Annotated in this window: 52 protein-coding genes (1 of these 52 only partly in view); 25 read left to right on the forward strand and 27 right to left on the reverse strand. The window is 67.6% G+C overall.

Annotated elements, in window-relative coordinates; genetic code table 11:
* Positions 1–270: 270 nt before the first annotated feature.
* Together ACFWF1_RS36585 and ACFWF1_RS36590 are read left to right on the forward strand one after the other, a co-directional pair.
* Positions 271–972 (forward strand): DUF899 domain-containing protein, encoded by a 702-nt coding sequence (locus ACFWF1_RS36585; RefSeq protein ID WP_379292093.1) that lies wholly within the window; start codon positions 271–273, stop codon positions 970–972.
* A 12-nt stretch (positions 973–984) separates the two neighbouring features.
* Positions 985–1824 (forward strand): alpha/beta fold hydrolase, encoded by an 840-nt coding sequence (locus tag ACFWF1_RS36590; protein WP_379292092.1) that lies wholly within the window; start codon positions 985–987, stop codon positions 1822–1824.
* A 16-nt stretch (positions 1825–1840) separates the two neighbouring features.
* Here the strand turns inward: ACFWF1_RS36590 and ACFWF1_RS36595 are convergent, their stop codons facing one another.
* Both ACFWF1_RS36595 and ACFWF1_RS36600 read right to left on the reverse strand, forming a co-directional pair.
* The gene (locus tag ACFWF1_RS36595) at positions 1841–3139 is read right to left on the reverse strand and encodes a DUF2786 domain-containing protein (protein ID WP_379292091.1); all 1299 of its coding nucleotides are present in this window, start codon (positions 3137–3139) and stop codon (positions 1841–1843) included.
* Between the two features lie 263 nt (positions 3140–3402).
* Positions 3403–4281, reverse strand: coding sequence for a helix-turn-helix domain-containing protein (locus ACFWF1_RS36600; RefSeq protein WP_379292090.1), 879 nt, complete (start codon positions 4279–4281; stop codon positions 3403–3405).
* A 124-nt stretch (positions 4282–4405) separates the two neighbouring features.
* On the opposite strand from ACFWF1_RS36600, the gene ACFWF1_RS36605 reads away from it, so the two are divergent.
* Positions 4406–5197 (forward strand): SDR family oxidoreductase, encoded by a 792-nt coding sequence (locus ACFWF1_RS36605; protein ID WP_379292089.1) that lies wholly within the window; start codon positions 4406–4408, stop codon positions 5195–5197.
* 1 nt (position 5198) lies between these two features.
* Positions 5199–6266, forward strand: coding sequence for a diacylglycerol kinase (locus ACFWF1_RS36610; RefSeq protein WP_379292088.1), 1068 nt, complete (start codon positions 5199–5201; stop codon positions 6264–6266).
* A 2-nt stretch (positions 6267–6268) separates the two neighbouring features.
* On the opposite strand, the gene ACFWF1_RS36615 is transcribed toward ACFWF1_RS36610, so the two are convergent.
* Positions 6269–7501 carry an alpha-hydroxy-acid oxidizing protein gene (locus ACFWF1_RS36615; RefSeq protein ID WP_379292087.1) on the reverse strand — a complete coding sequence of 411 codons (1233 nt, stop codon included), beginning with the start codon at positions 7499–7501 and terminating at the stop codon, positions 6269–6271.
* On the reverse strand, positions 7498–8274 hold the full coding sequence (locus tag ACFWF1_RS36620) for an SDR family NAD(P)-dependent oxidoreductase (RefSeq protein ID WP_379292086.1): 777 nt from the start codon (positions 8272–8274) through the stop codon (positions 7498–7500). Before ACFWF1_RS36620 ends, ACFWF1_RS36615 begins: the two co-directional genes overlap by 4 nt.
* Positions 8275–8487: 213 nt before the next feature.
* On the opposite strand from ACFWF1_RS36620, the gene ACFWF1_RS36625 reads away from it, so the two are divergent.
* From ACFWF1_RS36625 to ACFWF1_RS36650, 6 genes are read left to right on the forward strand one after another with little or no spacing between them, the layout of a single operon-like run.
* Positions 8488–9825 carry an L-fuconate dehydratase gene (locus ACFWF1_RS36625; protein WP_379292085.1) on the forward strand — a complete coding sequence of 446 codons (1338 nt, stop codon included), beginning with the start codon at positions 8488–8490 and terminating at the stop codon, positions 9823–9825.
* Positions 9822–10919 carry a sugar ABC transporter substrate-binding protein gene (locus tag ACFWF1_RS36630; protein ID WP_379292084.1) on the forward strand — a complete coding sequence of 366 codons (1098 nt, stop codon included), beginning with the start codon at positions 9822–9824 and terminating at the stop codon, positions 10917–10919. Before ACFWF1_RS36625 ends, ACFWF1_RS36630 begins: the two co-directional genes overlap by 4 nt.
* Complete coding sequence (locus ACFWF1_RS36635) at positions 10916–12412, forward strand: sugar ABC transporter ATP-binding protein (RefSeq protein WP_379292083.1); 1497 nt, start codon at positions 10916–10918, stop codon at positions 12410–12412. Before ACFWF1_RS36630 ends, ACFWF1_RS36635 begins: the two co-directional genes overlap by 4 nt.
* Complete coding sequence (locus ACFWF1_RS36640) at positions 12409–13434, forward strand: ABC transporter permease (RefSeq protein ID WP_379292082.1); 1026 nt, start codon at positions 12409–12411, stop codon at positions 13432–13434. Before ACFWF1_RS36635 ends, ACFWF1_RS36640 begins: the two co-directional genes overlap by 4 nt.
* A gap of 2 nt (positions 13435–13436) precedes the next feature.
* Positions 13437–13757, forward strand: a complete 321-nt coding sequence (locus tag ACFWF1_RS36645) for an L-rhamnose mutarotase (RefSeq protein ID WP_379292081.1) — start codon at positions 13437–13439, stop codon at positions 13755–13757.
* Positions 13750–14664 (forward strand): aldo/keto reductase, encoded by a 915-nt coding sequence (locus tag ACFWF1_RS36650; RefSeq protein WP_379292080.1) that lies wholly within the window; start codon positions 13750–13752, stop codon positions 14662–14664. The genes ACFWF1_RS36645 and ACFWF1_RS36650 overlap by 8 nt, the downstream gene beginning before the upstream one ends.
* A gap of 11 nt (positions 14665–14675) precedes the next feature.
* Here ACFWF1_RS36650 and ACFWF1_RS36655 read toward each other — a convergent pair whose 3' ends face one another.
* Entirely contained in the window at positions 14676–15344 is a 669-nt protein-coding gene (locus ACFWF1_RS36655; protein WP_379292079.1) for a FadR/GntR family transcriptional regulator, read from the reverse strand.
* 40 nt (positions 15345–15384) lie between these two features.
* Here ACFWF1_RS36655 and ACFWF1_RS36660 point away from each other — a divergent pair, with 40 nt between their 5' ends.
* Complete coding sequence (locus ACFWF1_RS36660) at positions 15385–16266, forward strand: amidohydrolase family protein (RefSeq protein WP_379322261.1); 882 nt, start codon at positions 15385–15387, stop codon at positions 16264–16266.
* Positions 16263–17150, forward strand: a complete 888-nt coding sequence (locus ACFWF1_RS36665; protein ID WP_379292077.1) for a fumarylacetoacetate hydrolase family protein — start codon at positions 16263–16265, stop codon at positions 17148–17150. The genes ACFWF1_RS36660 and ACFWF1_RS36665 overlap by 4 nt, the downstream gene beginning before the upstream one ends.
* Before the next feature lies 1 nt (position 17151).
* Here ACFWF1_RS36665 and ACFWF1_RS36670 read toward each other — a convergent pair whose 3' ends face one another.
* From ACFWF1_RS36670 to ACFWF1_RS36680, 3 genes are all read right to left on the reverse strand, one after another.
* The gene (locus ACFWF1_RS36670) at positions 17152–18201 is read right to left on the reverse strand and encodes an aminotransferase class V-fold PLP-dependent enzyme (RefSeq protein WP_379292076.1); all 1050 of its coding nucleotides are present in this window, start codon (positions 18199–18201) and stop codon (positions 17152–17154) included.
* A 60-nt stretch (positions 18202–18261) separates the two neighbouring features.
* Positions 18262–18879: a hypothetical protein gene (locus tag ACFWF1_RS36675; RefSeq protein WP_379292075.1), complete on the reverse strand. Its 618-nt coding sequence runs from the start codon at positions 18877–18879 to the stop codon at positions 18262–18264.
* Positions 18880–18954: 75 nt separating this feature from the next.
* Entirely contained in the window at positions 18955–19437 is a 483-nt protein-coding gene (locus tag ACFWF1_RS36680; RefSeq protein WP_379292074.1) for a nuclear transport factor 2 family protein, read from the reverse strand.
* 164 nt (positions 19438–19601) lie between these two features.
* Between ACFWF1_RS36680 and ACFWF1_RS36685 the strand changes: the two genes are divergently transcribed.
* Together ACFWF1_RS36685 and ACFWF1_RS36690 are read left to right on the forward strand one after the other, a co-directional pair.
* Entirely contained in the window at positions 19602–19859 is a 258-nt protein-coding gene (locus tag ACFWF1_RS36685; RefSeq protein ID WP_379292073.1) for a three-helix bundle dimerization domain-containing protein, read from the forward strand.
* Positions 19860–20004: 145 nt separating this feature from the next.
* Entirely contained in the window at positions 20005–20838 is an 834-nt protein-coding gene (locus ACFWF1_RS36690) for an IclR family transcriptional regulator (RefSeq protein ID WP_379292072.1), read from the forward strand.
* Between the two features lie 12 nt (positions 20839–20850).
* Here ACFWF1_RS36690 and hemC read toward each other — a convergent pair whose 3' ends face one another.
* Positions 20851–21780 carry a hydroxymethylbilane synthase gene (gene hemC, locus ACFWF1_RS36695; protein ID WP_379292071.1) on the reverse strand — a complete coding sequence of 310 codons (930 nt, stop codon included), beginning with the start codon at positions 21778–21780 and terminating at the stop codon, positions 20851–20853.
* A 162-nt stretch (positions 21781–21942) separates the two neighbouring features.
* On the opposite strand from hemC, the gene ACFWF1_RS36700 reads away from it, so the two are divergent.
* Positions 21943–23085 (forward strand): acyl-CoA dehydrogenase family protein, encoded by a 1143-nt coding sequence (locus ACFWF1_RS36700; RefSeq protein ID WP_379292070.1) that lies wholly within the window; start codon positions 21943–21945, stop codon positions 23083–23085.
* 240 nt (positions 23086–23325) lie between these two features.
* Complete coding sequence (locus tag ACFWF1_RS36705) at positions 23326–24264, forward strand: expansin EXLX1 family cellulose-binding protein (protein WP_379292069.1); 939 nt, start codon at positions 23326–23328, stop codon at positions 24262–24264.
* Here the strand turns inward: ACFWF1_RS36705 and ACFWF1_RS36710 are convergent.
* Positions 24261–25946, reverse strand: a complete 1686-nt coding sequence (locus ACFWF1_RS36710; protein ID WP_379292068.1) for an FAD-binding dehydrogenase — start codon at positions 25944–25946, stop codon at positions 24261–24263. The genes ACFWF1_RS36705 and ACFWF1_RS36710 overlap by 4 nt on opposite strands.
* An 89-nt stretch (positions 25947–26035) precedes the next feature.
* Here ACFWF1_RS36710 and ACFWF1_RS36715 point away from each other — a divergent pair, with 89 nt between their 5' ends.
* Entirely contained in the window at positions 26036–26998 is a 963-nt protein-coding gene (locus ACFWF1_RS36715) for an RNA-guided endonuclease InsQ/TnpB family protein (protein WP_379292067.1), read from the forward strand.
* Positions 26999–27025: 27 nt separating this feature from the next.
* Here ACFWF1_RS36715 and ACFWF1_RS36720 read toward each other — a convergent pair whose 3' ends face one another.
* Entirely contained in the window at positions 27026–27664 is a 639-nt protein-coding gene (locus tag ACFWF1_RS36720; protein WP_379292066.1) for a TetR/AcrR family transcriptional regulator, read from the reverse strand.
* A 165-nt stretch (positions 27665–27829) separates the two neighbouring features.
* Here ACFWF1_RS36720 and ACFWF1_RS36725 point away from each other — a divergent pair, with 165 nt between their 5' ends.
* The 3 genes from ACFWF1_RS36725 (at position 27830) to ACFWF1_RS36735 (ending at position 30116) form a co-directional block, all read left to right on the forward strand.
* Positions 27830–28885: a zinc-binding alcohol dehydrogenase family protein gene (locus ACFWF1_RS36725; protein ID WP_379292065.1), complete on the forward strand. Its 1056-nt coding sequence runs from the start codon at positions 27830–27832 to the stop codon at positions 28883–28885.
* 163 nt (positions 28886–29048) lie between these two features.
* The gene (locus ACFWF1_RS36730; RefSeq protein WP_379292064.1) at positions 29049–29705 is read left to right on the forward strand and encodes a cutinase family protein; all 657 of its coding nucleotides are present in this window, start codon (positions 29049–29051) and stop codon (positions 29703–29705) included.
* 192 nt (positions 29706–29897) lie between these two features.
* Entirely contained in the window at positions 29898–30116 is a 219-nt protein-coding gene (locus ACFWF1_RS36735; RefSeq protein ID WP_379292063.1) for a hypothetical protein, read from the forward strand.
* A 1790-nt stretch (positions 30117–31906) separates the two neighbouring features.
* On the opposite strand, the gene ACFWF1_RS36740 is transcribed toward ACFWF1_RS36735, so the two are convergent.
* Positions 31907–33919, reverse strand: coding sequence for an SDR family oxidoreductase (locus ACFWF1_RS36740; protein ID WP_379291490.1), 2013 nt, complete (start codon positions 33917–33919; stop codon positions 31907–31909).
* Positions 33920–34222: 303 nt separating this feature from the next.
* Positions 34223–35926, reverse strand: coding sequence for a bifunctional metallophosphatase/5'-nucleotidase (locus tag ACFWF1_RS36745; protein WP_379291488.1), 1704 nt, complete (start codon positions 35924–35926; stop codon positions 34223–34225).
* A gap of 199 nt (positions 35927–36125) precedes the next feature.
* On the opposite strand from ACFWF1_RS36745, the gene ACFWF1_RS36750 reads away from it, so the two are divergent.
* A complete protein-coding gene (locus ACFWF1_RS36750) occupies positions 36126–36635 on the forward strand; it encodes a hypothetical protein (protein ID WP_379291487.1) in 510 nt (169 codons plus the stop codon).
* Between the two features lie 13 nt (positions 36636–36648).
* Here ACFWF1_RS36750 and ACFWF1_RS36755 read toward each other — a convergent pair whose 3' ends face one another.
* The 11 genes from ACFWF1_RS36755 to ACFWF1_RS36805 form a co-directional block, all read right to left on the reverse strand.
* On the reverse strand, positions 36649–37758 hold the full coding sequence (locus tag ACFWF1_RS36755; protein ID WP_379291485.1) for a glycosyltransferase: 1110 nt from the start codon (positions 37756–37758) through the stop codon (positions 36649–36651).
* Positions 37755–39122, reverse strand: a complete 1368-nt coding sequence (locus tag ACFWF1_RS36760; protein ID WP_379291483.1) for a glutamate-1-semialdehyde 2,1-aminomutase — start codon at positions 39120–39122, stop codon at positions 37755–37757. The genes ACFWF1_RS36755 and ACFWF1_RS36760 overlap by 4 nt, the downstream gene beginning before the upstream one ends.
* Positions 39123–39345: 223 nt before the next feature.
* Positions 39346–40719 (reverse strand): GNAT family N-acetyltransferase, encoded by a 1374-nt coding sequence (locus ACFWF1_RS36765; RefSeq protein ID WP_379291481.1) that lies wholly within the window; start codon positions 40717–40719, stop codon positions 39346–39348.
* A gap of 5 nt (positions 40720–40724) precedes the next feature.
* Positions 40725–42092 carry a glycosyl hydrolase family 28-related protein gene (locus ACFWF1_RS36770; RefSeq protein ID WP_379291479.1) on the reverse strand — a complete coding sequence of 456 codons (1368 nt, stop codon included), beginning with the start codon at positions 42090–42092 and terminating at the stop codon, positions 40725–40727.
* Positions 42089–43369 carry a GNVR domain-containing protein gene (locus ACFWF1_RS36775; RefSeq protein ID WP_379291477.1) on the reverse strand — a complete coding sequence of 427 codons (1281 nt, stop codon included), beginning with the start codon at positions 43367–43369 and terminating at the stop codon, positions 42089–42091. Before ACFWF1_RS36775 ends, ACFWF1_RS36770 begins: the two co-directional genes overlap by 4 nt.
* A complete protein-coding gene (locus tag ACFWF1_RS36780; protein ID WP_379291475.1) occupies positions 43360–44760 on the reverse strand; it encodes a hypothetical protein in 1401 nt (466 codons plus the stop codon). Before ACFWF1_RS36780 ends, ACFWF1_RS36775 begins: the two co-directional genes overlap by 10 nt.
* A 9-nt stretch (positions 44761–44769) precedes the next feature.
* Positions 44770–45774 (reverse strand): glycosyltransferase, encoded by a 1005-nt coding sequence (locus ACFWF1_RS36785; RefSeq protein WP_379291473.1) that lies wholly within the window; start codon positions 45772–45774, stop codon positions 44770–44772.
* On the reverse strand, positions 45771–47135 hold the full coding sequence (locus tag ACFWF1_RS36790; protein WP_379291471.1) for a lipopolysaccharide biosynthesis protein: 1365 nt from the start codon (positions 47133–47135) through the stop codon (positions 45771–45773). The genes ACFWF1_RS36785 and ACFWF1_RS36790 overlap by 4 nt, the downstream gene beginning before the upstream one ends.
* Positions 47128–48309, reverse strand: coding sequence for a glycosyltransferase family 4 protein (locus ACFWF1_RS36795; RefSeq protein ID WP_379291469.1), 1182 nt, complete (start codon positions 48307–48309; stop codon positions 47128–47130). The genes ACFWF1_RS36790 and ACFWF1_RS36795 overlap by 8 nt, the downstream gene beginning before the upstream one ends.
* Complete coding sequence (locus tag ACFWF1_RS36800; RefSeq protein WP_379291467.1) at positions 48306–49376, reverse strand: glycosyltransferase family 4 protein; 1071 nt, start codon at positions 49374–49376, stop codon at positions 48306–48308. Before ACFWF1_RS36800 ends, ACFWF1_RS36795 begins: the two co-directional genes overlap by 4 nt.
* 150 nt (positions 49377–49526) lie before the next feature.
* On the reverse strand, positions 49527–51332 hold the full coding sequence (locus ACFWF1_RS36805) for an FAD-dependent oxidoreductase (protein WP_379291465.1): 1806 nt from the start codon (positions 51330–51332) through the stop codon (positions 49527–49529).
* A gap of 101 nt (positions 51333–51433) precedes the next feature.
* Here ACFWF1_RS36805 and ACFWF1_RS36810 point away from each other — a divergent pair, with 101 nt between their 5' ends.
* From ACFWF1_RS36810 to ACFWF1_RS36820, 3 genes are all read left to right on the forward strand, one after another.
* Positions 51434–52126, forward strand: a complete 693-nt coding sequence (locus ACFWF1_RS36810) for a TetR/AcrR family transcriptional regulator (RefSeq protein WP_379291463.1) — start codon at positions 51434–51436, stop codon at positions 52124–52126.
* A 126-nt stretch (positions 52127–52252) separates the two neighbouring features.
* Entirely contained in the window at positions 52253–53638 is a 1386-nt protein-coding gene (locus ACFWF1_RS36815; protein WP_379291461.1) for a polysaccharide pyruvyl transferase family protein, read from the forward strand.
* Positions 53635–54474 carry a glycosyltransferase family 2 protein gene (locus ACFWF1_RS36820; RefSeq protein WP_379291459.1) on the forward strand — a complete coding sequence of 280 codons (840 nt, stop codon included), beginning with the start codon at positions 53635–53637 and terminating at the stop codon, positions 54472–54474. The genes ACFWF1_RS36815 and ACFWF1_RS36820 overlap by 4 nt, the downstream gene beginning before the upstream one ends.
* A gap of 56 nt (positions 54475–54530) precedes the next feature.
* Here ACFWF1_RS36820 and ACFWF1_RS36825 read toward each other — a convergent pair whose 3' ends face one another.
* Together ACFWF1_RS36825 and ACFWF1_RS36830 are read right to left on the reverse strand one after the other, a co-directional pair.
* Positions 54531–55130, reverse strand: coding sequence for an MspA family porin (locus ACFWF1_RS36825; RefSeq protein ID WP_379291457.1), 600 nt, complete (start codon positions 55128–55130; stop codon positions 54531–54533).
* 234 nt (positions 55131–55364) lie between these two features.
* The gene (locus ACFWF1_RS36830) at positions 55365–56402 is read right to left on the reverse strand and encodes a transferase (protein WP_379291499.1); all 1038 of its coding nucleotides are present in this window, start codon (positions 56400–56402) and stop codon (positions 55365–55367) included.
* 130 nt (positions 56403–56532) lie between these two features.
* Here ACFWF1_RS36830 and rfbC point away from each other — a divergent pair, with 130 nt between their 5' ends.
* Positions 56533–57084: a dTDP-4-dehydrorhamnose 3,5-epimerase gene (rfbC, locus tag ACFWF1_RS36835; protein ID WP_379291455.1), complete on the forward strand. Its 552-nt coding sequence runs from the start codon at positions 56533–56535 to the stop codon at positions 57082–57084.
* Positions 57085–57097: 13 nt separating this feature from the next.
* Here the strand turns inward: rfbC and ACFWF1_RS36840 are convergent, their stop codons facing one another.
* Positions 57098–57102: the end of an NAD-dependent epimerase/dehydratase family protein gene (locus ACFWF1_RS36840; protein WP_379291453.1), read on the reverse strand. It continues 1042 nt past the right edge of the window; 5 of the gene's 1047 nt are visible here — the last part of the coding sequence; its start codon lies beyond the right edge, outside the window — the gene reads right to left on this strand; it ends in the stop codon at positions 57098–57100.

The raw sequence follows: 57102 nt of genomic DNA on the forward strand, positions 1-57102 counted from the left end.
ACCCGGAAGCTAAGCCTGCCAGCGCCGATGGTACTGCACTCGACAGGGTGTGGGAGAGTAGGACACCGCCGGAACATCATTCACGAAAGCCCCCCCAGCTCACGCTGGGGGGGCTTTCGTCGTTTCCGGGCCAATCCCGGTGTGCCGCAGCGGTCGTCAAGGCTGCTGGATGGGAAAGTTTCGACTGGATCGACCTGAAGGCGATGATTTCCGCCGCCCTGTCCCGTCAACACCTGCAGAGCGGATCCCATCCGAGCCTCTGGAGGAACCATGACCGAGCAGATCACCAGCGCTTTGCCCCCAGTCGTCGACCTGCCGACCTGGCAGGCCGCGCTCGACGAATTGCGTATCCGGGAGAAGGCCGCCACTCGTGAACTCGACGCGATCGCCGCGCAACGCCGCAGGTTGCCCATGGTCGAGCTCCCGGACTACACGTTGACGGGTCCGGACGGCCCCCTGCGCCTGGTCGACATATTCGACGGACACTCCCAACTCATCGTTTACCACCACATGTGGTCCGACGGCGCGGAGTGGCAGTGCGGCGGCTGCACCGGGTTCACCTCGCAGTACGTCCGGCTCGACTTCCTCGACAACTACGATGCCCGCTTCGTCATCGTGACGAACGGGCCCATCGGTGAAGCCCTGGCCTACAAGACCAAGGTCGGCAACAAAATGGACTGGTACTCGTCGTCGGAGAGCTCGTTCGGCGCGGACGTAGGCGCGGCGCCCGGTGCGGGCTTCGGCGTGAACGTCTTCCTCCGCGACGGCGACAAGGTCTATCGCACTTGGCATACCAACGGCCGTGGCACCGAACAACTGGGCTACACCTTTGCGTTGACCGATCTGCTGCCGTGGGGCCGCCAGGAGGAATGGCAGGATTCACCCGACGGCTGGCCGAAGTCGCCCACCTACTCCAACTGGCTCGACTCTCCCGATGTCGCCAGACTCTATGGCCCGAACGGGACGCCATAGCGAGGCCCGCGAATGGAAACCGAACCCACGCGCAGTGGTCATCTGCCGATCAACGGTCTGAGCCTTTATCACGAGGTGTATGGCGAGATCGGTAAGTCGACTCCGTTGCTGCTCATCCCCGGCGGGTTCATGGGCACCGACTCGATGCGGTCGTGGGTGTCCGCCTTCGCGAGCCGGCGCACCGTGATCGTCTTCGACCAGCAGGGACATGGCCGCACCCCGGACACTTCGCGCCCGATGTCGTACGAGCAGTTCGCCGACGACGCCGCGGCGTTGCTGCGCGCATTGCAGGTCGGGCGCGCGGATGTCATGGGCTACTCGCAGGGCGGCGGGGTCGCGCTCCAACTCGCGCTCCGTCATCCGGCGCTCGTCGAGAAGCTGGTCTCGTTGTCCGCCACCTATCGCAAAGACGGTTGGTACCCTTCGGTTTTCGAGGCCATCGCGGGCCTGAGCGCCACCGTGTTCGCCGGTACGGCCGTCGAGAAGGCGTTCAAGCAGCACACGCCGGACGATGCGGCGTTCGACGCCTATGTCGAGAAGATGAAGGCCTTGAACATCGCTGATCAGCACATCAGCGACGCGCAGCTGCGTTCGATGTCTGCGAAGACGATGGTCATCGTCGGTGATGCGGATGCGGTACGCCCCGAGCATGCGACGGCGATGTTCACGCTGCGCGGTGGCGGCGATGAGCAGGCGGCAGCGACGGGCGTGCTGGAGCGGGTTCCAGCCGTGCGCTTGGTGATGCTGCCCGCGATGTCGCATGTCGGCATCGCGGGAGAATCAGCGGTACTGGCACCGATGGTGACCGCGTTTCTCGATGATGTGCCGCCGGTGACGGTGGATCTCTTTTAGCGGCAGCCGGTTTCGGCTACTTGCGAATGGGGCGCCGCGCGCCGAGTTCAGCGTTGTCGGCGGCGGCGCGGCCGTCGTCCCAGCCGTTGGCGTTGGGGATGGAGACGCCGCGGTTGCGCACTGCCGGGAACAGGGTGTCGAAGGCTTTGTCCACCTTCAGCTGATGCGAGGCGAGGACCGGTAGAAGTCGTTGCGCGTCTGCGGATTTCGCGATGGTGGTTTCGTTCGCCGTCACCAACCGCTCACCGATGCGCGTCGCGTAGGCGATGAGGAACGACTTGCGGTAGGAGCGGCTTCGTGAGTCCGCGCTGCGCTCGGCCTGGTTGCCACTGGCGATCATCGCCCTGGTGGCCTGGACCAGCAGCGAGGTCGTCAACAGCTCGACGACCTCCAGGTCGCCGTCATCGCCGACGATGGTCATGAACCCCCACGCCGAGGAGAAGATGGCCCGGCAGCGGTTGGCCTTGGTCACCACATCGACGAGCAGCGCCTTGGCGTCGACATACGGTGTGTCCAGCCAAATCCTGGACGCGCCGGGCAGATCGGGCACTGAGGTGTCCGCGTCGACCAGCACGCGGTCCACCGCGTATTTGGTCATCAGTTCCTGGGCCTTGGCCGAAAGTGCCTCGGCCTCTTCGGGAAACGAGGTCGACTCGGCCTTGGCGAGCAGCCCCCGGACGCGGCTCAGAATCTTCTCGTCGACATGATGGTGCGCGGCGGTACTCGGCTGCGCGGTGCCGGGAAGCGGGCGAATGAGTTCCAGTCGCGGCAGCCGGATCAGCAGCGCCAGCGCCTGAACCACGGTGGTGAGCGCTTCGACCGGAGTCAGTAGTTGCTTCGCCGCCCACTGGCCGAGGTGTGGAGCCGAGGGTGACCACCAGGCGACGGCATCGAGGTCGTCGAGCTGTGCGCGCCAGGTCTCATCGACCGATGCGGCGGCGAAAGGCTGCATGTACACGGCGATCACGTCGGTCAGCAGCGCGATCGCGTACTCGTCGAGATTGCGCCGCGCGGCCTGGTGGATATCGTCGGGCAGCCAGCCGTTCTGAAAGACCCGGGTGATGATGTGCTGACCCGCGAGGTGCGCGCCGTGCTCCAGCTGCGGCGTCAGCGGATCGCGGCCGGCCAGTGCCGCCGCGCAACGTGCCGCGGCGGCCGAGGCGCCTTGCGCGGTCTCCATCGCGGCAGCCATCAACGCGTTCGCGATCTGTTCCGCGTCCGCGGGCGGCCGTTGCGCAGACCAGAAGCCGGAGCCGCCGGATGGACCGCTTTCCGGGCGGCGGCCGGTACGTCCCCGACGGTTCTGTTTGCTCATGCTCGCCACCTCCTGTTCGCGGTCCTGTCGTCACGCAACGATAGGCAACCCGACGACGATGACGTTGCGTGGGTAGGGGCAGTCGGATCTCGAGTCCGAGGCTCGCAGCGGAAAGCCCCCAAGCGCACGTTGGGGGCTTTCGTCGAACTCAGCCGTGGTCTGCGGGGTCTACGGGAGCTACGGGGTCGGTCATGGATCAAGCGTCCTCCCGCCGCGTGTCGATCCACATCACAGTCCCGTAGCGGTGCCGCGTGTTCGTCCGATCAGCGGTGTGTCGTGAGCGAAAGGGTCGCGGTCAGTTGACGGCCGGCGTCCAGCGTTGCCGAAATGTATTCCTCCCGTTCAGGTTTGGATGCTTCCGCGCGCAACGGCCCGAGCTGCACCTCGTACGCGGCGGTGCCCGTGGCATCGAAGACCGGGGCCGCGAGGTAGCTCAGCGGCAGTGCCTCATCGGAGTCCAATTCGCTTCTGCTGAAGGGGCGCGACGTGAGTGCGGCGAGCTGGCGAAGGGCACGGGTGCGCAAATGTGGTTGCAGCAGTTCGGATCCCACGGCTCCGAGCAGATCGGCCAGCAGGTCGACCATGCCCGCATCGTCGGCCCGCGGCCGGAACACGGCGACCCCGCGGTCGCGGACGAGGGCGAGCAACGAGCTCGCGGTGCGCCGGTCCGCTCCGGCGGCGGTCGCCGTCCATGCGTTCTGCTCGCTGGCCGAACGCCACGGCATCACGCTGGCGCCGGCCGGGAACTGGAGTGGAATGCGGTGTCCGACAGGGATTCCCGGAACAACGCGGTCGGTCCCGTGCCGGACGTCGAGAACGGTGAGGCGGTCCGGCTCGATGCGACTGAACGTCGCGCCGGATCCGGTCCGTGCGGCGAGCGTCGCGAGGATGGCGCCGACACCGTGGGGGAGTGCGGCTCCGTTCAGGCCGGCCAGTGCGGGGCCGATCACATATCCGCGCTGTGCGTCGCGGCCGACCCAACCCGCCGCGTCGAGCTCCGCCAGGATCGCGGTCGCGGTGGCGCGGGCGATATCGAGGCGTTCGGCGATTCCCGCGACACTTACCGGTTCGGTCGACGTCGCGAGCAGCGAAACGATGTCCACGACACGGCGCGTCGGCGGCGACGCTGATCGGTCCGGCATGGCGTAACCCCTTGTCTCCGCTCGGGCGAGCGACCTACTATGTGTCGAATATTAGTGCATTGACTGTCGAATATTCGACACCGCCGGTTGCGCGGGCCGCGCGGACGGCATGGATGGAGCGCGAATGATTCTGGATCGGTTCCGCATCGACGGACAGGTCGCCATCGTGACGGGCGCGGGCCGTGGCCTGGGTGCGGCGATCGCGGTGGCCTTCGCGGAGGCGGGCGCGGACGTCGTCATCGCGGCCCGCACCAAGAGCCAACTGGACGAGGTGGCCGAGCGGGTGACCGCGCTGGGACGCCAGGCTCACGTGGTACCTGCGGACCTGAGCGATATCGAGGCCACCGGGGCACTCGCCGAGGCGGCGGTGCAGCGCTTCGGCAGGCTGGACATCGTGGTCAACAATGTCGGCGGCGCCATGCCGTGCCCGCTGCTCGACACCACACCGCAGGCGCTGGTGGACGCGTTCAATTTCAACGTCACCAACGCGCATGCCCTCGTCCGCGCCGCGGTGCCCCGCATCCTCGAAACCGCCGGTGGCGGTTCCATTCTCAACATCACCTCGACCATGGGCCGGTTGCCCGGCCGCGCGTTCGCGGCCTACGGCACCGCCAAGGCGGCGCTGGCGCACTACACGAAACTGGCCGCGCTGGACCTGAACCCGCGCATCCGGGTGAATGCCATCGCCCCCGGCTCGATCCTGACCTCCGCTTTGGAGATCGTGGCGAGCAACGACGCGATGCGTACCCAATTGGAAACCAAGACACCGCTGCACCGCATCGGCGAACCCGAGGACATCGCCGCGGCCGCCCTCTACCTCGTTTCACCGGCGGGCAAGTACCTCACCGGCAAGGTCCTCGAACCCGACGGTGGCTTGATCACTCCCAACCTCGACATCCCGATCCAGGATCTGTGACATGACTTATCGCGTAGTGCAGTGGGGCACCGGCAATGTCGGCAGGCACGCCCTCGCCGGCGTCATCGCCAACCCCGATTTGGCACTGTCCGGCGTCTGGGTATCGGGCCCGAAGAAGGACGGGATGGACGCGGGAACCATTGCCGGACTGGATCATCCGGTCGGCATCGCCGCGACGACGGACACCGATGCGATCCTGGCCGCGAAGCCCGACTGCGTCGTCTACTGTTCGATGACCGACAACCGCCTGATGGATGCCATCGGCGATCTGCAGCGAATCCTCAGTGCCGGAATCAATGTCGTCGCCTGCGCCCCGGTGTTCTTCCAGTACCCGTATGGTGTCCTGCCCGACGAACTGCTGAAGCCGGTGCAAGAGGCTGCGGCGCAGGGCAATTCGTCGCTGTGGGTCAACGGCATCGACCCCGGTTTCGCCAATGACCTGCTCCCGCTGGCGCTGGCGGGCACCTGCCTGCGCATCGACGAGCTCCGCTGCATCGAGATCGTCGACTACGCCAGCTACGACAACCGCGAAGTCATGTTCGACATCATGGGATTCGGCAAACCCCTCGACGACATCCCGATGTTGCTGCAACCCGGCGTGCTGTCGCTCGCGTGGGGCGGCACCGTCCGCCAACTCGCCGCGGGCATCGGCGTCACGCTCGACGCGGTCACCGAGACCTACCAGCGCATCCCGGCCACCCACGCCTTCGACATCGCCACCGGCCACATCGCCGAGGGCACCGCCGCCGCACTGCGTTTCGAGGTCCGCGGCATGGTCGGCGATACCCCGGTGACTGTCCTGGAACACGTCACCCGCCTACACCCCGACCTGTGCCCCGACTGGCCCCAACCCGCCCACCATGAAGGCTCCTACCGCGTCGAGATCACCGGCGAACCGAGCTACGCCATGGACCTGGTGACCTCCAGCCGCAATGGCGACCACAACCACGCCACCCTGCTCGCCACCGCCATGCGCATCGTGAACGCTATCCCCGCGGTAGTCCAAGCGCCTCCGGGCATACTGACCGCCCTGGATTTGCCCCTGATCACCAATCCTGCCCAGCGGTAACCCTATTCGCGCGTTCGATACCGCTCGAGCAGACGGACGTGTGTCGGTTCGAGTTCGTCGATCGAGCTGACGCCGAGTAGCCGCATGGTGCGGATGATCTGGGTGCGGAGGATGTCGATCGCGCGGTCGACGCCAGCCTCACCGCCGGCCATCAGCCCGTACAGGTAGGCGCGGCCGACGAGGGTGAACCTAGCGCCGAGGGCGAGGGCGGCGACGATGTCGGCACCGTGCATGATGCCGGTGTCGAGGTGGATCTCCATGTCGTCGCCCACTTCGCGCACCACGGCGGGCAGCAGGTGCAGCGGGATGGGTGCGCGATCGAGTTGGCGCCCACCGTGATTCGAGAGGACGATGCCGTCGACGCCGAGTCCGGCCAGGCGCTTCGCGTCGTCGACGGTCTGCACGCCCTTGACCAAAACCTTTCCCGGCCAGTTCGCCCGGATCCAGGCGAGGTCGTCGAAGCCGACGGTCGGGTCGAACATGGCGTCGAGTAGTTCGGCCACCGTCCCCGCCCAGCGATCGAGCGACGCGAACGCCAGCGGCTCGGTCGTGAGAAAGTCCCACCACCACCAAGGCCTGCGTAAGGCGTCCAGCGCTCCGGCCACCGTGATCGACGGCGGCACGGTCATGCCGTTACGGACGTCGCGCAGTCGAGCCCCCGCCACCGGCACATCCACCGTGACGACAAGAGTGTCGAATCCCGCCTGCGCCGCCCGCTCGACCAGCCCCATCGAACGGTCACGGTCGGCCCACATGTAGAGCTGAAACCACTTGCGGGCGTTGGGCCCGGTGCCGGCCGCGACGTCCTCGATCGCCGTGGTTCCCATGGTGGACAACGTGAACGGAATCCCCGCGCGTTCGGCCGCCCGCGCACCCGCCAGCTCGCCCGCCGTATGCATCATTCTGGTGAACCCGGTCGGCGCGATACCGAACGGCAGCGCGGCCGTCTTGCCGAGCACCTGCACCGAGGTGTCGGTGGTGGCCACATCACGCAGGATCGCGGGCCGGAACTCGATGTCGGAGAACGCTTCCCGAGCCCGGTCGAGGCTGATCTCGGCGTCGGCGGCACCGTCGGTGTAGTCGAACGCGACCTTCGGCGTGCGCTTGCGGGCCAGCTCCCGCAGGTCCCAGATCGTCTGGGCGCGCGCGAGTTTGCGCTCCCGGCCACCGAACGGACGCTCGAATTTGATCAGCGGCGCGAGCTCTCGTGGCCGCGGCAACCTGCGCCCGGTCACCGGGCGGCCCCGGCCACCTGCGCGGCGGCACGCAGGCGCAACGAGTGCATCCCGCCGTCGACCTCCAGCATCGTCGCGGTGATGGACGCCGCCGCCGGACCGGCCAGATACGCGACCGCACTCGCGACTTCCGCGGGCGTCACCAGCCGCCCATGCGGCTGACGCGCCCGCAGCGCGGCCATTTCGGCGTCGGGATCCGCACTGGCGGCCAGCAGCCGCTGCACCCAGGGCGTGTCGACGGTGCCAGGATTCACGCAGTTCACCCGGATCCCCTCCGCGAGGTGGTCGGCGGCCATGGCGCGAGTGAGCGAGAGTATCGCGCCCTTACTGGCACTGTAGGCGGCGCGATCCGGCAGCCCGGTGGTGGCCGCGATCGAGCAGATGTTCACGATCGCGGCGGCGGGTGAGCGTCGGAGGTGGGGGAGCGCGGCTCGGGAAACCCGCACCGTGCCGAAGACGTTGACCTCGAACACCCGCCGCCATTCGTCGTCGGAGTTGTCCGCGATGGTCCCCTGCGCACCGATGCCCGCATTGTTGACGAGGACATCGATCCGCCCGAACGCGTCGACCACGCCCGCGATCGCGCGCCGGACCGATTCGTCATCGGCGACATCGCAGCGCAACGTAACCTCCGCCGTGTCACCAGGGTTCAGATCGAGCACCGCCACCCGCCCGCCCGCTGCGGCAAACGTCTCGGTAACGGCCTTCCCGATGCCGGACGCACCACCGGTGACCACTGCCACCAGTCCGTCGAACGTGCGCTGTGCCGTCATATCGACCACCTTCTCCCCTCGGGTTCCGGTGCACGAGTTCGTTTCCGGACAGGTCCGATGTTTGACTCTGGCGAACATAACACCGATCGGCGGCGCTCGCGCCAGATTGCCACTGCGCAACCAGGATTGACGGATTCCGAATCTCCCATTGCGCAGACAGACATCCGATGTATAGTCGTGACCCAGATCACTATCTGGAACGAGGATCACCCCATGGCGCACCTCACGGCGCTGGACACACTAGACGTCCGGTTCCCGACTTCGCGCGAGCTGGACGGCTCGGACGCGATGAACCCCGACCCCGACTATTCGGCGGCCTACGTGATCCTTCGGACCGATGACCCGGCCGGGCCGGAGGGCCACGGCTTCGCGTTCACCATCGGCCGCGGCAACGATGTGCAATGCGCCGCCATCCGGTCGCTCGCGCATCTGGTCGTCGGCCGCTCGGTGGCCGACATCGTCGGGAACCTCGGAGGATTCGCCCGCGACCTCGCCGCCGATTCTCAATTGCGTTGGCTCGGACCGGAGAAGGGCGTCATGCAGATGGCGGTGGGCGCGGTGCTCAATGCCGCCTGGGACCTCGCCGCGAAGCTCGCCGGAAAACCGGTGTGGCAGTTGGTTTCCGAGATGTCGCCGGAACAGATCGTCGACCTGATCGACTTCCGCTACCTCACCGACGCCATGACACCCGATGAGGCACTGGCGATCCTGCGCCGCGCCGAACCGGGCAGACGCGAACGCACGGCCCGCCTGCTCGACACCGGATACCCGGCGTACACGACGTCACCGGGCTGGCTCGGCTACTCGGACGACAAGCTGGCCCGGCTGGCCCGCGAGGCGGTGGCCGACGGATTCGGCACCATCAAGATCAAGGTCGGTCGCGATGTCGACGAGGACGTGCGCCGGGTGAAGGTCGCCAGGGAGGCGATCGGACCCGATATCGGGCTGGCCGTCGACGCGAACCAGCGCTGGGACGTCGACGCGGCCGTGGACTGGATTTCCCGGCTGGCACAGGCGAATCCGGCCTGGGTCGAGGAGCCGACCAGCCCGGACGACATCCTCGGCCACGCCGAGATCCGCCGCCGCGTCGCGCCGGTGCGCATCTCGACCGGCGAGCACGGCCAGAATCGGATCTTGTTCAAGCAGCTGCTGCAGGCCGGTTCGGTCGATCTCTTACAGATCGATGCGGCAAGAGTCGCCGGAGTCAACGAGAATCTGGCAATCCTGTTGCTGGCGGCCAAGTTCGGCGTCCCGGTGGTGCCGCACGCGGGCGGTGTCGGACTGTGTGAACTGGTCCAGCATCTGGCGATGATCGACTACATCGCGATCACCGGAACCACGCAGGACCGCGCGATCGAATTCGTCGACCATCTGCACGAGCATTTCCGGCATCCGGTGCGCGTGGTCCGCGGCCGCTACCTCGCCCCGCGCGAGCCCGGTTTCAGCGCCGAGATGTTGCCCGATTCGCTTCGCGACTACGCCTATCCGACCGGAGCCGCGTGGCGCGCGGATCCGCAGGCCCGCTCGACCCAACAGCAGGAGAACTCATGAAAACCGCCAGCCTCATCGGCGTAGCCCTCGGCGCCACACTGGTCATCGCCTCGGGCGCAGCCTGTTCCCGGGAGTCCACCGGCCCCGGCGGCAGCGCCCCGGCCGTCACCGTCGGCGTCGGCGCGGACAACGGCGTCCTCGTCGGCGCGGACCAGCCCCGCTCGGACTCCGACTTCTGGAGCGCCTACGCGGGCTATCTGGGCCCGAAAGCCGCTGCCGCGGGCGTGAAGCTGGAGAACACCTCCTCCGACAACGACGCCAACCGGCTCAAGTCGAACGTCGACACCCTGCTGTCCAAGAACGTCAAGGCGATCATCATGGCACCGCAGGACACTGCCGCGGTGAAGCCCGCCCTCACCGCGGCGGCCGCGAAGAACGTGCCGGTGGTCAGCGTCGACACCCGCCCCGACAGCGGCGGCGTGTACATGGTCGTGCGCGCGGACAACCGCGCCTACGGCACCAAGTCGTGCCTCTATCTCGGCGAAACCCTCAAGGGCGCAGGCAAAGTCGTGGAATTCCAGGGCGACCTGAGTTCGATCAACGGCCGCGATCGGTCGGAGGCGTTCGCGGACTGCATGAAAACGCGGTACCCCGGCATCAAGGTGATCGAGATCCCGACCGACTGGAAGGGTGATCGCGCAGTCTCCGGCCTCCAGGACAAACTGCTGACCGACCCCGACATCAACGGCATCTACATGCAGGCCGGTGGCGTGTTCCTGCAGTCGACGATGGCCCTGCTGCGGCGCAGCAACAAACTGGTGAAAGCCGGTGCGCCGGGCCACATCACGATCGTGTCGAACGACGGCATCAAGGCCGAACTGGACGCCATCGAAGCGGGCGAGATCGACGCGACCATCTCTCAGCCCGCCGATCTGTACGCGCAGTACGCGGCGTTCTATGCCAAGGCCGCCATCGATGGCCGCAAGTTCACCCCGGGAGCCACCGATCACGGGTCGACCATCATCGACACCGGCGTCGGCGGCACCCTCGAAGACCAGCTGCCCGCCCCGGTCGTCACCCGAACGGGCGGCAAGGTCGGCGAACTCGACACCCTGAACACCACCGCGCCCGGGCTGTGGGGTCACGGCGGATGACCGGCGAACCGATCGCCGAGGCGATCGACGTGTCGAAACGCTTCGGCCGCAACGTGATCGCGCTGGATCGGGTCGGACTGCGGGTGGACGTGGGGCGGACGCACGCGCTGGTCGGGCGCAACGGTGCCGGGAAGTCGACGCTGGTGTCGATCCTGACCGGACTCGCGACTCCCGATGCGGGGGAGGTGCGGTTCAACGGTCTTCCGGCGCCGTCGCCCGCCGACCGGGACGCGTGGCGATCTCGGGTGGCGTGCGTGTATCAGAAGTCGACGATCATTCCGGACCTGTCGGTGGCGGAGAACCTGTTCGTCAACAGTCAGGGCTTCGGCGGCCGAATCATCAACTGGCGCAAGGTGCGCGGGCGCGCCCGCGAATTGCTCGACACGTGGTCGGTGCCCGTCGGCGTCGACACCGTGGCCCGCGATCTGTCCGTGGAACATCGTCAGCTGGTCGAGATCGCCCGTTCGCTCTCGCACGGTGCGCGGTTCATCATCCTGGACGAGCCGACCGCGCAACTCGACGGACCCGCGATCAAGCGGCTGTTCAGCCGGATCCGGGACCTGCAGACGCAAGGCGTCACCTTCCTGTTCATCTCCCATCACCTCGACGAGACCTACGAAATCTGCCAGGACATCACCGTTTTCCGGGACGCGAGGCACGTGCTGACCGCGCCGGTCGCCGAGCTCGGCAAGAAGGAACTGATCGCCGCGATGACCGGCGATTCGGTCGAACTCGAGACGCCGGTCGCCCGGCGCGATCCCGATGACGCGGCGGCACCGACGCTGCGGGTCGAAGGGCTCTCGCGGGCCGACGAATTCGAGGAGGTCGGGTTCGAGGTGCGGCCGGGGGAGATCGTCGGTCTCGCGGGCGGTGGCAGCAGCGGCCGGATCGAGGTCGCCGAGACCATCGTCGGATTGCACAAGGCGGCAACGGGTTCCATCCTCGTATCCGGCAATCGGCTACGCCACGGCGGGGTCCGGGCCGCGCTCGACGCGGGTATCGGCTTCGTGCCGCGCGACCGGCACGAGGAGGGCCTGATTCCGGAGATGAGCGTCGCCGACAACGCCACCCTGACGGTGCCGCGCCGATTGGGGCGTTTCGGACTCCTGTCCCGCCGCACCCGGAACACGGTGGCGGGCAGGGCAATCGATGATCTCGGGATCAAGACCGAGGGCCCCGATCAGAGCGTCGCCGAACTGTCCGGCGGCAATCAGCAGAAGGTGGTGTTCGCCCGCGCGCTGGCCACCGAGCCCGCAGTGCTGGTGCTGATCACGCCGACGGCGGGCGTCGACGTCCGGTCGAAGGAGACGCTGCGCGGTGTCGTGCGCGACGCCGCGGACCGGGGCACCGCCGTGCTGGTGGTGTCGGACGAGCTCGACGATCTGCGCGACTGCGATCGCGTCCTGGTGATGGTGCAGGGGCGGATCGCCGCGGAATTCGAGCAGGGCTGGGGCGACAAGGAACTCGTCGCCGCGATGGAAGGATTGTCATGACCCCGATCGCCACCGGGCGCGAACCCGCCGCCCGCGCGTCCACCGGAACGCGGCGGCCCGCGCTGCGCTGGGGTGCGCTGCGCGACTTCCTGCTGGTGCCGCCGATCCTGCTGGTGCTGGTGGTCGGCTACTTCATCAACACCAACTTCGTCTCGTCCACCAACCTCACCAACGTGCTGACCTCGATGAGCGGCATCGCGCTCATCGTGCTGGCCGAGGTGCTGGTGCTGGTCGTCGGCCGGATGGACCTGTCGCTGGAGTCGACCTTCGGGCTCGCGCCCGGCGTCGCCATCTGGGCGACCATGGGCACCGCCAAGGTGGGCGCCTACACCTGGACCTCGCCGTGGATGGCCATCCCGATCGCGCTGCTCGTCGGGCTCGCCGTCGGCGCGCTGAACGGGGTGCTGATCGTGCGGTTCGGGTTGAACGGCTTCATCGTCACCCTGGCGATGCTCATCGCCCTGCGCGGGCTGCTCACCTTCCTGACCGAGGGCTTCACGCTCACCAAGATCCCGCCGTCGGTCGAATGGCTCGGCAACACCCGGATATTGGGTGTGCCGGTCGACGTGGCGGTCTGCTTGGCGTTGTTCCTCGTCGGCTATCTCGTGCTCACCTATACGACGGCCGGGCGCGCACTCTATGCCGTCGGCGGCAACGAGGCCGCCGCGCGGGCCGCGGGCATCCGCACCGACAACGTCGTCATCGCCGTCCTGGTCGTCGCGGGCGGGCTCGCCGCGATCGGCGGTCTCATCTACTCGGGGCAGTTCGCCAGCGTGCAGGTGAGCCAAGGCGATGGGATGATCTTCCAGGTGTTCGCCGCCTGTGTGATCGGCGGAGTCGCGCTCAACGGCGGGCGTGGCTCGGTACTCGGCGCGTTCTTCGGCGTGCTGATCCTCACGCTGATCCAGAAGTTGCTGTCCTACGGCGGGGTGAGCGCCGACTCGCTGAAGTTCATCAACGGCGCGCTGATCCTGGTCGCCCTGGTGATCACCCGCATCGCCAGCGGACGACGGCAGGAGTGAGCGTGCGAATCGCGTTGCACACCAAGCTGAAACCCGGTGCCGAGGCCGAGTACGAGGCGGCGCACCGCGCGGTGCCCGCCGAGCTCGTCGCCGCCATTCGGGATGCCGGAGCGACGTCCTGGACCATCTGGCGCAGCGGCACCGATCTGTTCCACGTGATCGACTGCGCCGCTTACGATCTGCTGCTGAGCCGGTTGGCGGAGCTACCCGTCAACATCGCGTGGCAGCTGCGGATCAACAAGTATCTCGAAGCGTCGCACGACTATTCGGCGGTCGGCACCGACGCGGCGCTGCCGGTCGTATGGGAGCTGGACGGTGAATGACGTAGCCGACATCGTGCTCGGCGGCGCGGGTTACGCGGGCCTGTTTCGCGCGGTCGACGAGGCGGCCGCCCAGGCAGGCCTCGCGGCGGCCTGGGACGCGGGCATTCGCGCCTTCGACACCGCGCCGCACTACGGTGCGGGCAGCAGCGAGGAACGTCTCGGCCGGTTCCTGCGGTCACGGTCGGAGTACACGATATCGACGAAGGTGGGACGGTTGCTCTATGCCGATCCGATGGCCCCGGACGGTGTCGACGACTTCTATGGAGCACCGAAACGTTCACGGCGGCGGGACTATTCGGCGGCAGGCGTGCGGCGATCACTGGAGGACTCACTAGAACGACTCGGGCTGGACCGGGTCGACCAGCTACTGATTCACGACCCGGACAACCATCAGGATCAAACACTGGCCGAGGCGATGCCCGAACTGGTCCGGATGCGCGCCGCCGGCGTGGTTTCCGGCATCGGAGTCGGCGTCAACGACGTGGACGTGGCACTGCGCTTCGTGCGTGAAACGACCATCGACTACGTAATGATCGCCGGCAGATATACCTTGCTCGACCGGCGCGCGGAAGCCGAGCTACTCCCCGAATGCGCGCACCGAGGCATTCGAGTACTCGTCGCCGGTGTCCTGAACAGTGGCATCTTGGCCGACCCGCTGCACAGAGCCACCTTCGACTATCGGCCCGCGCAACGCGACATCATCGAACGCGCTCAGACGATGGAGCGGCTGTGCGCGAAATATGACGTCCCGCTGCGTGCCGCCGCGCTGCAATTCCCACGCCGGAACCCGGCGGTCGCCGCCACCGTCATCGGTGCGGGCATCAAGACCGAAGTCGAGGACACCGTCGCGATGCTGAACATCGCTGTCCCGGAAGACCTCTGGCACGAACTGGACCGATGCGCATGACCCGCCCCGAGTCAGCCTTCGGCGCGGCGCAACCACTCCATGACGCCCGCCACGTGGGCGAGGGCACGGGCCTGTGCCAATTCCGGATCGCGGGCGGCGATCGCATCGCAGATGCCGCGATGTTCGGCGACCGTGCGCTCGAACGCCCGCTCCTCGGTCATGCCGCGCCAGATCCGGGCCCGCGTCGTCGGCAGCGACAGCGAATCCAGCAGGGAGGCAAGCACTTTGTTGCCGGACGCGGCGGCGATGGCGGCGTGGAACTCGAGATCCAGCGCGACCAGCTCGGTCACCGAGGTGGTCGCCGGCACGACGAGGGTGCGCAGGTGCGCGATCCCCTCCTCGGTCATCGACTGCGCGGCCAGGGCGGTGGCGGCGGGCTCGAGGATGCGCCGGATGCCGAGCACGTCCAATACCGAGTTGTCCTGGTGGAATTCGAGCAGAAAGCTCATCGCGTCGAGCAGCGACTTCGGCTCCAGGCTCGCCACATAGGTGCCGTCGCCCTGCCGCACGTCCAGAATCCGGACCAGCGACAGCGCCCGGACCGCCTCGCGCAGCGAGTTGCGCGAGACGCCGAGCTCGGCGGCGAGGTCCGCTTCGCGGGGCAGCCGGGCGCCGGGCTCCAGATCGCCCGAGATGATCATCGACTTGATCTTCGCAATCGCGTCGTCGGTAACCGACACCTGTTTCCTTCGCCCTCGAGGATGTGAAGCTATGCCTCCGATGACTGTAGACTCTCATGTCCATATTTGGCGGGTGGACGGCGGAACATTCGGCGTCGAGTACGACTGGCTCACCGAAACATCGGATGTTTTATACCGAAATTACGCCCTGGCGGATGTGCAGCCCGAGTTGACCGAGCACGGTGTCGGCGCGATCGTCTTGGTCCAAGCCGCCGATTCGGTCGCCGAAAACCGCGCGTTGCTGGCCGCCGCGACGGCCTCGCCGCACCCGACCGCCGTGGTCGGCTGGCTGCCGCTGCATCGGCCCGAGCTCGTGGCCGCCGAACTGCCCGGGCTGCGTGCGCATCCCGAGTTCGTCGGCGTCCGGCACATGATCCACCGCGATCCGGACCCGAAATGGCTACTGCGCCCCGAGGTTTCGGACGGTCTCGCGCTGCTGGCCGACGCGGGCCTGGTCTTCGACGCAGTGGCCGAGCGGCCGGATCTACTGGCACAGGTCCCGCTGATCGCCCGCGATCACCCCGACCTGACCATCGTCCTGGACCACCTGGGCAAGCCGCCGATCGCCACCGGCGACTGGCAACCGTGGGCCGGCCTGCTCGCCGAGGCCGCCTCGCAGCCCAACGTGGTCGCCAAAATCTCCGGCCTGGCCACGGTATCCGGCACCGAGATCACCGCTGAGCGCTGGCAGCCCTACGTCGACCACGCGGTGGCCTGCTTCGGGCCGGAGCGCCTGATGGTCGGCGGCGACTGGCCTTTCACGCTCACCGCCGCGTCGTATCGGACCGTCTGGCAGACCACCCTGGCCACGCTGGCCCACCTGACGCCCGCCGACCGCGTGCAGATACTGACCGAAGTCGCCTGGCGCACTTACCAACTGCCGCTCGCCCCGACCTGGATGATCGAAGGAGAACCCGAATGAAGTTGCAGCGCATCGGCGAAACAGGTGCCGAGCGACCGATCGTTGTCGACGGCGAGTACGCCTATGATCTGAGCTCGCTCACTACGGACATCGACGGCGGCTTCCTCGCCGCGGACGGCATCGAAGCCGTCGCCGCAGCGCTGGCGGCGGATCGACTGCCCCGCGTCGATATCGCGGGCGAACGCGTCGGCGCCCCGATCGCCCGCCCGCAAGCGGTGTGGTGCGTCGGCATGAATTACGCCGCGCACGCCGCGGAATCGGGTTCAGTACCGCCGCAGACTCCGGTGGTCTTCTTCAAGACCCCGAACACCGTGGTCGGTCCCTACGACGACGTGCTGATCCCGCGCGGCTCCGAGAAGACCGACTGGGAAGTAGAACTCGCGGTGGTGATCGGCCGCCGCGCACGCTACCTGGACTCGGTGGAGGAGGCGATGAATCACATTGCCGGATACACCATCTCGAACGACGTCTCCGAACGTGCCTTCCAGCTCGAACAATCGGGCGGCCAGTGGTCGAAAGGCAAATGCTGCGAGACCTTCAACCCGCTCGGCCCGGCCCTCGTCCCGCGCGACCGGCTCGACCCGGGCAACCTGCGGTTGCGTTCGTTCGTGAACGGCGAAGCCCGCCAGGACTCCAGCACCGCCGACCTCATCTTCGACGTCGGCTACCTCGTCTGGCACCTGTCCCAGTACGCGGTCCTCGAACCGGGCGACCTCATCAACACCGGAACCCCGGCGGGCGTAGCGCTTTCCGGTCGCTTCCCGTACCTGCGCGATGGTGACGTGGTGGAGGTCGAGATCGAGGGGATCGGCCGGGCCAGGCAGCGGTGCCGCGCTGCCACCGGGGCGCGCGAATCATCGCCGCAGGCCGCGGTCGAGGCGTGAGTTATTCGGCGGCAAGCACTTCCAGCGCCCGGTCGACGTCTTCGGCAGTGTTGTACAGGTGGAAGGAGAAGCGCAGCCCACCGTTTCGCGCCGAGGTGATGACATCGGCCTGCTCCAGGCGGGGCGCAGCATCACCCGCGCCGGGGACCGTAACGATAGGCGAGCGGCTCGGCACCCAGGTGCGGCCGAGCTCGGTCAGTCCGGCGCGGAACCGGTCGGCCAGCCCGAGGTTGTGCGCGCTGATCTTCTCCACCGTCAACTCTTCGATCAGCGAGATCCCCGCGTCCGCCGCGACCACGCCGTACCAGTCGGGGGTGGAATCGAAGCGACGGGCGGTGCTCGGCAGCTTGACCGGGCTGTACATCTCGGCCCACGGATCCGCCGCCGCGTACCAACCGGGCGCGACCGGCCGTATCGTCTCGATCGCCTCGGGTCCCGCGGCGAAGAAGGCGATGCTGCGCGCGCCGATCAACCACTTGAACGTCGCACACACCCAGTAGTCCGCGTCGGCCAGGCTCAGCGGCAGCCAGCTCGCCGCCTGGGTGGCGTCCACCAGCAGCCGGGCACCGTGCGATCGAGTGGCCGCGCGCAGCGCCGGCAGATCCGTCATCCGCCCGTCCGCCGACTGCACCACGCTCACCGCGACCAGCGCGGTCTCCGGCCGCACCTCCTCGGCCAGCCGCTCCAACGGCACCACGCGCACCACCAGGTCGCCGCGGTGTAGGAAAGGCATGCTGACCGAGGCGAATTCACCCTCGGCGACCAGCACCTCGGCGCCCGGCGGCAGCGCGACGGCGACCGGGCCGATCAGCTGGGCGACAGTGCTGCCGAACGCGATGTCGTCCGCGGTGGCGCCCGCCAGCAGCCGCGCGTACGACTCCCGCAGGCGGGGCACCAGATGATCGTTCGTCGACGGACCGCCGCGGCCCGCCGCCCATCGCGCGTTCATGTCACGGATCGCGGTCAGTGAGCGCGTGGACGGCAGCGCGTACGAGGCGGTGTTGAGGTAGCTGACTTCGGACGAGAACTCGTTGGGCGCAAGGGAGGACATAGTAGGAGCATCCGCCGCCGCCCCGAACCAGTACAGCGCCAGCACCTCGAAAGTGGACCGTTATGTCGAGATCAGCGTCCGGATCTGGTCGCGCAGCGTCGCCGCGGTCGCGGCGAGCCGCTCGTTCTCCAGCGCGTCGGCGTCCGGGGGGACGGGCGCTCCGAAGGTCAGCAGGACGAGGAGCCGGTCGAATACCGAGGCGATGCGTGCCAAGTCGTCGTTGGTGAATAAGGGGTCGGGCAGATGCTGTGCCATCAAGATGAGGATGGATGCCGATGCGGCCGCTGCCGCGCGTTGGCGGCGTCGTTCGCCGTCGACGTCCGGACAGCCTGCGACGAACGAGGTTTCGTGGTGCCGCAGGGCAAGGGCATACCAGATCTCGGCGATATCAATGCGGTGGTCGTGGTCGTGCAGGTTGGCGTAGACGGTGCGCGCCAGGGCGCCGGCGCGATCGGCGGCACTGACTTCGGTTGCGCCCCAAGTGAGTCCGATGAGCCGGGCCAGTGTGGTCGCCATGCGTTCGAGGTCGGCATCGGTGAATGCGGGATCGGGTAGCGCCTCGGCCATGGGCGCCAGGATCGCGAGTGCCTGTGCGGCGGCGTCGCGTTGGCTGCGTTGTTCGGCGGCGGTTTCGCGCCAGTACTCTTCGATCAAGCCGTCGAATTCGCTGCCTGACATAGCCGGTCCTCCTGCTGAGGCGATGGCCGTCGTCGACCCGCCACGAACCCGAACTAGTCAGTATGCGCGGATGCCCTATTTCGGTGTCGGTGTTGCCCACATATTCGATAGCAATTGATGGCTGGGCGTGTCGGCGAGCGACTGCATCGATTCGTAGATCCGTTGATAAGTGGTCGAGGTGATGCGCCAGCTGCCGTCGGCGTCGAGGCGGTAGGTGTCGGAGTAATATCCGGCGCCGCGGATGAGCACGCCGTATTCGGTGGCGATCACGGTGTCCTCGAAACCCCATGAGCCAGTGGCGGTCTCGCCGTCGACGGCGATCTCGGGATGGCTCGCGATATGCACCGTGACCACCGTCGGGCCGAGGTTCTCGCGCATGAACGCGGTGATGGCCGCGCGGCCGTCCAGGGTGAGCGGTTCGCCCAGCGCGTGAGTGCCGTAGCGGCCCGCGGCGTCCACGGCGAGGGTGTCGGCGAAGTCGTCCCACCGTTTGAGATCCAGGGTCCGAAAGTATCGGTACTTGAGCTGACGGACGGCTTCGATGGCGGCGAGATCCATCTGTTCAGCCTGGCACGCCACCGCGCGCCAGACAATAACCTGTTCTACTTTCGGGGCCTGGATGTGTCCCGCGCCGACCGATGGGTACTCGACTCGATGAGGCATGCCGAAGCCAGCGCATGCGCTCACCGCACCGAAAGTCTCGTCACGATCGGGAGTTTGCCTTGAAGAGTCCTGTTACCTCGCCCAACCCGCACGATCCGTCGCTCGATCAAGCGGTCGCGCTGCACGCCGCGGCGACCCGGCTGGAGGAAGAGTTCGACGGCCTCATCGACGACGCCGCCATCGAACAGTTCCTTCGCTCGGCCTACGACCACGTCGCCGACCACGCGACCATCGACACCTTCCTCCCGCTGCTCGCCGAGCGCTACACGCGAGAGTGGTTGTACGCCTTGGTCGGCCAGCACGACAGCACGGCCTAGCTGTCAAGCTTCGCTCCCGGCTACCGAGAAGATCCGTAGTGGTCTCCGTAGTTTCCGGGATTCCACTTCGGGCTCGCCGAGGCACTGTGATGGGTGACACAAACGTGATCTAAGCTCTAGGCGAGCACCACAGTGGAGGTGAGCTATGACGGTCGAGGCGGTAACCTCTCCCGAATCCGGCGAGTTATCGGGACCGGTGTCCACTCGGCCGCCGCAGCCACCGGTGTCCATGATCGAACGAATGACGTTGATACTGGACGCTTTCGACGGCGCGACACCGACGCTCACCTTACTCGGATTGTCCGAGCGCACCGGCCTGCCGCGCTCCACGGTGCATCGCATCCTCGACCAGATGATCCGACTACGCTGGCTCGCGCACGCACCGGGCGGCTATCGACTGGGCATGCGCACCCTAGAGCTAGGCGGACTTGCCGCCGACCACAACGAGATTCGCGATGTGGTCAGCCCGCTGCTGCACGATCTCTGTCAACGCACCGGCATGGTCGGACATCTCGGCGTGCTGGACGGCCGCGAGGTGCTCTATCTCGACAAGGCGGGCGGCCGATTCGCCGCCACGGTGCCGACCCGGCTCGGTGGCCGAATGCCCGCGCACAGTACGGCGCTCGGCAAGGCGCTGCTCGCGTCGCTCGAGCCGAGCATCGTCGAAACATCGTTTCGTGATCACCTGCCGCAGCTGACCGCCCGAACGATTTGCGACAGAGCCGAATTACACCGCGAGCTCGCCAGGATCCGGCAGCGGCAGGGCGTCGCGGTGGACAACGAGGAGTCGGTGGCAGGTATCGCCTGCGTCGCCGTGCCTATTCGCGGTCGCGGCGCCGCGGTGGCTGCCCTGTCGTTGTCCGGCCAAATCGGCAGCGAGCGAGCGGCTTTGGACACCGCGCGGCTGGCCCGCGTGCTGGTCGAGGTCGCGCACGAGGCTGGTCGATCCCTCTTCCCGCGGCACGCCCGCTGGCGCTGAGCCGTTATCCGGTCAGTGCGGGATCGCGTCGATGATGGCTCGCGCGCCCTGCCGGAGCAGATCCGCGCCGACGAAGAAACCGAGCGCCTGCGGGTCTTCCGGCACACCCCAATGATGGGAGTCCAGCCACTGGGCGCCGTCCAGGCTGAACACCTTGCCGTGCAAGGTGAGTCGGCCGGTGCGGTCGGTGGTCGCGTAACCCGCGATGGGGGAGTTGCAGTGCCCTTGCAGTGCGTGCAGCATTGCGCGCTCGGCATCCGCCTGACGGTGCGTGTCCGGGTTGTCGAGACGCGCGGACAACTCCAGCAGCTCGGTGTCGCCGGCCCGGCACGCCAGCGTGATGATGCCCGCGCCGATGGGCGGGCACATGGTGTCCAGGTCGAGGGTTTCGGTGATGCGATGAGCCTGGTCGACGCGGTGCAGGCCGGAGACGGCCGCGATCAGCACGTCGATGTGGCCCTCTTCGAGCCGCGCCAGCCGGGTATTGACGTTGCCGCGCAACGGCTTGACCGTCAGGTGCGGGTAGTGCAGGCGCAGCTGCGCGGCCCGGCGCACCGAGCTGGTGCCGACCACGGTGCCCGCGGGTTGGTCGGCCAGCGGGGCGCCGTTACCGGTGATGATCGCGTCGTGCACATCGTCGCGCGGCAGGTATCCGGCGAACGCCAAACCCTCCGGCACCGGGATATCGCCGGGGATGTCCTTGAGGCAGTGCACCGCGAGGTCGGCCTCGTCCACCAGCAGCGCGTGGTCGATCTCCTTGACGAAGGCGCCCTTGCCGCCGAGCTTGGCCAGGTCACCCATCCAGCGATCACCCGCGGTGGTGACCTTGACCAGCTCACTGTCCATCCCCTGCGCGCCGAGCAGCGCGGCGACCTGCTCCGCCTGGGCCAACGCCATGGGGCTGGATCGAGTGGCGATCCGAATAATGCGCGAACGCGACATGCCTCGCACGTTACTCCAGCCCGACCCGGCGAGCCGCACCACCTCTGATTTGCGGCCCCGAGAATCGCCGCCGATTTCCGGTGCGAGAAATCGGAAATGGTGCGGTGGTGCGGTACTGGCGCGGTGACAATAGGGCGTGGGTACACGGAGTAGGAGCAGCGCGTGATGTACAGCGACGAACATCAGGAGTTCCGGGCGATGGTCCGGCGGTACATCGAGCAGAAGATCAATCCGCACGTGGACGAGTGGGAGCGGGCCGAAATGATGCCGCTGCACGAGATCTTCGCGGACATGGCCAAGCTCGGCATCCTCGGGCTGGAGTACGACCCGGCCTATTCGGGGCAGGGCGCCGACCATCTGTTCACCGTGGTGCTGTGCCAGGAACTGGGTCGCGTCGCGCACGGGTCGTTTCCGATGGCGCTCGGCGTGCACGTCGCGATGGCGACGCCGTCGCTGCACGCGCACGGCAGCGAGGAACTCAAGCAGGAGTATCTGGCCCCCGCCATGCGCGGTGAAACAGTCTGTGGCGTAGCGGTTACCGAGCCGGAGGCCGGTTCCGATGTGGCGGGGATCCGGACCAGCGCGCGCCGCGACGGCGACGACTGGGTGATCAACGGCTCGAAGGTGTTCATCACCAATGCCGTTCAGGCGGACTGGTTGTGCACGCTGGTGCGCACCTCGCCGGAGGGCGGGTATCGCGGGATGAGTCAGATCATCGTGCCCACCGACGCCCCCGGCTTCCGGGTGGACCGCAAGCTCGACAAGCTCGGCATGCGCGCCTCCGACACCGGCCTGCTCACCTTCGAGGACGTGCGAGTTCCGGTGCGCAACACCATCGGTGAGATCGGCCGCGGCTTCCAGCAGCAGATGTCGCAGTTCGTGATGGAACGGATGTTCGCCGCCTACAGCGCGCCGATCAGCTGCGCGCTGCAGTTGGAGCTGACGCGCGACTACGCCAAGCAGCGAAAGGTGTTCGGCCAGCCGCTGACCGCGAACCAGTACCTGCAGTACACCTACGCCGAGCTCGCCGCCAGGGTGGACCTGCTGCGTGTCTACACCGAGACCACCGCTCAGTCGTACACCGATGGCGGTGACGTCACCCGGATGGCGACGATCGCCAAGCTCGAGGCGGGCAGGCTGTCCCGTCAGGTGGCGGACTGGTGCCTGCAGATCCACGGCGGCATGGGTTATATGGAAGAGACCTGGACTTCCCGCGCGTATCGGGACAGTCGGCTGCTGAGCATCGGCGGCGGCGCGGACGAGGTCATGCTGCGCGTGCTCTCGCTGATGGACGGGTTCGCTTAGCACGAGTCGCCCCTCGTGACATGGGATTTCGCGTGGTAACTAATCGTGGCCGACCGTTGTTTTTCCGGTGGGCCGCATGAGTGTCCAACAGTGTGCTGGGCATTTGCCCCATGCTTGCTGAAGCGTGAGTCTTTCACTGCGTAGAATTTTCGTTCCCGACATGCGACGACCGTTCGGCTGCTTTCCTATGGACGTCAGGAGCGACAGTCCGTGATCAGGTGAGCCGTTAGTCGGGGAGCGATGCACCGGATACCGATCAACCAACGACACTTCCGCTCGGGGTGGCTGTGGTCCGCGATCGGCTTGGTCGCCATCGCGGGCGTGGCCGTGTGGCTGACCCGGCCGGAGCCGCTGCACTGCGATACGCCGAACGCGCAGGCCCAGTCGCCGACCTCTAATGTGCTGGTCCAGTCGGCGACCTCGCGAACGCCGGTGGCTACCAGCAGCATTGGGCCCACCGCGGCTCCCGCGGCGGAACCGCAACCTGTCGTCTCGGGTGAGGCGCGCTTCTATTCGTTCAGCCCAGGGGTTTCCTGCTCGTTCCCCGGGCTGCCGATGGACGGTTTCTATGTAGGGATGTCGACGCCGGAGTTCGGCAAGGCCGATCCGTGCGGCGCGTACCTCGACATCCAGGGGCCGCGCGGCGACGTGCGCGCGCTCATCGTGGACCGTTGCCCGGCATGTGCTCCGGGACAACTGGATTTGAGCGTCGCGGCCTTCACCCAGCTCGCCGATCTGTCCGACGGCGTGGCGAAGGTCCGCTACAGCGTGGTGCGCAATCCGGAGCCGCCGCCGGAGCTGTTCTATCAGGTGAAGCCGGACTCCAGCAGCGCCTGGTTCGCGATCCTGTTCAGTGGATCGGGGAACCCGTTGCGGGAGGTCGCTATTCGGCCGAACACCGGCGGCGCCTGGCAGAGCCTCGCCCGGGGCATGGACAACTACTGGTCCATCTCCGGCGCCGGAAAAGGACCGTTCGACGCGCGCGTCACCGACGTACACGGCGACCAGGCGGTCATCCTCGGTATCACCCTGCAGCCGGGCACCCGCGCGACCGGCGCCCGGCTCTACGCCGAGACGCCGCCGCCCGTCACTCCCGAAACCACTCAGCCGCAGCTGATTCCGCCGCCGACCTCGCTGGCCGCCGCCTCGCATCAACCGTCCGCGAGCTGCAAGCCCTAACGCAGTTTCGCGGCGAGCGCCCTGCCCGCGGCGCGCCCGGAGAAGATGCATCCGCCGAGGAAGGTGCCTTCCAGCGCGTTGTACCCGTGCACGCCGCCACCGCCGAACCCGGCCACCTCGCCCGCCGCGTAGAGGCCGGTGAACTCGGTGCCGTCCGGGCGCATCACCTGAGAGTCGAGGTTGGTCTGCAAGCCGCCCAACGTCTTTCGGGTGAGGATGTTCAACCGCACTGCGATGAGCGGGCCTGCCTTCGGGTCGAGGATGCGGTGCGGCTTGGCGACCCGGCTCACCTTGTCGCCCAGGAATTGGCGCGCGTTGGTGATCGCCATCAGTTGGCTGTCCTTGGAGTACTTGTTCGCCACCTCCCGGTCCCTGGCGACGATTTGCTGTTCGAGTGCGTCGTAGTCGAGCTGCGGGCCCCGTGCGATCTTGTTCATCCCGGCCACCAGCTCACGCAGGTTGTCCGCGACCACGAAGTCGACGCCGTGCTCTTTGAACGCCTCCACCGGACCCGGCGCACCCTTGGCGAAGCGGCTCTCCAGAGTGAACTTGAGGTCCTTGCCAGTGATGTCGGGGTTCTGCTCGGAACCCGACAGTGCGAATTCCTTCTTGATGATCGACTGGGTGAGCACGAACCAGGAGTAGTCGTAGCCGGTGGCCAAGATCTCCTTCATCGTGGACATGGTGTCGAAACCGGGGAAACACGGGGCGGGCAACCGCTTTCCGTTGGCGTCGAACCACAGCGAGGACGGTCCGGGGATGATCCGGATGCCGTGGTCGGGCCAGATCGAATTCCAGTTGTTGATGCCCTCGGTGTAGTGCCACATGCGATCCCGGTTGACGATGGCGCCGCCCGCGGACTCGGTGATGCCGAGCATCCGCCCGTCCACGTGCGCGGGTACGCCGGAGATCATCGTCTCCGGGCACTTGCCGAGCCGCTCGGTGGGCCAGTTGCGCCGGATCAACTCGTGGTTGTGCCCGATGCCGCCGGAGGTGACGATCACGGCCTTGGCGCGGAACTCGAACTCGCCGACGACGTCTCGGGACGACGCCTTACCGCGGTCGAGATCCGTCTCCGCCAGCACGCTGCCGCGCACGCCGACCACGGCACCGTCCTCGACGATCAGTTCGTCGACCTGATGCCGGAAGCTGAAGCCGACCAAGCCCTTTCGCTCACCTTCGAGCACCGGCTCGGCGAACACGCGCACCACCTCGGGCCCGGTGCCCCAGGTCATGTGGAAGCGCGGCACCGAATTGCCGTGCCCGTCGGCGAATTTCCCGCCGCGTTCGGCCCAGCTGATCAGCGGCGTCACCCGCAGCCCGAGTTCGCGCAGATACTCGCGCTTCTCGTCGGTGGCGAACCGCACGTAGGCCTGCGCCCACTGCCTGCCCCACCGGTCCTCGTCGTCGCGATCGAAACCGGCGGAGCCCAGCCAATCCTGCAGTGCCAGCTCGTAGGAGTCCTTGATGCCGAGGCGCCGCTGCTCCGGCGTGTCCACCATGAACAGCCCGCCGAGCGACCAAAACGCCTGCCCGCCCAGGTTGTTGCGATTCTCCTGGTCGAGCACGTGCACCTTGCGGCCCGCCTTGACCAGCTCGTGGGTCGCGACCAGGCCGGCCAGCCCGGCACCGACGACGATGACATCGGCCTCGGTGGCGAATATTGGATCGGACGTGTTCATAAGATGTTTAGCGCGGATACCCTCTCGTTTTTGAGGGGGTGGAAGCGCTGTCCTCCATTCGGTGTCGGTGGTGCGGGCTAGGTTGGGCCATGGATGAGGTGGTGCGGTACAGCTTTCGTTTGCGGCCGGGCCGCAGTGCCGAATCTGCTTCGCTGGCTGAGTGGGGTCGGTGCCGGTTTTTGTGGAATGAGGCTGTCCACCAGCAGAAGTCGGGCAACATGCCCACCTACGGGCAAGCGCTCACTCAGTCGTTCACGGTCAAGGGCCGGGGGCGGCCGGTGTTCAAGGCGCGTAAAAGGTCTCGGGTGTCGTTGGAGTACACGCGGCGCGGATTCAGTATCAGTGATGGGCGGCTGGTACTGGCCAAGGGCATCAGTATCCCGGTGGTGTGGTCGCGGGAATTGCCGTCCGACGCGAGCAGTGTGCGGATCATCAGGGATTCGCTGGGACACTGGTATGTGTCGTTCGTCGTGCGCCGTGCTGTCGAAACCGCTGCTATGGCTGCGGGCGGCATCGGCATCGACTGGGGTGTGCATACCACCGCCACTACGACCCACGCTACCTTCGATCTTCCCTATCGTGGGTACCGTGCGCGCTGCGCGGCGGAACTGGCTCGAGCACAACGCAAGATGGCTCGCCGACGCGGCAAGCCGGGGCCGCAGTCGCGCGGGTATCAACGGGCCGCGCACCAAGTGGCCAAGTTGCACGCCAAGGCCGCCCGCCAGACCCGGCACGATTTGCGAGTCTGGGCGAAAGCTGTTGCCGATCAGCATGAGTTGATCGCGGTGGAGGACTTCGAACCGAAGTTTTTGGCCAAGTCCACCATGGCCCGCAAGGCCGCCGATGCGGCGATCGGCGCGGCAAAGCGAGAACACCTCGAACTCGCCGAACGAACCTTCCGATGTCACCGCTGCGGCTATACCGACTGTCGGGACCGGAACGCCGCCAGAGTGATTCTGGCTGTGGCAGAGCGCGGCCACGCACGTGTTGACGATGTCAGACAGTCCGATCACCTCCTTCGAGCGGCTGGTTCGGTTGCGGTCCGAGCGTGAAATCTCCTGCTTCAGGCAGGGGAAGCGTTAACCTTCGGTTTCGGTGCTGTAGGCCAGCACGACGTGGTAGATGAGGTCGGTACGTCTGCGTCGCACGACGCGGCTGCGCGGTTCCATCAGCACCTGCACGCTGGTGCCGTCGTGCACGGCGACGAGGGCCTGGCCGAGCGCCTCCGGATCGGGCACGGTGCGGCCGATCTTGGCGAGCCCGGCGACGATGGTCGGCATCAGGGCGTTCACGATGGCCTCTTCGCGGGCGGCCATCACCCGGCGCAGTTCGGGATTGCGCAGGGCGTGGGTGGTGAACTCCGCGGTGATCCGATACCAGCCCTCGTCGACCGGGACCGCGCGCTCCAGGCGTTCGATCGAGGTGCGCACGTCTTCGGCGCCGACCGGGATCTCGTCGAGCATGCGCTGCACGCCGTCGAGCATGGCGGCCGAGCGCTGTTCCCACATGGCCAGGAACAGCTCGTCGAGCGAGGCGAAATTGGAGTAGAAGGCGCCGCGGGTGAATCCGGCCCGCTCGCAGACTCGTTCCACGGTGGCCTTGCCGAAGCCCTCCTCGGCGAATGCCTCGTAGGCCGCGGTGAGCAATCGATCCCTGGTCTCGGCGCGGCGGCGAGTGACCCGGGTCGCCGAGGTCTTGGCTTCGGTGGACGACGCCAACGGGCACCTCCTCTGGCGCGACCGGCGAGCGCCGGTCCAATGGATACAGAAATGTATTCAATACATAAATGTATCAGAAGCGGAGCTGTGACGTGGCGAAATCGGACGAGTAGGGTGGGCGCAGCTCGATACGACCGTGCATCCTGACGACGAGGGGAGATCGGTATGAACGAGGTTGCCGGGACCGGATCGATGAGCGGCTGGCGGGTGCGCCGCCCGGGGCCGATCGATGCGGGGCCGTTGGACCTGGTCCGTGAGCCGGTTCCGGAACCCGCGGCCGACGAGCTGCTCGTGCGCGTGCTGGCGTGTGGTGTGTGCCGCACGGATCTGCATGTCGCTGAGGGTGACTTACCGGTGCATCGGGTGGGGGTGGTGCCCGGGCACGAGGTGGTCGGGGAGGTCGTCGCTGTCGGTTCGGCGGTTGGATCGGCGGCGGAGGAGTCGCGGTTCACCGAGGGCTTCGCGGTGGGCGACCGCGTCGGCATCGCCTGGTTGCGGCACACCTGCGGTGCCTGCAGGTACTGCCTGCGCGGTGCCGAAAACCTTTGCCCTCGTTCGGAATACACCGGCTGGGACGCCGACGGCGGCTACGCCGAATTCGCCACTGTGCCAGCGGCTTACGCGCTGCCGCTACCGGAGGGCTACGCCGATACCGAACTTGCGCCGCTGCTGTGCGCGGGCATCATCGGCTACCGCGCCTTGCAACGAGCCGAGCTGCCGCCCGGCGGACGGCTCGGTCTCTACGGGTTCGGCGGCAGTGCCCACATCGCCGCGCAAGTTGCCCTGGCTCGTGGCGCGGAGCTGCACGTGATGACCCGCGATCCGGCCGCGCAGGAACTGGCGCGCGAGCTCGGCGCCAGCTCGGTGCAGGGTGCCGCGGATCCGCCTCCGGTGCAACTGGATTCGGCGATCTTGTTCGCGCCCGTCGGCACCCTGGTGCCGCCGGCGCTGGCGGCGCTCGATCGTGGCGGCATCCTCGCCATCGCCGGCATCTACCTCAGCGACATCCCGGCGCTGAATTACCAGCGGCATCTGTTCCAGGAGCGGGAAATTCGCTCGGTCACCGCGAACACCCGCACCGACGCGCGTGAATTTCTCACCCTCGCAGGCGAACACCGCATAGAAGTGACCACCCGTGGGTACTCCCTGGGGATGGCAAATGCGGCCCTTGCCGACCTCGCGCACGGACGATTCACCGGCGCAGCGGTTCTGGTGCCATAGAAAAGGTACAGCAGGACACGATTCGGCGCTGAGTACGCATCGTTCGGGTCGTTTTCCTTGACGGCTCGCCTCGCCGTTCTTACCTTCGCAGATATAGCCGAGTGGCACTTGTCCCTGACAAGTGTCATTCGGCTTCTCACAACGGCGTGAGTGGGTGATCACGATGGCAAACCGGAAGGTAATTCATTTCGAGAAGTTACGGGTGGTGCAAGCATTCGTTGTGCTACTGCTCGTGGCGGGATTCGGAGCGACGACGGGATTGCCCGCGCTGGCCGCGCCGTGCGCGGCCGTCGACGTCGTAGTCGCCAGGGGCACCCAGGAACCCGGGTACCTCGGTGCGGTGGCCGGTGACCCGCTCTACGACGCCCTGCTGCGCACGCTGCCGGTGAGTTCGGTCGCCTACCGCGTCAATTACCCTGCGGACCTGCTGGATCCGGCGTCGATCAGCCGAGGCACCCAGGACATGACCGCGCACGTGCTGTGGCAGGCGGCGGCCTGCCCGGACGAACGGTTCGTGCTGGTCGGCTACTCACAGGGCGCGGTGGTCACGCATGGCGTGCTCGGTACCGGCCTGGTGACGGCGATGGGTGGCATCAGCTCGCTGCCGGCCGACCTCGAATCACGGGTCGCCGCAGTGCTGTTGTTCGGTGATCCGCTGCGGCTGACCGGCTGGAACGTGCCGGACCTGTACGCGTGGCGCACCGGAAACTACTGCACGGCCGGTGATCCGGTCTGCACCGGCGGCGGCGATCCGACCCAGCACTCCAACTACGCCTGGGCCATGTGGCCTGCGGCGCAGCTGGTCGCGAGCCGGGTGTAAGTCTCCTGCACAGCGGGGTCCGTCATCTCGTCGGGCCCCGCTGTCGGCGGTGCGGGCGCCAATTGTGCGCCTGCACAGCAAATTCTCTGAAACGTCCGCTGTCCTTTTCGATTCGGATACGCTGCGGCGAAATCCCGTGGAACGCGCACAGTTCGAGTGGTGCGGGTCCGGCATGCGTGATAGGAACAGCAAATGTCCGATGATCCCGACATCGCACAAGCCCGGGTATTTCTGGACTTGCTCGCCGCACACGCACGCACCCTCGCGCGTGCCATCAATACCGCCGAACGGACTTTCCAAGCCCAGCGCCTCCGCGAACTACACGCCGAGCTGCACACAGTCCGCCACTGCATCGCCCGAATCCACTACCGCTATCCCGATATAGTGCCAACAAACCGCGCCCGAATCTGATCGACCAACCACCCAATCGCACACAATTAGCCCAACGCCCCCCACCAAGCCCCGCACCCCACCCATCCCACCGCGCCCGGTCCACCCCGCTGCGCCCGGTCCGTCCTGCCGCGTACGGTCCGTCCTGCCGCGTACGGTCCGTCCTGCCGCGTACGGTCCGTCCTACCGCGTACGGTCTATCCCGCTGCGCCCGGTCCGTCCTGCCGCGCACGGTCTATCCCGCTGCGCCCGGTCCGTCCTGCCGCGCACAAATTTGCCAGCCGATTCGCGCGCAGCGCACCAATCGGGGCGCGGCGGCCACGTCTGACTACTCGCGCTCGCTCATGTCGAAAGCGCTTGGGAAGCAACCACAACCGGATGACCACGCTGGAACGACCGCTGCACCGCCTGATCTGAAGTTGCTCGGGGCGCACAGCCGGATGCCCACTCCGGGCGCTCACAGCGGAAGGGAACTGCGTGCCGCGCACGATCTGCCCGACCCACCCGAATTCGTTAGCTGACCCCCGCGCACCGCACCAGTCAGCAACAGCTGCACCCTCACTCGGGACCTGCACTCGCTCTAGGGCCCTAGAGCCAGGCGGCTCCCGAGTCCCAGTGCGGATCCACGCCGCCAACGGCGGGGATGCCCTCCCCGCGTACGAGTTGTGCCGCCGCGCCCGAAATTGCTAGCAATATCGTGCGCGGCTACACAATTCACGCGCAGCGACCACCACCGGATCCCGCGAAGGTCCGACCGGCGTGGTCTTCCGCCGCGCCACCGGAGATCTGCACCTTCTCTCGGGATCTGCACTGGCTCTAAGGCCCTAAAGCCAGTGTCGATCCCGAGTCCCAGTGCAGATCCACGCGGCCAACGACGATAGACCTCCCCGCGTACGAGTTGTGCCGCTGCGCCCGAAATTGCTGGCAATATCGTGCGCGGGAAAATAATTCATGCGCGGCGACCACCATCGGATGTCGTGAAGGTCCGACCGGCGCTGCTCGTGCTTGTCGAATGCGGCTGGGGCGCAACCGCAACCCGATCGTCACGTGAGAACTTATCCGTACACCCATTGTGTCAGCCGAACACCGCGTGTACTGGGTGTGGGGCTGACACAGCGGGGGCGCGGCGCTTGCTTCACCACCCCGGGAGCCGAGATTCGCTGGTTTTCGAGCTCTCGAAACGCCACCACAGCCAGGTGACCATCTCGGGAACGTGACATCGCGCGCCTGACGCGCACCTAAAGTCGGGTACGGCACACGACGTGCCCAGCACTACTCACAAGAAAACATGGGATCAGGTCTTCAGCTCACTGGACAGGTCATCGCCTGGAGTCCCTAAGAAGCACTTGCCCGGATAGGTCCACCTTTCCGAGGGTCTGTTTGTGTACTGGTCCGGGTTGGTGTACGCACAGAGAACTCCGGTGGTGTGCTGGCTCCGAGGTTGTCGACTGGTTCATCAGATGACCGGAGTAGTGCTGGGCGCGTCAGGTGGGGTACCCGGCCTGCTCTTCCGCGGCTTGTGATGGGCAACGCTTGTGTTCCAGCGTGAGGACTGGCTGTGGTCCGGTTCAAAGATGCTCGGGAAAAGCGAGGCGAGTCAGGTGGGTGCTGGCGTCATCGAGGCGAGCAGAGTCAAATGGTTGCTGGCGTGATCGAGCAGAGTCATATGGTTGCTGGTGAAGATCGTTTAGCGACCATATGACTCTCGAAGTTGGGGTCAGGTGTTGCGGTGGAGGAAGTGGACGGATGTCTGCACAACCAGTGGACAGAGACGGTGAGCGGGTGGCGTAGGGCGAGCCGCGCGTCGGTCGTTACCACTGGAGGCCGGGGACGACTCTGGCTACTCGGGCGGCGGGGGCGGGCATGGACATGAACGGCATGAGGACTGGGGCGAGGACGGTCAGTGGGGTGCGGCCGGGGGCTTCGGTGGGGGGCTTGGACGGCTTCTTGCCTTGTGCGGCAGTGGATTCGCCGAAGAGGCGGAAGCCCTGGTGCAGGATTGTTCGCTTTACCGAGGGCATCAGGAGGTCGACGGCTTGGGCGAAGGTGCCTACGGGGGTGTCGATGCGGTGGGGGCGGTCCTCGAGGGCGCGGACGACGATGGTGGCGGCCTGGTCGGGGTCGGGGACCGGGAGGGACTTGTAGAGGTCGGTCGGGGCGATCATCGGGGTGCGCACCAGTGGCATCCGTACCGAGGTGAAAGTTATTCCGGCGTCGCGGTTTTCGACGGCGGCGATCTCGCTGAAGTTGTCCAGTGCCGACTTGCTCGCCACGTAGGCGGCGAAGCGGGGCACCTTCGTTTGCACCGCGATGGAGGAGATGTTGACGACGTGGCCGAAGCGGCGGGCCCGCATCGAGGGCAGCAGCGCCAGGATGAGCCGGACCGCGCCGAAGTAGTTGACCGCCATGGTCCGCTCGAAATCGTGCATGCGGTCGGTGGAGTTGAGCACCGAACGGCGGATCGAGCGGCCCGCGTTGTTCACCAGGTAGTCGACGTGACCGTGCTCGGTGAGAATGGTCTGCACCAGCGTCTCGACCCCGTCCGCGTCGGTGATGTCGCACGGATAGTCGTGCGCGACACCGCCTTCCGCGCGCACCGAGTCGGCGGCGTCGGCCAGATCGTCCTTGCCGCGGGCCACCATCAGCACGATGGCGCCGCGCCGGGCGACCGCGTGCGCGGTGGCCAGGCCGATGCCCGATGACGCACCGGTGATCAGCACGACCCGGCCGTTGAGCGGCTCGCTGGACACCGCGGGCCGGCCGCGATGCGCGTCGAGGTGGTCGCGCCAGTACTGCCAGAGCTGGCCGGCGTAGCTGTCGAAGGACGGCACCGACAGTCCGGTGCCGCGCAACTGCGCCCGCGTCGAGTCGGAGATGAACTCCGCCGAGAACGACGTGTGCGGTGCGACGGCGGCCGGAATACCCAACTGCTCCAACAGGAAATCGCGCACCGCGGGCACGCCGGGCAACTGGGCCAGCCCACTCAGCGCGCGAGCACTGAGCGGCACTACGCCGATGCCGGTAGGGGCGCCCGCTGCGGTGGCCAGCGCGCCGTACACGTCGCTGAACGGTTGCGGCTCGGGGTTGACCAGGTGGAAGGTGCGGCCGTCCAGGCCGGGCCTGCGCACCAGGGCGGCCATCGCGGCGGCCACGTAATCGACCGGGACGATGTTGGTCGCACCGAGATCGGGCAGCGGCATCGGCAGTTCCGACGGCAGCGCGGCCAGCCTGGCGATGGCGGGGAAGAAGTAGTACGGCCCGTCGATCTTGTCCATCTCGCCGGTGCGCGAGTCGCCGACCACGATCGCGGGCCGGTACACCCGCCACCGCACGCCACGCGATTCGCGAACGAGCTTCTCCGCCGCGAACTTCGTCCGATGGTAAGGCGAGGTGAGCCGCTGGCCGAGGTCGAAGTCCTCCTCGAAGAACTTGCCCTTGTGGTCGCCCGCCACCGCGACCGACGAAACATGGTGCAGCACAGCGCCGATCGAGCGCGCCAGGGCGAGCACCGACCGGGTGCCCGCGACATTGGCCGCATGTGCGGTCTCCTCGTCGGCGGTCATGTCGTAGACCGCGCCGAGGTGGATCACGTGATCGGCCTGCGGCGCCTCCCTGGTCAGCCCGAGCCCGTCCGCGGTGAGGTCGCCGACCAGCGAGAACACCCGCTCGCCGCCGTCCCAGCCGGTCGCGAGGTCAGCAAACTTCTGCAGCGACTCCGCGCGCACCAGCACATGAACAACGGCCTCGGGCTCATGGTTCAGGAGCTCCTGAACGACCCGCCGTCCCAAGAATCCGGTACCGCCCGTCACGATGTAGGTAGCCATCGCCCTCTCCTGCTGTTCATTCGAACCGTGTTGTCGCACAAGTCATCCAGCATGCAACGGTGAATGCGGAGATTAAGGTTCGGCCGCGAGACGCGGTAACAGCGATCGGGCCGAAAGTAGGAACCCCTTCGTCCTGACTTATACCGAAGAGTAATGATCCCGATCGCACCCGGCAAGCGTTCCGGACTGGATCACTCTGTGTGACTGATCACCCATCAATGCAGGTCAAACGGTAAGTGTTACAACGATTTCCAGGTATACCTTCACTGGTCAATTGACCAGTATGTCAGGGCTACCGAACAGCTATCGCTTCTCGACACGAGCGGGCGGTAGCTGGACGGGCGACTTGTCGCGAAAGAGCGCCTCAAAGGCGTCGAGATCGGTGGGGCCGGGGACATTGTCGGTGCCCTCGGTGAAGACCGCGAAGCCGTCGCCGCCCGTGGCGAGGAAGCTGTTGGTGGTGATGCGGTAGGTCGCCACCGGGTTCAGCGGCTGCCCGGCGATGCGGACGGTATCGCCAATTATCTTGGCGCCCTTGGGTGCTGAGTCGGCGTAGGCATAGGTGATGCCCGCCGGTGACAGCATCGCGGGCTTGCTGGCATTGGTCCACTGTTGTTCGAGCAGGCGCAGCACTTGCTGGCCGGTGAGGGTGAGCGTGACGACCTGGTTGCCGAAGGGCTGAACGGTGTAGATATCGCCGTAGGTGACCGGTCCGGCCTTGATGTCGGCGCGGACGCCGCCCGGGTTCATGAAGGCCGCCACCGCGCCCGCGGGGCCGGCGGTCGCCGAGAGCATCGAGTCCGCAATGACATTGCCGAGCGGCGAGACACCGGTCGCGTCCGGATCGTGCGGCAGCGCCTCGGTGGCCGAGCCGACCACCCGGGCCGTGCGCGGGCGGGCCTGCTCGGTGTAGAAGTTCACCAGCGCGGTGGCGGACGGGTCCGGAGTCACGTCGCGGGTCACCACCCGGTTGACCGCCGACGCGTGCACCCCGTCGGGGTTGAAGCTCAGCGTGAGGTCGGTGATGAGCCGTCCGTAGGACGCGGCCTGGGTGACCGACTTGCCGTTGATCGTGCACACATAGGCCTGATGGCTGTGCGCGGTGAACAGCGCCGTCACCGCCGGGTCGACGCCCTTGGTGAGGTCGGTGACATTCGGGCTGATGTTCGCGCATCCGTTGTAGTCGACCTGGGCGCCGCCGTCGGGGCGCTGGCTGCCGCCGTCGTGCATCAGCGCGACGACGGTCTCGGCGCCCGCCGCCTTCAGCTCCGGCACGTACTTATTGATCGCCGCGACCTCGTCGCCGAAGGTGAATCCCCGAATGCCCTCGGGGAAAACGAGATTCACGGTGTCGGGGGTCACGGTGCCGACGACGCCGATCTTGTGGCCGCCGACCTGCAGGATGGTCCACGGCTTCAGCGAGGGCGGCAGCTTGCCCTCAGCGTCGGTGACATTCGCGGCCAGGTACGGAAACTTGGCCCCGGTGAACGGTTCTCCCGGCGAACACCCGTCCGGCGCACAGCCACCCTGCTGCAGGCGCGCCAATTCGATGACGCCGTGGTCGAATTCGTGATTGCCGACGGAGGAGGCCGCGACGCCGATGTTGTTCATGAAGGTAATGGTCGGCTCGTCGTGGAACAGGCCGGACACCAGCGGGCTGGCCCCGACGTCGTCGCCCGCCGCGACCACCGCGCTCGCCGGATACGCCGCCTTCAACCGCGCCAGATGCGTCGCCAGGTAGGCCGCGCCGCCCGCGTCGTAGCCGGACACCTTGCCGGTCGAGCCGGCCGGCGGCTCCAAGTTGCCGTGCAGATCGTTGAGCCCGAACAGATGCACCTCGCCGGGCTTGGCCGCGGGGAGATCATTCGTCGAAACCAGGGGAACGACCCCGGCCGCGGTGGACGTCGTCGGCCCACTGCTCTTTTCACTCGCGGTGCCGCATCCTGCGACCAATGCGATGCTCATGACCCCGGCAACAACAGCGGCAATGCGACGGCGCGCGTTCATGCTCAGACTGTCCCACGCGCAGCCTGCCGCTGCCACCGCACACGCCCGTCGCCGCCGGTGTTCGTGCGGCGAACTTTCGAGTTCACCGCGCATTCCGATGCGGGCGAGCGCAATGTAGATGCGGCACACCGATAGGCGCGGGGATGCCCCGATTTCGGGGACGGTGAGTGACATACTGCCTAGTCAAAGGGACAGGCATGTGAAATTCACGACCACATGGAGGGCTCGGTCTTTGAAATCCTCATCCAAAACCTGGGCGTTGACGTGCGCGCTCGCTACCACCTTGGCGCTGCCCGGATCGCCAGCTCACGCCGCTGGTTCGCTGTTCGGCGTCGCGCCGGAGGTAGAGCAGCAGATTTGCGACGGTAAAGACCACGACGACCGGTGGTATCAAGAGGTCGGCGAATGGCTGGAACTCTCACCCGCCATCTTCGACAAACCGGTACACACCGAAACCCGCGCCGAACTCTTTCAGAATCCGGCCTTCATCCCGGACACACGGAAGGCAACGTGTGAAAAGGAGGACCCCTATAACGAGAAACTCAAAGAGCTGATCACCAAGTACTACAAGCAGGGAAACCTGCTCCAGGACTGCGGCACCACCCAAGGCCTGCAACGCTTCATCGACCGCCGCCTCGCCGTCTTCCACTGGATCGCCGCCAACGACTGGAACGCGCCCAAACCGCCCGCCCCCACCTGCTCGGCCTGAACCGCGCCTCGGGTCAGCGGAGGAACTGGGAGACCGTGGCGGCCATCTGCGAACGGAAGGCGGCGGGGGAGAACGTCTCGGCGTGGGCTCGGATGGTCGCGGGGTGGTAGGTCGCGGGGTCGAAGGCGAGCATCGCTTTGGCCAGGTGGTCGATGACGGCGTCATCGGGGCCGTGCGGGATGTGTTCGCCGGTCTTGCCGGGGGAGACGGTGTCGAGGGCGCCGCCCTGGTTGACGGCGAGAATTGGTGTGCCGCAAGCCATTGCCTCTACCGGGACGATGCCGAAGTCTTCGACGCCGGGCATGAGCAGGGCGCGGCAGCGGCGGTAGGTGTCCAGGAGCACTTCGTGGGATGTCGCGCCGAGGAAGGTGGTTTCCGGGCCCGCGAGGGTCTCCAGGTGGGTGCGGAAGCGGCCGTCGCCGAGGATGACCAGGCGGCAGCCCGCGCGCTGGGCGGCGAGGATGGCCAAGTCGGGACGCTTGTAGGGGACGAGTCTGCCTGCGAAGAGGAAGAAGTCGTCGCGCGGGATGGTCGGCTCGGGGGTGAAGCGATCGATCTGGACCGGGGGATAGGTGACCGTTGCGGGTAGTCCCCACCAGTCGTTGACGCGGGCGGCGACGGCACGCGAGTTCGCCACGACGTGGGAAAGCTTTGGGGCGGCACGCAATTCACCGCGGCGAGCCAGTCGGCCCAGTGCGGCGAGTGCGAGTTGGCCCGCGCGGCCGCCCGCTTCCTGCGCGCGGAAGTCCTTGTCCCAGGCCCATCGTGCCGGACTGTGTACGTAGGCGATGACAGGAGCGTCGGTGGCGAAGGCAGCCTGGGTCGCGAAGGCGTGATGGCTGACAACGACTGCGTCGTAACGACTTCCGAGCGGGAGGCGGCGCAGCGCGCGCGGGACGAAGGGCAGCAGCGGCGCGTGTGAGCGACGGCCGGAGGCGGCGTAGGCGCGGCTGAGCCAGGTGTCATGGACTGTCGTCAGCGGCGGGCGCACACCGGCAGGATCGACAATGGGCGCGAAAACCTCGGTGTCCGACCATGTTTCGGAGAGCTCACCGACCACCGCTTCGGAACCACCGAACTCGGTGAACCGTTCGTGCACGATAGCGATGCGGGGCTGCGTCATTCGTGCACCGGCGAAATCTGGCGCGGTGCCGCGCGGCGGCGGATGGCGGGGGCGACCGGGCGCCCTTCGAGGAGACCGTCGACGCTGCCCTGCTCGATCGCCTTACGGTAGACGGCGGCCGCTTCCCGGCAGGCCGCGATCGTCTCGTCGATGTCGGCGTCGGTGTGCGCGGCCGAGGTGACGAAGGACTGACCGAGCACACCCCGGTGCAGCAGCTCCTGCAGAAACAGCGTGCGGAATTCCTGAGAGGGCTGACCGTTCAGGTCACGGGTGACGAAGATCAGGCAGGACGGGCGACCCAGCACCTGGAGATAGTCGGCGATGCCGAGCTCGGCGGCCACCGCATTGACCCCGTCCGCGAGGCGGCGACCCGCGTGCTCCATCTTGGCGATGGGCTCGCCGGTGCGGTACTCGTGCACGACCGCGCGAAAAGCGGCCAGCGAGCCGGACTCCGGGCCGTGCGTAGTGGACAGTAGAAAGACCCGGTCCTGGTCGGTGCGCAGACCACCGAGCTCCATGAACTCGCGTTTACCGGCGAGCGCGGACAGTGGGAAACCGTTGCCCATGGCCTTGCCCCAGCAGGACAGGTCGGGCCGCACGCCATACACCGCCTGCGCGCCGCCCGCCGACCAGCGGAAGCCGGTGATCATCTCGTCGAAGATGAGCAACGCGCCGTGCCGGTCGCACAGGTCTCGGACACCCGTGAGGAAGCCGGGCTCCGGTTCGGACAGCGCGGTGGCGGCTTCCATGACGACCGCGGCCACCGCGCCGGAATCCAGCACGGCGGCGAGCGAGGGCAGATCGTTGTAGCGGAATCGCACGGTGCCCGCCGCGGTTTCGGCGGGGATGCCGCTGTCCATCGCGGTGGTGCCGATGAACCAGTCGTCCACCGAGAAGAACGGTTGATCGCAGACGGCGATGGCGGTGCGGCCGGTGGCGGCCCTGGCCAGCCGGACCGCGGCGGTGGTGGCGTCGGAGCCGTTCTTGGCGAACTTCACCATGTCGGCGCCCGGTACCAGGGTCAGGAAGTCTTGCGCGGCAAGCAGTTCCAGTTCGGTGGGGCGGCTGAAGCTGATGCCGTCGGCGATGGCACGATGCACCGCGTCGAGCACCGGCCGGCAGCCGTGGCCGAGGGTGACCGAACGCAGGCCCATGCCGTACTCGATGTAGGAATTGCCGTCGGCATCCCAGACCCGGCAGCCGCTGCCGCGCACCAGGATCGGCGCCATGAACTCGGGATACTGGTCCGCGCCCCTGGCGTAGGTGTGCGCGCCGCCCGGGATCAGATCGTGCAGCCGGGCCTGCAGTTCGTTGCTGCGGGTAAAGCGGCGGGGTGCCGCCGGATCCGCGGAAGTAGACTCCATGGTCGGGCTCCTGAAGAGTCGGGTCACACACGCACGGCAGGCGGCCTGCGCGAATCCTCCCTGCGCGCACCGGTTCTGCGCATTACTGTACGTCGGCCGGATCGGCTTGTCCGCGCAACAGTGTCACCTGTCGGTCATTTGATATACAGCCTGTCGCATTTGTGCCGTTTCAGCGGAAGCTGTTCCGCCATAAGTCATCCGGTGATCCGGCCAGCTCGAGTCGTCATGGGTGCTCGGGGCCGATGGTTCGCCGCGCGGACGGTGCCGAGGATTCCACGTCCGGTTCGACCACGGGCCCGATGGTGACGGCCCACAGGTCGTGGTCACCGCGGTGTCCGGTGGCGCCGACGTAACAGCGCATCCGTCCTTCGCGAGTCATGCCGACCCGCGCGGCGATATCGGCGGACCGGCCGTCCGCGGGCTCGACCGCCGTCGAGACCCGGCACAGGCCGAGCGGACCGAAGGCATAGGTGAGCAGCAGGCGCGTGGCCACGGTCCGGACATCGTCGTCCTGACCGGGCTCGGTCCAGACGAACATGCGCGCATTGCGATCGAACATGTCCAGGTCGAACAGCCTGGCCTCGCCGACGTACGCACCATCGACCTCGATCGCCAGCACCAGACCGCTCTGCGCACGCAAACCCGGACGGGCATAAAGGAATTGGCGCAGCCACTGGAGTCGGCTGTGCTGCCGCGCCCACACCTCGTCGGCCACCAGCGAATCCGGCTCCAGCGCCGCCCGACTCCGCAACCGGGTGGCGCGCCACCGACTCCAGTCCGAGAGTCGCCGGCTACGGACGACCACCGCCCGGTGTTCCGGATCGGCGAGCCGGACGGGCCGGGCGGCCTGCAGCGGATCGAGTAGATGCAGTACCCGTCCCGCGTAGAAGCGCGCGGCCGCGGCGAGCACCGCGATCCTGGGGAACGAACCGCCGGTCACGTCGTCGGCCGGTGGCTGCGGTGGCCGGGCGTCGTAGCGGTCGAGCCAGGAGCCCACGAAGCCATTCGGCGGCACATCCGCCCTGGTGACCGACCACAACTCGTGGTCGCGGCGCGAACCGCCCACGTCGAAGTAGCGACCCATCAGGGCTTCCCGCTGGAACCCGAGCTCGGCGGCACCGTGCGCGGCGGCGACGTTCTCCGGCGAGATCGGCGCGGTGATCCGCTCCAGGCCGATCTGCTCGAGACCGTAGTCCAGCAGCAGCGCCGCCGCGATGCCGCCGATCCCGTGCCTGGCCACCTCGGCGTCCACCCAGATGCCCAGTTCCGCGGCGCCGGTGACGGTGTCGATCGAGCCGAGCTCGACCTGTCCGGCGAACCGGCCGTCGACCTCGATCACCGTGGACAGCCGGCGGCCCGCGCGCGCCTCGGCGCGGCTCGTCAAACATTCACGGACCCAATGGGTTCCGCAGTGCCGCGCCGCCCAGTCGAGCGTCGAGCTGTACCAGAACGGCTCGATGAAACGCCGGTCTCGCAGTCGAATACGACGCCAGTGTGGGTAGTCCGCGATCCGGGCCTGGCGCAGCACGACGACGTTGCCGTGCAGCGACACGGGACCGAGACTGATGCGCGCCAACGATTTCGGACTGGTCGACATGGCGCCTACTCGCGCGGCCGGGTCTTGCCCAGCGACATCGTTTTGAGCACCCCCTCGGTGGAGACGGACAGCCGCCAGTACGTCCCGGATGCGTCTTTGAGCACGATTCCGCCCTCGGTCTGCTCGGAAAGCCAAGTGCCGCTGGCCAGTACGGCCGAACGCAGCGCGCCGTCGGCCGACTGCGCCTGGAACACGTCGCCGTCGCCGCGCCCGGCCTTGGCGACGATGGTCCCGGTGAACTGCGGCGCGTGCGTGCTGGCGCGGCCGAGCACATGCCAGCGTGGCGGGAACAGCGCGGGGTTGAGATCGTCTGCCGCGGTGGAGATCAGGTTCACCGCGGTGCCCTCGGGGCAGTTCGCCGGATCGATCCGCAGCTCGATCGGCGGCTTGTCCAGATCCTTGTCGAATTGGACATTGGCGAGATACGGCTGACGGCAATAGATCATGTCCACGCCGACCGTGCGCGCGGCGACCTTGCAGTTGATCATGCCGAATTGCGCGGGCCCGCCGCGGTCGGCCCGGCCGATCGACAGCGCGATATCGGCGCCCTCGAACCAGACGTTGGTGAGCCACCAGTCGTTCGCCGCGCCGTCGATGAGGATGTGCTTGTCGGTGGTCTTCGGGTCGGCGTCGGATACGAATTCGACGTTGGTGAGCGCCAATCCGGCGTTGTGGTCGTTGCCGGTGCCGAGCACCCCGATGTAGTTGCTGGTGAGCTTGGACGAGGTGACGTAGTTCTGGATACAGGAGGTGACGATGCCGTAGCCGAAATTGTTGATGTCGCAGTTGAGGAACGCGGTGCCGCCGGTGTTGCCGTCCAGCACCACGCCGCGCTGCTCGAGAAAGCGCGGATGGTTTTCGGCGATGTGGTTGCCGCGGATCACCACCGAATCGAAGGAGCAGCGGAAGCATTCGGACAGCAGGACCGCCGTCGCCTTCGGCCCGGCCAGGTAGAAGCCGAGGCGCGCGAATCGCACCCGGCTGCGCTTGCGCAGGTTGATCAGGGTGGTGTCGATCATGCAGTTCACCACGCTGACATCACCGCCGTCGCCGAGCACCGTGGCGTAGTCGCCGAGGTCGGGCCATGCCGTCACGTTGTAGTGGCCCGCGGGTAGGTACATCACGAGTGGTACGCCGCCGGGCACCGCGGCCGCCGCGGCGATCGCCGCCGTGTCGTCGGCGACACCGTCACCGATCGCGCCGAAGTCGCGGACGTTGCGCGCCGCCGGTGCGTCGGTGACGTGTGGCGAACGAAATTCGATGCTGGGGGTTGCCGCTGTGTCGGTGCCGCAGGCCGCGAGCACCGGCACGGCACCCGCCGCGCCGAGCGCCGCGGCGAGCATGCGCCGCCGGCCGACCGTTTCGTTGGTCATCGCCGCAGCCTCCCGGTAAGTCGCTGCCGCCGGCTGCCCGGCTTGCTGTACGCTACCGCGCCGGTCAGCTTGTTGTCGCCGAATGTGGCTAGGGCGCCACGTAATTGCGGCGCGGTGGTCTCGCCCAGCAGTACGACGGCGATGGTCTGGTCGCACAGTGGTGCCACGGCGATGGCGTCCGCGGCGTGCGCGATCGGCGCGGCCTGTACCACCACGTGGTCGTAGTCGGTGGTCAATTTCGCGACGATGGCCGCGAATCGGTCCGAGGCGAGCAGATCCGGCGTCTTGTCATCGGCCTCGCCGAGTGGCAGCACGGTGACGCCGGTGTCCGGCCACGCGATCAACGCCTCGTGCACCGGGGCGGCACCCTGCAGCACGGCCGCCAGACCGACGCCCGTGTTCGCCACGGCATGCGAACTACCCTGACCCGAGGTGTCGGCGTCGATGAGCACCACCTTGCCGCCCATGTCGGCGAACGATTTCGCCAGTGCGACAGCCACTTCGGACTCCGAGCGCGGCGAAAGGCTGGTCAGCAGGATGCTGCTGGCCTCGCCTTCGCGCAGTAGCCGGGTGCGTAGCCTGCGGGTCTCGCCCGGCGCGCCGGGACGGCCCGCGTCGATGATGCCCAGGATCGGCACCGGCAGCAGGGCTTCGAGGTTGTTGGAGGTGCGCAGCGTCCGGTCGGTGCGGTCGCGGACGAGGGCGCCCGCGCAGCCGAGCGCGAGTCCGGCCAGCAGGCCAAGGGCCAGAATGCGTTTCGACTGCGGCCCGCTCGGTCCGGCGGGCACCTCGGCGCGGTCGACCACGGTGATCCGCGCGGCCGGTGCGGCGTCGCGCTCGATGGTCTCCAATTCGTCTACCAGCCTGCGGAATTGGGCGGTGACCGAGTTGGCCAGGTCGCGCGCGCCCTCGGCGGTCGAGGATTGCACGGTGAGAATGATGTTCGTGGTCGCGGGCGGGGAGAACGCCTTGATCTTGCTCTGTACCTCGCCGACCGACATCTTCAGGCCGAGGTCGTCGATGACGCGCTTGGCGACGGTGGCGCTGGTGGCCAGGTCCAGGTAGGAGCGGACGCGCTGCTGGGCGGCGAGCCCACCCTGGTACGAGTCGTTGACCGAGGTGCCGGTCGCCATCGACACGTACATGCTGCTCGAGGAGACATAGGTGGTCGGCAGGGTGCTCAGATATCCGGCCGATGCGCCTAGGCACAACACCACCACCGCGACGATAATGACCCAGCGTCGGCGCGCGATATGCCAATAGTCGATCAATCCCATGGGGATTCTCTCTTTTCGATGGTGGATGCCCCGACGAATACAGGTTCCGCAAGAGATGTCCTTGCGGCGGACGGTGGTTCGGTTCGCGTGCGCCGCCGGTACTCGCGGACCAGCAGCGAGATGAGCCAGGCGAGCACGGCGGCCTGCAGGAATTTGCCGAGATTCTCCATGCTGCCGAGGATTCCGCGTTCGAACAGCGCGGAGGCGCCGGTCATCGCGAGCCCGAGCACCACGACCGGGAAGAAGCGCGAGTACAGCGCCTTGGCCCAGGCGAGCAACAGCAGGAAGGTGAAGGCGGCGCAGACGACCACACCCGGGTAGCCGCCGAGCACGAAGCCCTCGTTGAGATTGCCCTCGGCCAGCGACACCGACACCTTGGTCATATCGACCGACGCGCCGCGCACTTCATTGGCCCACTCGGTGCCGGACTGGAACTTGGTGGTGCCGAGCAGTTGGCTGGGGATGAGGCTGTATACGGCATGTTGCAGCGCCTCGGGGGGTGTCAGCCAGAAGCCGGGCTGGTGGTAGTAGGCGTCGGTCGCGGCCTCGAGCAGATCGAACCGCCGCAGGATGCTGAGGAACGGCTGCACGATCGGCGGATAGCTCGAATCCGTCAGCGCCGACTCCGCTTTCGCGTACTGGGTCTGCTTCAGTGACTGCAGCCAGCCGAACCCGCCGATGCCGAGCACCGCGATGGCCGCGACGGACACCGCCTTGCGCTTGGTCCAGCCGAGGATGGCGAAACGGACCGCGATGGCCATCGCCGCGCCGATGATCGGCGTCTTCGATTCGACGATCGCGGTCCAGGCCAGCTCGCCGAGCAGCAACCCGCCGATGACCAGCCAGGTCAGCTGGGTGCGTTCGGACCGGTAGAAGATGATCAACCCGAGCGCGGCGATGGTGGCCAGGATGGCGACGAAGGCCAGGATCGGATTGGCGCTCTCCACATCGCCCGCGCTGCCGATGGAACCGGAGGCGTAGGACGCGGCCCGGCCGAGCAGGCCGACGCCGTACATCGCGACCAGCGTCGGCACGAAGTGCGGGTCATTGGTCAGTGACGGCAGCTCCACCCGCGGATGCCGCCGTGCCCAAAACGAATAGGCGACAACGAATCCCGCGTAGACCCACAGTCCGAAGACAATGTGCTGCAGCACCAGCGCGATGCCGTGGTCGTAGCCGAGCTGGGCCAGCCGCGGGTCCGGCACATTGTCGCCGAAGCGCGGTTCCGGCTGCACCCACAGCAGAACCACGGGCCGCGCGACGTACGACAGCGACCAGAACGCCGCCTGCGCGATCAGGAACACCCGGGCGACACCGGGAATCGTGCCGGCCGCCACCGCGATGGTGGCGAGCGCGAGGGCGATCAGCAGCACCTCGGTGGTGGCGGTCATAAGTCGGGCTCAGGTGATGTCATGGATGATCTCCCGCGCCCGGTCTACGTAGCGATGGTTGCCCGCGAGGATGCGTTGATAGCCCGCCTCGGCCACGGCGGCGGCCTTGTCGGGATGCGCCGCGCACCAGTCGAGGACGGCGAACAGCTCATCGGCGTCGGAGAACAGGAAGCATTCGCTGGTGTCCTGCAACAGTTCGGCGTGCTCGTCGGTGCGCTCACCGACGAAAAGGCCGCCCGCCGCGGGCACTTCGAAGGTGCGGCAGGTATGGGTGTCGCGGTTGTCGGAGTTGAGCAGCACCAGATTGGCGGTGACGCCCGCCACCACCTCGGAGTATCGCTCGCCGTAGACCGCGCCGCCGACTTCTGCTCCGGTGGAGCGCAATTCGGGCACCCGACGCCAGCCGGGCCCGCGCACCAGCATGCGGGAGCCGTGCGTGCGGGCGAGCCCGATCATGTCGGCCCGCCGGTCCGGGCGGCACACGCCGATGAAGCCGACGAGGAACTGCCGGGTCCCGCGTCGCGCGGTGGGATGATGCCAGGCCGGGTCGTAGGCGCTGCGCACGAAGGTGACCGCGCGGGCGCCACGATCGCGCAACTCGGCGACGTTGTGGCGCTTGGTGGTGACGATGTGGTCCCATTCCGATTCGTGCGCAAGATATTCCGCGCTGGTGTTCTCGGGGTTGGCCACATCGTCGGGGCTGTAGTGCACGTGCAACCGGGCGGGGATATCGAGCAGCCTGCGCTGGTCGAGGTGGATGCCCTTGAACGCGAACACCATGTCCGGCCGGAATTCGGCGGCGGCACGGTCGATTTCGGCGTGCAGCCCGGCGACGTTCCACGGCGCACGGTGTCGTGCGAGCTTCGAATAGACCCATGGCGGAGACAGCCTGGGCGGCAGGGTGACTCGGGTGGTGTCGATGACCGCCACGTCGTGCCCGGCCTGCCGGAAGCCGTCGGCGAGCGAATGGGCATTGCTGCCGACCCAATCGTCGCCCAGGTAGAGAATTCTCATGACCCGCCCTCCTCCCGCATCAGCACAATCGCGGGACCTGGGGGCGGTGTTACTCGCGCGCGGTTGATCAACGTGCGGACTCTGAGCAGATACCAAGAGGCAACGGTGAATTCGACGACCACGGTGCCATAGACCAATGTCCACACCGAGTGCGTGCGAAACGCGATGAACAGCGCCACGGCGGCCACACAGGTGCCGAGCACGGCGCCGATCAGCACACCGGTGGTGTCCTGGCGGACCGGCAGCACGGCGGTGGTGACGAACGAGGTGACCGCCGTCGCGGGTAGCACGAAGATCTCCACCCGCAGGAGCCCGATCGCGGCGGCGAAGTCCTCGCCGAACACCAGGTGGATCAGCAGCGGCGCGGTCAGCCATACCGCGGCGGCCGCCACCGTCGCGACGCAGACGCAGGCGAGCAGCGCCTGCAACGCGTGCCGCCAGAAGTTGTCGTCGGCGCTCTTGCGCGCCATCCGCGGCAACAGCGCGAAACCGATGGGGTCCAGGGTGGATTGGATGGCGCGGACCAGGCGGTCCCCGGCGGAATACAGGCCGAGCGACACCGCGTCCAGCACCGCCGAGTACACCGCCGCCGCGCCCTGCCCGTACGTCGTCACCAGCAGCCGGGAGATGAAAACCGGTGCGCCGTTACGCAATACGGTCTTCACGCCGCGCGGCCGCGTCGGCGGCCCGAAGGTGCGCAGCGAATCCCACCAGGTCAGCACGACGGTGGGAATGGACGACACCAGCAGGCACAGCACCGCGACCTGGGCGTTGGGCATGCGGGGCAGCACCGCGACCAGCAGCACGAGGTACCCGATGCGGCCGACGCCCTGGTAGGCGGTGGAGGCGCCGAAGCGGCCCTGCCCGATGAGTAACCAGTCTTCGGAGGCCGACCAGAAACCACCCGCGAACAGACCGAGCAGGATCATCTCGAGATGGTCGGGCGCGCCGAGTGCGTAGCTGAGCAGCAGCGCGAACCCGAGGATGCCGAGGGAGCTCGCGCGGATGGCCAGGTAGTCGCCGCGCAACTGGTTGATGTGCCGCAGGCGATCCCCGCCCAGACTGGCGTCGTGCACCCGGGCGGCCAGATATGAGGTGATGCCGAGATCGACGAGCAGCGAGCCGATGAAGTAGGCCGACATGCCGATCGCGAGCAGGCCGAGGCCGTGCGTGCCGAGCACCCTGGCCGTCAGCGGCACGGTCACTATCGTGACGACGTACTGCCCGTACTTGCCGAAGCTGACGTAACCGATATCGCGGATGATGCCGAGAAATCCGATGCGGTGCTGGGGTTTTCGGTGCTGCGTGCTGCCGGGCGCTGGCGGCTGGACCGGGGCGTTCGGGGCTGTGTCGTCAGCCATGCGGGGCTCTCTCCGGTGAATGTGGGGTGCCCGCAGCGTCGTTGCGTTGTGCGATGTCGTCGAGGAAGGCGGCGACCGTGCGCGCCGTTTCGGTGATGTCGAAGTCCTTGGCGCGCAGGCGGGCCGCCATGGCCAGCCTGCTGCGCAGTGCCGGGTCGCCGATGAGGGTGTCGAGTGCGGTGGTGAGTTGGTGTTCGTCGCCGCTGTCGACGAGCAGCCCGTCTACGCCCGGCTCGATGATCTCGGCGGGACCGCCTGGCACCGAGGCGATCACGGCGCAGCCCGCGTGCATGCCCTCCACCACGACCTGGCCGAACGGCTCGGGCAGCACCGAGCTGTGCACCAGAATGTCGGTGTCGCGCAGGTATTCGGCGGGATCGTCGACGTGGCCGGTGAAGGTGACCGGCAAACTCAGCTCCTCGGCTAGGCGTTCGAGCTCAGCGCGGTAGGGCTCTTCGTCGAAGAAGGTGCCGCCGATCAGATACACCTGGCGTGGACGCACTTTCGTGGCCGCGAGCGCGCGTAGCAGCACATCCTGGCCCTTCCACGGGGACAACCGGCCGACCACGGCGACCACGGTGTCGGCGGGCGGGCGCTGGCCGGCACGCGGCAGGTCGGTGCCGAGTTCGACACCGGGATAGGCGACGAGCGCGGGCCTGCGTCCGATCGGCAAGGTGCGCAGGGTGGTTCGGCTGTTGGCGAGGTAGCCGCGGCTGACGAGCCGGCCGAGCAGCCGCAACACGAGGGTGGGCAGTCGGCCGAAGTAGTCCGCCGAAATCCGGTCGTGCACCTGCCAGACCAGCGGAACGCGGGCGCGGCGGGCGGCGACCGCGCCCATCACCAGCGCCTTGCTGCTCTCCGCTACCACGACGTGCGCACCGAGCTCCCGCGCGGTGGCACCGAGGGACCAGCCGAGCCGCAGCAGCCGGAGGAACCCGGCGACCAGCCGCAGCGGGCCCGAGTCGATGGTCATCGCCCGGCTGTCGAATCGGCCGCGCAGCACCCGGGTTTCGACCCCGCGGGTGCGCATCCGCTCGACCATCGGGCCGTCCTCCGTGTAGACCATGGCGACACCTAGCCGTCCCTGGTCGCGTAACGCCGACACCAGCCGCAGCGTGGCCAGCTCGGCGCCGGACGGCGCTGCGGTGTGTGCGAGAAACAGGGCCCTGCTCATTGCCTGATTGCCCGGTACATCGCGAGATGCCGCTCGGCTGTGACATCCCAGGAGAAGGTTTCCGCGTGCGCCCGGCATTGCGCCGGTGTCGGCACGGTGCCGTGCAGCGCGGCGGCGATGCGCGCGCCGAGCGCGTCGGCGTCGCCGGCGGGCACGATGAGCGACGGGTCCAGACCGCGCACGGAATCCGGTAGGCCACCGCAGTCGGTGACGATGGGCGGGCGGCCCGCGGCCAGCGATTCGAGCGCGATCAGGCCGAATCCTTCGAGGGCGGTGGTCGGCACGACGGTCAGCTCCGCCTGTTCGTAGAGTTCGGTGAGGCGTTCGTCGTCGACGTGCCCGGCGAATTCGACGGTATCACCGAGTGATCTTGCCGCGGAGCGCAATTCGTCCCCAGCCGCGCCGGTGCCGACGATCACCAGGTGGGCCGACGGATGCTCGGCGCGGACAGCCGGCCAGGCGCGTAGCAGCGTATCGATGCCCATCCGGCGTTCGAGCCTGCGCACGCACAGTACGGTTCGGCGGTCGGACTCGGCGCGAACTGGGGACGCGTGGAAGCGATCCAGGTCGACGCCGGGCGGGATGACCGCGATGCGGTCCAAGGAAACCCGGTAGTCGGTATGTAGTACGTCGCGAAAGTGGTTGGACAACACCACGAATCGGTCCGCGCCGGAATACCGGACGCGTTCGAGCAGATACTTCGCGCGCACTGCCGTTTCACTCTGTCCGGTGAGTCGGCTCTCCGCGGCCCACGGTCCGTGGAAATGGATGACGAGCGGTAGTCGCCCGCGCCGCGCGATGGCGGCCGGACCGTAGAGGCAGAAGTGCCGATCGAGCACGGTGTCACGGTGTAATTCGGCGCGATCGAGGAACGCCGTGCGGGCCCGCCGCAGCGTGGAACCGCCTAAGCCGCCCCATGATTGGGCTCCGGCGGCGGTGCCGGAGTCGGCGCCGAACGCCGCCGCGGACACGGCCGCGCCGGGTTGCCTGGCGAGCGCGTGGAAGAGCTCGGTGAAGTACCGGTTGAGCCCACCGGGCGCGGACGCGAACCATTCGGATCCCGTCATGTGGACCCGAACCGTCACGGTACTACCCGTCACCCATGCCCCCTACTGGCGGTGATGGCGGACGAGCCGCTATCGGTGAACTCGTCTCTCCCGCAAAAGTCTAGGGGACGGGGGCCCTTCTGGTCGGGCAGTCGGCGAGCTACCGACGGGTCACCCCAGATCGAACAGATTCGGCTGCCCCGCCCGGAAGCGCGCGGCGTCCATCTGACGCAGCGGCTCGAACGCGGGAATCGACTCGCGGGTGAACAGCTGGACCCGCGCGGCGGGGGAGCCCGCGGCGTCGAGCAGCGCGTTGACCGCCGTGCGGCCCGCCTCGTTCGCGCCCTCCATGGTGGCCAGGTCGAAGTTGGTCTGCACGTAGTCGGCGGCGAGGAACAGATTGGGGATCTTGGTGTGCGCGGTGGGCCGGGCCGCCCACGAGCCGATCGTGTTGATCAGCAACGGTTCATCGCTCTGGTTCTGGCCGTTTTGCCAGCTGATGCCTGGGTCGAGCAGCCAGTCCTTGACGATGCCGTCCTTCAGCTGGATCTTGCCGTCGTCGTTGAGCGCGGCGGCCAGCTGCGCCCAGGTCTCCTGGTAGATCTCCTCGCGGGTGCAGTGTTTGGCGGTCTTGCCGAACAGGATGCCCGGGGTGTCCCAGTCGGAGATGTCGATGGTGAGGCCGTCGTTGATGGTGCCGTCGCCGTACTTCGCGGCGTAGTCGACGTCCCAGAACGCGCGCTGCGAGTAGGAGGTGAGCCGCCACGGCGCGTCGAGGTAGATGTTGTAACCCGCACCGAGTTCCAGCTTTTCGGTGACGAACAGCTGCATGCCGCTCATCCAGTCGACGGTGAGCTCGTCCATCCGCGCGAGTCCTGGGTCGAGACTGCGGATTTCGGGCGACCAGAGGCCCCGCGCGCGATCCGTCGGCACCGCACAGACGTACCAGTCGGCTTGGTGTAGCTGAATCGCGCCGTCGGGCTTGCGGATTCGCGCGCCGCCGATCTGATCGCCCGCCACCTCGAAGCCGTCGAGCGCGTGGCCGGGGCGGAACTGGACGCCCAGGTCGCGCAGCATGGTGAGCCACGGATCCAGCCAGGCCTCGTTGGTCGGGCCGTTGAGCACCTCGTAGACCTTGGGCCCGCCGGTGAGCTCCTGCAGCAGGGCGAGGAAGAAGCCCTCCATCATGTTGCCCATGGTCCTGGTGCTGGCGACGTACTCCTTCGCGGCGACCAGCGCGCGCGTCAAACCCGTTGCGGCGAGGGCCTGGAACTGCGGCGACCGGGTCGCGGCGCCGACGAAGTCCCACCAGCTGACGTGCTCCCACTGGCCGAAGCGGCGGTCCTCGCTGGAGGTCAGATAGGTGACGACCCGTCCGGCCATGTGGATCGCCTCGGGCAGCGGGATGAGGTTGTTCTTGACGAACCCCTCGATCAGGATGCGCTGCAACCCTTCCGGCGTCAGCGCCTCGCGTGGATCGAAGTAGAACCCGAACATGAGCGGGAAGCCGTCCGGCAGATTGTTGGCGCGCGGATAACGCGGATCGTTGACCGAGAACGGAACCAAGTTGTCGTGCACCGTGTTCCGAGAGCCCGGCAGCGGGATGCGGCGCATGGTGTCGTGCACGTGGTGATAGAACGAGGTGAAGCCGCGCGCGCCGTGCTCACCGGGTAGCGGTGCCCGCCCGTCGCGGCCGGTACCGGGCAGCGGGATGGTGCGCGACTTGCCGCCAAGCTCCTTGCGGTCGAACACGGTCACCTCGAAGCCACGCTCGGCGAGCTCGTGCGCCGCGGTGAGTCCGCCGATGCCCGCGCCGAGCACGGCGACCGTGTTGCGGGGCGGGCCGTTTCGCCTGCGCGTCCCCTGTGCCGTCGCCGGACCCGCGGTCGCCGCCAAACCGGCGGCCCCGGCCAAACCCGCCGCGCCACGCAGCACCGATCGCCTGCTGACCGCGCTGTCCCGATAGTGAGCTGTCACTGCACGACCCCGTTCACATTTCTGACTATCCTGATAGTCATATTTAGCAGACGGCCGCTCACGATGGGAGACAATGCGGGGATGATGAGCAGGGATCACCGATGAGCGGTGACGCCAAGCGACGACCCGTGCGGCCTTACGGCGGAGTCGGCGCGGCCGATCGGGTCGCGGCGCGGCGGAGCAAGCTGCTCGACGCCGGTCTGGAGCTGTTCGGGACGCAGGGCTATGCGACGACCGGGGTCAAGGACCTCTGCCGTGCGGCGGGGCTTACCGACCGGTACTTCTACGAATCGTTCGGTGGCACCAAGGAATTGTTCGCCGCCGTGTTCGACAAGGTCATCGACGAGCTGTTCGCGGAGGTGGCCGTTGCGGTGGACGCGCAGCGGGCCGAGGGGACCCGCAAGCTGCGCGCGGGCATCGGCACGTTTCTGACGGCGCTGGCCGAGGACCCGCGCCAACTGCGGATCGTGTTCGTCGAACCCACCGGCGCCGGCGCGGAACACCGCATGCGGGAGGCGCTGTGGCGATTCGCCCGGCTGGTCGCCGCGACCGCCACCGACGCGCGCCCCGAGACACGCCCGCCCGCCGAATTGGTGGACATCTACGCGCTGTCGGTCGTCGGCATGCTGGAGCGCGTTCTGGTCGAGAAACAGGGCGGACGGTTGGATGTGCCGATGGCCGAACTCGTCGACTATTGCACGGCATTCGCCGGTGCATCGCTCAGCGCGGTGTACACCGGACGGATAACCAAACAATCCGGTCGGCACGAAGTGTCTTCGCGCGCAACGGAGTAAGTTGCTCGGAGCTGTCAGGTAACTCTCCGTGCGGTAGCCGCGATGCATAGCGTGGGGTAGATTTCAGATCGAGTTCGTGCTCGGCACGGACCGACCCGCGGGGGGACTGGCGGGAGGGTATGGACAGTGGGGACCGTAGGTTCCGAGGCCGAGCGCGCCGATGTCGCAGAGGGCGATATCAGGGTGCTCGTCGAAAACGGCGAGTATTGGCTGCGTAATCGCGGCGATATCGCGATGATGGCCGTGACGGTCGAGCGGCTGCGGGCACGCTGGCCGCGCGCCAGGATCGGGGTGCTCACGCACCAGCCCGGCATTCTGCGGGCGCTGCTGCCAGAGGCGGAGCCGCTCTGCGGACCCGACTGGAGTTGGGGCCGCGACGGCTGGTCCGGACGGTTAAGTCGTTCGGCGGGAACAAGATTGGTGGGTCCGGCGACGCTACGCTGGCGGGCGGCCACCGACGGACCGAAGGACCGGCTGCGGGCACTGCGCTCAGCGGCGCGGCGACGGTCGGCCGGTCCCGGCATCACCGAACATGTGACGACGCCGGAGGAGACCGAATTCCCGGTCGAGATCCCGGCCGCCGTCGAACAGGCGTCGCTGGTGCTCGCGCTCGGCGGCGGGTACATGACCGACGTCGACCGCTACCAGGCGCACCGCACGCTGAACCTGCTCGAACACGCGCGCTCGCGCGGCATCCCGACGGCACTGGTCGGCCAGGGCCTCGGCCCGCTGCGCGACCCGGCCCTGACGCGCCGCGCCGCGCAGGTGCTGCCGGACGTCGACTTCCTGGCGCTGCGCGAAGGACGGCGCGGCCCGGAACTGCTGTCGCGGTTCGGCGTCGCGCCGGAGCGGGTGCTGGTCACCGGTGACGACGCCGTGGAATTCGGTTATCGACTGCGCCAGGCCAAGATCGGCTCGGACATCGGGCTGTGCCTGCGGGTGGCGGACTACTCGCGCGTCTCCGCGTCCGCGCAGGCGACGCTGGGCCGGGTGGTCCGCGCCAGTGCCGAGCAGCTCGACGCCGGTGTAGTGCCGCTGATCATCTCCGAATACGCCTCCGAGGACCGGCTTTCCACGCTGCCGCTGCTCGCGGGCGCGGCGAGCGCGCGGCCCGCCGTCGGGCGCGGCGGCACACCGCACGATGTCGCTCGTCAGGTCGCGGGCTGCCGGGTGCTGGTCACCAGCGCCTACCATCTCGCGGTTTTCGCACTCTCCCAAGGGATTCCGGCGGTCGGCATCACCGCCTCGGAGTACTACGACGACAAGTTCCACGGATTGCTGCAGATGTTCGGCACCGGTCTGCGGATCGTGCACCTCAACGACCCGGTACTGGACAAGACGCTCACCGAGGCGGTGCGCGAGTCGTGGGCCGAGGCGCCGGTGGTGCGAGAAGCATTGCAACAGAAGGCCATCGAACAGATCGAAGCCAGCAGGGCCGGGCTCGAACGGGTCTTCCGCCTGGTGGAAAGCGGACCGGTGCGACCGGCCCATCAGCTAGGGGATAGGTCATGACACGACTGTCGGTTTGCGTTCCCGCCTACAACTCGGGACGCACGCTGGCCACGACGCTGCGCTCGGTGCTGGACCAGGACGTGGACTTCGAACTCGTGGTGCTCGACAACGCGAGCACCGACGAGACGGGCGCCATCGCGCGCGCGATCGACGATCCGCGAATCCGGGTGCTGCGCAACGACACCGTGCTGCCGATCGGGGACAACTGGAACAAGGTGATCGCCGCGTCGACCGGCGACCTGATCAAGGTGGTCTGCGCCGACGACGTGCTGCGGCCGGACGCGCTGGCCACCCAGCTCGCGGTGATGGTCGGCGATCCGTCGATCGCCATCTCGTCGAGCCGGTTCGAGGTGATCGACGAGGACGGCGCGCTGCTGGAGAGCGGGCTCGGCCTGGCCGGACTGCTCGGCAGGCAGAGCCCGCGGGCGCTGGCCCGGGTGATCGTGCGGCGCGGGCCCGCCGACTTCGGGCCGACCGCGGCGGCGATGTTCTACCGCAAGCACTTCGATCTGGTCGGCGGGCTGCGCGGCGACCTGGTGTTCCCGATGGACGTGGATCTGTTCGCCAGGGTCTCGTCCTTCGGGGTGTTCTTCGGCATGTCGGAAATCCTTGCCGCATGGCGTAATTCGTCGTTCAACCTGTGCAGCCGCACCTCGACGGTGAGCAAGCTGACCGACATGTACCGGTTCCATCACCGGATCGCGGGCGACTACCCGCATCTGGTGAGCCGCGGCGACGTGCTGGCAGGCGATACCCGGCTGGCGCGGGCGGCGTTGTACCGCTTGCGAGTTCGCACCGTGGCGACCGTACGGAACCGGCCGGATCTACTGGTCTGACGTGCAAACATCGAAGCCGCCCCAAGCCAGGGCGGCTTCGATGCGTTGGCTGAACTTCAGATGGACCAGAGCCGACCGTAGGTGTACACGGTGTCGCCGTTGGCCGTGACCACCTTGACGAACGGCCGAATCGTGGTCTGCCCGACGACACCGGTGACCGTGGCGTGGTAACCGCCGATCCGGATGAGGCCAGCGGCGCCGGACACGTCGCCGCCCGCGAACTCGACCGTCTGGATGCCAGGGCCGAGACCCACCTCCAACTCGATGCCTGCCCGCGGGATCAGCCCGTTCAGCTTGAGCAGCGCGCCGCTGTCGCCGCCGAGATCGAGCCCGAGATCCGGCGTCGAGTAGCCGAACTTCAACCGTCCGGTCAGCGTGGCCGGATAGCCGACCTGATAGCCGACGGTGATGTGCCCGCGCCAGTCACCGGCGCTCGGGCCGGTGATCTTGTAAGCGGCCTCGCCGGTGTGAAACCACTCGCGGGTGAACGGATTTCCGTCCAGTGGCGGCACGAAGTCGATCCTCGTGTCGGACTGGATCGCCTCGATCGACCGTTCCTGCTGATCGACGATCGAGCTACTACTGTCGACGACCGCTCCCGCGGTGCCGGTTCCGAAGACCAGTCCCGACGCCACCACCGTGGCGATCGCGAACATACGGACACTTCGGCCGCATTGCTGCGTGTTTTCCCTCATCAGGTTGTCCCCTCTGCACACACACCTGGCCGAGCGGGGTAGTTCGCTCGACGCCCGCTCCCCGGTTCGCGGGAGCGAAGAACCTCATCGATCATCTGGGGCCAGCAGGTGTTCGGTAAACAAAATCATGTCAGATCAAGCGCATAGAGCAAACGGGCAACAAATGCGCTGGGGGACAGCGAATGCGCGGCAAGTTCATCCTCCCTTGACGGTCGAGTCGGCCGGGTCGTCGACAATCCAGCAACCGTCGAGTTCCGGATAGCGGGCGCGGACCTCCGGGAGCAGATCGGGCAGCGTCAGCAGCACGAGATCCGGTCGGGCCGCGACGAGTTCGGCGGGCGCGATGATGGGCACGTCGGTGCCCGGCATCCGGCGGCCCTGCTTGGCCGGCGAGGCGTCGGCGACGGCGGCGATCAGCCCGCGATCGACGCCCGCCAGACTGAACAGCGCCACCGCGCGGGAGGCGGCGCCGTACGCGAAGACCCGATCACCCTGCGCCGCATGCCTGGTGAGCCAGCGGCGCAACACCTCGGCATGCCCGTCCGCGGCCTGCTGCAGGCTGCGCACGGCGGCGTAACCGGTGTATTCGGTTTCCTGCGAAAGGATCTCGCGTGCCGCGCCATCGAGCGGATGGGTGCCGTGCCGCGCGGCGACGAGCACTGTTCCGCCGTACAGGTCGAACTGCCACGCGGTGGTGACGCTCATGCCCGCGGCGGTCAGCAACCGGCGCAGTGCGGACAGCGAGTAGTAGGCGAAGTGGCCGTGCCGCAACGCGTTCCACTGACCGCCCGCGACGATGGTGGCCAGCGAATGGAACTGGATCAGCAGCAGACCGTCCGGTGCGGTCGCCGCGGCCCGCTCGGCGACGGCGGCGCGCTGATCCGGCTCGTGCATCAGGCCGAAGCAGTCGAGTACCACATCGCCGGCGCCGTCGGTGGCGGCGAACCCGCGCTCGGTCAGCAGCGGCACCCAGGTGCCGCCGTGCGGGCTGCCGAACTCGCGCACCGTCTTGCCCTGCAGCAGACCGGCTTTCGCGACCCTGGCGACCGCGTCGGCGGCTTGCTCGCGCAGCGCCGCCGGTTCGATGCCGCGCGGTTCCTCGGCGCGGGTGTCGTCCTCGGCCAGCTGCGCGAGCCCGCAGGGCGTGCACCGGTCCATCCGCAGCGGATGGGCCGTCTCGGCGAGGCCGACCGGGGAGCCGGCGGGCGGAAAGTAGTCGGCGGCGGGGACCATGCCGAGATCGAGCACCGGGCTGAGATCGATGCTCCCGCAACCTCGGCAGCGACGCGCGCTAGCGACGGGATCCACGGTGCGCCCCTTCGTTGCGGGCCGACGCGGCGGCCACCCGTGGCACCATGGCCTGGTGCGCATCGAGCAGACCGAGCTCGCCGACGTCCTCGTACTGGTACCCGAACCGTTCCGCGACGACCGCGGCCTGTTCACCAGAACGTTCGACGCGGCGGAGTTCGACACCTATCTCGGCACCCCGGGTGCCTCGGCCAGGTTCCAGCAGGATTCCCAATCCCGTTCCGCCGGTGGGGTTATCCGCGGTATGCACGGGCGATCCGGGCGCGGTGAGGCGAAGCTGGTCCGCTGCGCGCACGGCGCGGTGCACGACGTGCTGGTCGATCTGCGGCGTGACTCGCCGACGTTCGGCAGGCAGCAGGCGTTCCGGCTCGACGACGAGACGTTCCGGCACCTCTACGTGCCGCCTGGATTCCTGCACGGCTTCCAGGCGCTCAGCGATATCGCCGACGTCTGCTACCGCATCGACCGCCCGCACGACCCCACCGAGGACATCGGCGTCGCGTACCACGATCCCGACCTCGCTATCGCCTGGCCGCTGCCGGTCACGCTGGTGTCCGCACGTGACGCCGCCGCGGGCAGCTGGCAGCAGCTGCTCGCGGCGTTGTGACGGCGGCCGGTGCCTAGG

This window comes from Nocardia sp. NPDC060255 (assembly GCF_042727395.1).
Taxonomy (GTDB): Bacteria; Actinomycetota; Actinomycetes; order Mycobacteriales; family Mycobacteriaceae; genus Nocardia.

Coding starts and splice junctions, on each gene's coding strand:
- ACFWF1_RS36625 (WP_379292085.1), top strand. CDS start 8,488: ATGGCGCACCTCACGGCGCTGGACACACTAGACGTCCGGTTCCCGACT.
- ACFWF1_RS36585 (WP_379292093.1), top strand. CDS start 271: ATGACCGAGCAGATCACCAGCGCTTTGCCCCCAGTCGTCGACCTGCCG.
- ACFWF1_RS36745 (WP_379291488.1), bottom strand. CDS start 35,926: ATGAACGCGCGCCGTCGCATTGCCGCTGTTGTTGCCGGGGTCATGAGC.
- ACFWF1_RS36735 (WP_379292063.1), top strand. CDS start 29,898: ATGTCCGATGATCCCGACATCGCACAAGCCCGGGTATTTCTGGACTTG.
- ACFWF1_RS36715 (WP_379292067.1), top strand. CDS start 26,036: ATGGATGAGGTGGTGCGGTACAGCTTTCGTTTGCGGCCGGGCCGCAGT.
- ACFWF1_RS36710 (WP_379292068.1), bottom strand. CDS start 25,946: ATGAACACGTCCGATCCAATATTCGCCACCGAGGCCGATGTCATCGTC.
- ACFWF1_RS36800 (WP_379291467.1), bottom strand. CDS start 49,376: ATGACGGGATCCGAATGGTTCGCGTCCGCGCCCGGTGGGCTCAACCGG.
- ACFWF1_RS36770 (WP_379291479.1), bottom strand. CDS start 42,092: ATGACCAACGAAACGGTCGGCCGGCGGCGCATGCTCGCCGCGGCGCTC.
- ACFWF1_RS36705 (WP_379292069.1), top strand. CDS start 23,326: ATGCACCGGATACCGATCAACCAACGACACTTCCGCTCGGGGTGGCTG.
- ACFWF1_RS36635 (WP_379292083.1), top strand. CDS start 10,916: ATGACCGGCGAACCGATCGCCGAGGCGATCGACGTGTCGAAACGCTTC.
- ACFWF1_RS36795 (WP_379291469.1), bottom strand. CDS start 48,309: ATGAGCAGGGCCCTGTTTCTCGCACACACCGCAGCGCCGTCCGGCGCC.
- ACFWF1_RS36775 (WP_379291477.1), bottom strand. CDS start 43,369: ATGGGATTGATCGACTATTGGCATATCGCGCGCCGACGCTGGGTCATT.
- ACFWF1_RS36825 (WP_379291457.1), bottom strand. CDS start 55,130: ATGTTCGCGATCGCCACGGTGGTGGCGTCGGGACTGGTCTTCGGAACC.
- ACFWF1_RS36785 (WP_379291473.1), bottom strand. CDS start 45,774: ATGAGAATTCTCTACCTGGGCGACGATTGGGTCGGCAGCAATGCCCAT.
- ACFWF1_RS36680 (WP_379292074.1), bottom strand. CDS start 19,437: ATGGATCTCGCCGCCATCGAAGCCGTCCGTCAGCTCAAGTACCGATAC.
- ACFWF1_RS36610 (WP_379292088.1), top strand. CDS start 5,199: ATGACTTATCGCGTAGTGCAGTGGGGCACCGGCAATGTCGGCAGGCAC.
- ACFWF1_RS36810 (WP_379291463.1), top strand. CDS start 51,434: ATGAGCGGTGACGCCAAGCGACGACCCGTGCGGCCTTACGGCGGAGTC.
- ACFWF1_RS36630 (WP_379292084.1), top strand. CDS start 9,822: ATGAAAACCGCCAGCCTCATCGGCGTAGCCCTCGGCGCCACACTGGTC.
- ACFWF1_RS36790 (WP_379291471.1), bottom strand. CDS start 47,135: ATGGCTGACGACACAGCCCCGAACGCCCCGGTCCAGCCGCCAGCGCCC.
- ACFWF1_RS36820 (WP_379291459.1), top strand. CDS start 53,635: ATGACACGACTGTCGGTTTGCGTTCCCGCCTACAACTCGGGACGCACG.
- ACFWF1_RS36670 (WP_379292076.1), bottom strand. CDS start 18,201: ATGTCCTCCCTTGCGCCCAACGAGTTCTCGTCCGAAGTCAGCTACCTC.
- ACFWF1_RS36780 (WP_379291475.1), bottom strand. CDS start 44,760: ATGACCGCCACCACCGAGGTGCTGCTGATCGCCCTCGCGCTCGCCACC.
- ACFWF1_RS36725 (WP_379292065.1), top strand. CDS start 27,830: ATGAACGAGGTTGCCGGGACCGGATCGATGAGCGGCTGGCGGGTGCGC.
- ACFWF1_RS36690 (WP_379292072.1), top strand. CDS start 20,005: ATGACGGTCGAGGCGGTAACCTCTCCCGAATCCGGCGAGTTATCGGGA.
- ACFWF1_RS36830 (WP_379291499.1), bottom strand. CDS start 56,402: ATGGTCCCCGCCGCCGACTACTTTCCGCCCGCCGGCTCCCCGGTCGGC.
- ACFWF1_RS36595 (WP_379292091.1), bottom strand. CDS start 3,139: ATGAGCAAACAGAACCGTCGGGGACGTACCGGCCGCCGCCCGGAAAGC.
- ACFWF1_RS36675 (WP_379292075.1), bottom strand. CDS start 18,879: ATGTCAGGCAGCGAATTCGACGGCTTGATCGAAGAGTACTGGCGCGAA.
- ACFWF1_RS36740 (WP_379291490.1), bottom strand. CDS start 33,919: ATGGCTACCTACATCGTGACGGGCGGTACCGGATTCTTGGGACGGCGG.
- ACFWF1_RS36755 (WP_379291485.1), bottom strand. CDS start 37,758: ATGACGCAGCCCCGCATCGCTATCGTGCACGAACGGTTCACCGAGTTC.
- ACFWF1_RS36760 (WP_379291483.1), bottom strand. CDS start 39,122: ATGGAGTCTACTTCCGCGGATCCGGCGGCACCCCGCCGCTTTACCCGC.
- ACFWF1_RS36640 (WP_379292082.1), top strand. CDS start 12,409: ATGACCCCGATCGCCACCGGGCGCGAACCCGCCGCCCGCGCGTCCACC.
- ACFWF1_RS36730 (WP_379292064.1), top strand. CDS start 29,049: ATGGCAAACCGGAAGGTAATTCATTTCGAGAAGTTACGGGTGGTGCAA.
- ACFWF1_RS36620 (WP_379292086.1), bottom strand. CDS start 8,274: ATGACGGCACAGCGCACGTTCGACGGACTGGTGGCAGTGGTCACCGGT.
- ACFWF1_RS36665 (WP_379292077.1), top strand. CDS start 16,263: ATGAAGTTGCAGCGCATCGGCGAAACAGGTGCCGAGCGACCGATCGTT.
- hemC (WP_379292071.1), bottom strand. CDS start 21,780: ATGTCGCGTTCGCGCATTATTCGGATCGCCACTCGATCCAGCCCCATG.
- ACFWF1_RS36590 (WP_379292092.1), top strand. CDS start 985: ATGGAAACCGAACCCACGCGCAGTGGTCATCTGCCGATCAACGGTCTG.
- ACFWF1_RS36765 (WP_379291481.1), bottom strand. CDS start 40,719: ATGTCGACCAGTCCGAAATCGTTGGCGCGCATCAGTCTCGGTCCCGTG.
- ACFWF1_RS36660 (WP_379322261.1), top strand. CDS start 15,385: ATGACTGTAGACTCTCATGTCCATATTTGGCGGGTGGACGGCGGAACA.
- ACFWF1_RS36600 (WP_379292090.1), bottom strand. CDS start 4,281: ATGCCGGACCGATCAGCGTCGCCGCCGACGCGCCGTGTCGTGGACATC.
- ACFWF1_RS36605 (WP_379292089.1), top strand. CDS start 4,406: ATGATTCTGGATCGGTTCCGCATCGACGGACAGGTCGCCATCGTGACG.